At 40.6% G+C, this 57,671-nt stretch carries 46 protein-coding genes (2 of these 46 only partly in view); 33 read left to right on the top strand and 13 right to left on the bottom strand.

Features of this window, described 5'->3' with window-relative positions:
• Positions 1 to 3,475, bottom strand: the 5' portion of a protein-coding gene (locus P1X15_RS13925; RefSeq protein WP_277338737.1) for a PAS domain S-box protein. Its footprint begins 146 nt before the window's first position; the window shows 3,475 of its 3,621 coding nt (coding positions 1–3,475); it begins with the start codon at positions 3,473 to 3,475; its stop codon lies off the left edge, out of view.
• Positions 3,476 to 3,788: 313 nt separating this feature from the next.
• Here P1X15_RS13925 and rsmA point away from each other — a divergent pair, with 313 nt between their 5' ends.
• Together rsmA and mgtE are read left to right on the top strand one after the other, a co-directional pair.
• Positions 3,789 to 4,583: a 16S rRNA (adenine(1518)-N(6)/adenine(1519)-N(6))-dimethyltransferase RsmA gene (gene rsmA / locus P1X15_RS13920; protein ID WP_277338736.1), complete on the top strand. Its 795-nt coding sequence runs from the start codon at positions 3,789 to 3,791 to the stop codon at positions 4,581 to 4,583.
• A gap of 15 nt (positions 4,584 to 4,598) precedes the next feature.
• Entirely contained in the window at positions 4,599 to 5,948 is a 1,350-nt protein-coding gene (gene mgtE / locus P1X15_RS13915) for a magnesium transporter (protein WP_277338735.1), read from the top strand.
• Here the strand turns inward: mgtE and P1X15_RS13910 are convergent.
• The 3 genes from P1X15_RS13910 to P1X15_RS13900 form a co-directional block, all read right to left on the bottom strand.
• A complete protein-coding gene (locus tag P1X15_RS13910; protein ID WP_277338734.1) occupies positions 5,945 to 6,220 on the bottom strand; it encodes a hypothetical protein in 276 nt (91 codons plus the stop codon). The two genes, mgtE and P1X15_RS13910, sit on opposite strands and share 4 nt — an antisense overlap.
• 130 nt (positions 6,221 to 6,350) lie before the next feature.
• A complete protein-coding gene (locus tag P1X15_RS13905; protein WP_277338733.1) occupies positions 6,351 to 7,361 on the bottom strand; it encodes an SMP-30/gluconolactonase/LRE family protein in 1,011 nt (336 codons plus the stop codon).
• A 216-nt stretch (positions 7,362 to 7,577) separates the two neighbouring features.
• Complete coding sequence (locus P1X15_RS13900; protein WP_277338732.1) at positions 7,578 to 8,342, bottom strand: hypothetical protein; 765 nt, start codon at positions 8,340 to 8,342, stop codon at positions 7,578 to 7,580.
• 452 nt (positions 8,343 to 8,794) lie between these two features.
• Here P1X15_RS13900 and sufB point away from each other — a divergent pair, with 452 nt between their 5' ends.
• Positions 8,795 to 10,240 carry a Fe-S cluster assembly protein SufB gene (gene sufB / locus P1X15_RS13895; protein ID WP_277338731.1) on the top strand — a complete coding sequence of 482 codons (1,446 nt, stop codon included), beginning with the start codon at positions 8,795 to 8,797 and terminating at the stop codon, positions 10,238 to 10,240.
• Between the two features lie 159 nt (positions 10,241 to 10,399).
• Positions 10,400 to 10,915: a c-type cytochrome gene (locus P1X15_RS13890; RefSeq protein WP_277338730.1), complete on the top strand. Its 516-nt coding sequence runs from the start codon at positions 10,400 to 10,402 to the stop codon at positions 10,913 to 10,915.
• A 79-nt stretch (positions 10,916 to 10,994) separates the two neighbouring features.
• On the opposite strand, the gene P1X15_RS13885 is transcribed toward P1X15_RS13890, so the two are convergent.
• Positions 10,995 to 12,047, bottom strand: coding sequence for a sugar phosphate isomerase/epimerase (locus P1X15_RS13885; protein ID WP_028665638.1), 1,053 nt, complete (start codon positions 12,045 to 12,047; stop codon positions 10,995 to 10,997).
• A gap of 395 nt (positions 12,048 to 12,442) precedes the next feature.
• Here P1X15_RS13885 and P1X15_RS13880 point away from each other — a divergent pair, with 395 nt between their 5' ends.
• A complete protein-coding gene (locus P1X15_RS13880) occupies positions 12,443 to 13,597 on the top strand; it encodes a BamA/TamA family outer membrane protein (protein ID WP_277338729.1) in 1,155 nt (384 codons plus the stop codon).
• A 36-nt stretch (positions 13,598 to 13,633) separates the two neighbouring features.
• On the opposite strand, the gene P1X15_RS13875 is transcribed toward P1X15_RS13880, so the two are convergent.
• The gene (locus P1X15_RS13875) at positions 13,634 to 15,748 is read right to left on the bottom strand and encodes an alpha-amylase family protein (protein ID WP_277338728.1); all 2,115 of its coding nucleotides are present in this window, start codon (positions 15,746 to 15,748) and stop codon (positions 13,634 to 13,636) included.
• A gap of 243 nt (positions 15,749 to 15,991) precedes the next feature.
• On the opposite strand from P1X15_RS13875, the gene P1X15_RS13870 reads away from it, so the two are divergent.
• Positions 15,992 to 16,447 (top strand): response regulator, encoded by a 456-nt coding sequence (locus P1X15_RS13870; protein WP_277338727.1) that lies wholly within the window; start codon positions 15,992 to 15,994, stop codon positions 16,445 to 16,447.
• A gap of 157 nt (positions 16,448 to 16,604) precedes the next feature.
• Positions 16,605 to 19,085: a PAS domain-containing protein gene (locus P1X15_RS13865; RefSeq protein ID WP_277338726.1), complete on the top strand. Its 2,481-nt coding sequence runs from the start codon at positions 16,605 to 16,607 to the stop codon at positions 19,083 to 19,085.
• Positions 19,086 to 19,126: 41 nt separating this feature from the next.
• Here the strand turns inward: P1X15_RS13865 and P1X15_RS13860 are convergent, their stop codons facing one another.
• Together P1X15_RS13860 and P1X15_RS13855 are read right to left on the bottom strand one after the other, a co-directional pair.
• A complete protein-coding gene (locus P1X15_RS13860; protein ID WP_277338725.1) occupies positions 19,127 to 20,281 on the bottom strand; it encodes a hypothetical protein in 1,155 nt (384 codons plus the stop codon).
• A 7-nt stretch (positions 20,282 to 20,288) separates the two neighbouring features.
• Entirely contained in the window at positions 20,289 to 21,257 is a 969-nt protein-coding gene (locus P1X15_RS13855; RefSeq protein ID WP_277338724.1) for a DUF2157 domain-containing protein, read from the bottom strand.
• Between the two features lie 161 nt (positions 21,258 to 21,418).
• Between P1X15_RS13855 and carB the strand changes: the two genes are divergently transcribed.
• The 6 genes from carB (at position 21,419) to P1X15_RS13825 (ending at position 27,975) form a co-directional block, all read left to right on the top strand.
• Complete coding sequence (carB, locus tag P1X15_RS13850) at positions 21,419 to 24,247, top strand: carbamoyl-phosphate synthase large subunit (RefSeq protein WP_277338723.1); 2,829 nt, start codon at positions 21,419 to 21,421, stop codon at positions 24,245 to 24,247.
• A 254-nt stretch (positions 24,248 to 24,501) separates the two neighbouring features.
• On the top strand, positions 24,502 to 24,936 hold the full coding sequence (locus P1X15_RS13845) for a hypothetical protein (RefSeq protein ID WP_277338722.1): 435 nt from the start codon (positions 24,502 to 24,504) through the stop codon (positions 24,934 to 24,936).
• A gap of 384 nt (positions 24,937 to 25,320) precedes the next feature.
• Complete coding sequence (locus P1X15_RS13840) at positions 25,321 to 26,259, top strand: bacteriophage abortive infection AbiH family protein (RefSeq protein ID WP_277338721.1); 939 nt, start codon at positions 25,321 to 25,323, stop codon at positions 26,257 to 26,259.
• A gap of 4 nt (positions 26,260 to 26,263) precedes the next feature.
• On the top strand, positions 26,264 to 26,503 hold the full coding sequence (locus P1X15_RS13835) for a hypothetical protein (protein ID WP_277338720.1): 240 nt from the start codon (positions 26,264 to 26,266) through the stop codon (positions 26,501 to 26,503).
• Positions 26,504 to 26,893: 390 nt separating this feature from the next.
• Positions 26,894 to 27,325, top strand: coding sequence for a TIGR03067 domain-containing protein (locus tag P1X15_RS13830; protein ID WP_277338719.1), 432 nt, complete (start codon positions 26,894 to 26,896; stop codon positions 27,323 to 27,325).
• 260 nt (positions 27,326 to 27,585) lie between these two features.
• Positions 27,586 to 27,975: a tautomerase family protein gene (locus P1X15_RS13825; RefSeq protein WP_277338718.1), complete on the top strand. Its 390-nt coding sequence runs from the start codon at positions 27,586 to 27,588 to the stop codon at positions 27,973 to 27,975.
• A 104-nt stretch (positions 27,976 to 28,079) separates the two neighbouring features.
• Here the strand turns inward: P1X15_RS13825 and P1X15_RS13820 are convergent, their stop codons facing one another.
• A complete protein-coding gene (locus P1X15_RS13820; protein WP_277338717.1) occupies positions 28,080 to 28,280 on the bottom strand; it encodes a hypothetical protein in 201 nt (66 codons plus the stop codon).
• A 49-nt stretch (positions 28,281 to 28,329) separates the two neighbouring features.
• Here P1X15_RS13820 and P1X15_RS13815 point away from each other — a divergent pair, with 49 nt between their 5' ends.
• The 5 genes from P1X15_RS13815 (at position 28,330) to P1X15_RS13795 (ending at position 32,433) form a co-directional block, all read left to right on the top strand.
• A complete protein-coding gene (locus P1X15_RS13815; RefSeq protein ID WP_277338716.1) occupies positions 28,330 to 29,142 on the top strand; it encodes an oxidoreductase in 813 nt (270 codons plus the stop codon).
• A 4-nt stretch (positions 29,143 to 29,146) separates the two neighbouring features.
• On the top strand, positions 29,147 to 29,716 hold the full coding sequence (locus P1X15_RS13810) for a Crp/Fnr family transcriptional regulator (protein ID WP_277338715.1): 570 nt from the start codon (positions 29,147 to 29,149) through the stop codon (positions 29,714 to 29,716).
• Positions 29,717 to 30,047: 331 nt separating this feature from the next.
• Positions 30,048 to 31,085 (top strand): aldehyde reductase, encoded by a 1,038-nt coding sequence (locus tag P1X15_RS13805; RefSeq protein ID WP_277338714.1) that lies wholly within the window; start codon positions 30,048 to 30,050, stop codon positions 31,083 to 31,085.
• Entirely contained in the window at positions 31,082 to 31,873 is a 792-nt protein-coding gene (locus P1X15_RS13800) for an AraC family transcriptional regulator (protein ID WP_277338713.1), read from the top strand. The genes P1X15_RS13805 and P1X15_RS13800 overlap by 4 nt, the downstream gene beginning before the upstream one ends.
• A gap of 119 nt (positions 31,874 to 31,992) precedes the next feature.
• Positions 31,993 to 32,433, top strand: coding sequence for an STM3941 family protein (locus tag P1X15_RS13795; protein WP_277338712.1), 441 nt, complete (start codon positions 31,993 to 31,995; stop codon positions 32,431 to 32,433).
• A gap of 103 nt (positions 32,434 to 32,536) precedes the next feature.
• On the opposite strand, the gene P1X15_RS13790 is transcribed toward P1X15_RS13795, so the two are convergent.
• Positions 32,537 to 32,905 (bottom strand): helix-turn-helix domain-containing protein, encoded by a 369-nt coding sequence (locus P1X15_RS13790; protein WP_277338711.1) that lies wholly within the window; start codon positions 32,903 to 32,905, stop codon positions 32,537 to 32,539.
• A 125-nt stretch (positions 32,906 to 33,030) separates the two neighbouring features.
• Between P1X15_RS13790 and P1X15_RS13785 the strand changes: the two genes are divergently transcribed.
• The 10 genes from P1X15_RS13785 to rodA all read left to right on the top strand — a co-directional run bounded on the left by P1X15_RS13785 (position 33,031) and on the right by rodA (position 43,993).
• Entirely contained in the window at positions 33,031 to 33,825 is a 795-nt protein-coding gene (locus tag P1X15_RS13785) for an SDR family oxidoreductase (RefSeq protein ID WP_277338710.1), read from the top strand.
• Positions 33,826 to 33,848: 23 nt separating this feature from the next.
• On the top strand, positions 33,849 to 34,163 hold the full coding sequence (locus P1X15_RS13780) for a nuclear transport factor 2 family protein (protein ID WP_277338709.1): 315 nt from the start codon (positions 33,849 to 33,851) through the stop codon (positions 34,161 to 34,163).
• Between the two features lie 198 nt (positions 34,164 to 34,361).
• On the top strand, positions 34,362 to 35,441 hold the full coding sequence (locus P1X15_RS13775; protein ID WP_277338708.1) for a serine hydrolase: 1,080 nt from the start codon (positions 34,362 to 34,364) through the stop codon (positions 35,439 to 35,441).
• Positions 35,442 to 35,787: 346 nt separating this feature from the next.
• Positions 35,788 to 36,609 (top strand): oxidoreductase, encoded by an 822-nt coding sequence (locus tag P1X15_RS13770; RefSeq protein WP_277338707.1) that lies wholly within the window; start codon positions 35,788 to 35,790, stop codon positions 36,607 to 36,609.
• A complete protein-coding gene (locus P1X15_RS13765; RefSeq protein ID WP_277338706.1) occupies positions 36,606 to 37,511 on the top strand; it encodes an AraC family transcriptional regulator in 906 nt (301 codons plus the stop codon). Before P1X15_RS13770 ends, P1X15_RS13765 begins: the two co-directional genes overlap by 4 nt.
• Positions 37,512 to 37,579: 68 nt before the next feature.
• On the top strand, positions 37,580 to 38,323 hold the full coding sequence (locus P1X15_RS13760) for an ankyrin repeat domain-containing protein (protein WP_277338705.1): 744 nt from the start codon (positions 37,580 to 37,582) through the stop codon (positions 38,321 to 38,323).
• Positions 38,324 to 38,493: 170 nt separating this feature from the next.
• On the top strand, positions 38,494 to 39,306 hold the full coding sequence (locus P1X15_RS13755) for a CPBP family intramembrane glutamic endopeptidase (RefSeq protein WP_277338704.1): 813 nt from the start codon (positions 38,494 to 38,496) through the stop codon (positions 39,304 to 39,306).
• 130 nt (positions 39,307 to 39,436) lie between these two features.
• On the top strand, positions 39,437 to 40,195 hold the full coding sequence (locus P1X15_RS13750; protein WP_277338703.1) for an alpha/beta hydrolase: 759 nt from the start codon (positions 39,437 to 39,439) through the stop codon (positions 40,193 to 40,195).
• A gap of 534 nt (positions 40,196 to 40,729) precedes the next feature.
• Entirely contained in the window at positions 40,730 to 42,652 is a 1,923-nt protein-coding gene (gene mrdA / locus P1X15_RS13745) for a penicillin-binding protein 2 (protein WP_277338702.1), read from the top strand.
• 54 nt (positions 42,653 to 42,706) lie between these two features.
• A complete protein-coding gene (gene rodA / locus P1X15_RS13740; protein WP_277338701.1) occupies positions 42,707 to 43,993 on the top strand; it encodes a rod shape-determining protein RodA in 1,287 nt (428 codons plus the stop codon).
• A gap of 602 nt (positions 43,994 to 44,595) precedes the next feature.
• Here rodA and P1X15_RS13735 read toward each other — a convergent pair.
• Entirely contained in the window at positions 44,596 to 44,931 is a 336-nt protein-coding gene (locus P1X15_RS13735) for a hypothetical protein (RefSeq protein ID WP_277338700.1), read from the bottom strand.
• 777 nt (positions 44,932 to 45,708) lie between these two features.
• Between P1X15_RS13735 and P1X15_RS13730 the strand changes: the two genes are divergently transcribed.
• The 5 genes from P1X15_RS13730 to P1X15_RS13710 all read left to right on the top strand — a co-directional run bounded on the left by P1X15_RS13730 (position 45,709) and on the right by P1X15_RS13710 (position 49,535).
• On the top strand, positions 45,709 to 45,948 hold the full coding sequence (locus tag P1X15_RS13730; RefSeq protein WP_277338699.1) for a hypothetical protein: 240 nt from the start codon (positions 45,709 to 45,711) through the stop codon (positions 45,946 to 45,948).
• 104 nt (positions 45,949 to 46,052) lie between these two features.
• Complete coding sequence (locus P1X15_RS13725; protein WP_277338698.1) at positions 46,053 to 46,535, top strand: hypothetical protein; 483 nt, start codon at positions 46,053 to 46,055, stop codon at positions 46,533 to 46,535.
• Between the two features lie 290 nt (positions 46,536 to 46,825).
• Positions 46,826 to 47,590: a helix-turn-helix domain-containing protein gene (locus P1X15_RS13720; protein WP_277338697.1), complete on the top strand. Its 765-nt coding sequence runs from the start codon at positions 46,826 to 46,828 to the stop codon at positions 47,588 to 47,590.
• 303 nt (positions 47,591 to 47,893) lie between these two features.
• The gene (locus P1X15_RS13715) at positions 47,894 to 48,466 is read left to right on the top strand and encodes a TlpA disulfide reductase family protein (protein WP_277338696.1); all 573 of its coding nucleotides are present in this window, start codon (positions 47,894 to 47,896) and stop codon (positions 48,464 to 48,466) included.
• Positions 48,467 to 48,512: 46 nt separating this feature from the next.
• A complete protein-coding gene (locus P1X15_RS13710; protein WP_277338695.1) occupies positions 48,513 to 49,535 on the top strand; it encodes a hypothetical protein in 1,023 nt (340 codons plus the stop codon).
• Between the two features lie 36 nt (positions 49,536 to 49,571).
• On the opposite strand, the gene P1X15_RS13705 is transcribed toward P1X15_RS13710, so the two are convergent.
• Together P1X15_RS13705 and P1X15_RS13700 are read right to left on the bottom strand one after the other, a co-directional pair.
• Positions 49,572 to 55,913, bottom strand: coding sequence for an SdrD B-like domain-containing protein (locus P1X15_RS13705; protein ID WP_277338694.1), 6,342 nt, complete (start codon positions 55,911 to 55,913; stop codon positions 49,572 to 49,574).
• Between the two features lie 31 nt (positions 55,914 to 55,944).
• Positions 55,945 to 57,671: the 3' portion of a hypothetical protein gene (locus P1X15_RS13700; protein WP_277338693.1), read on the bottom strand. Its footprint extends 1,429 nt past the window's final position; the window shows 1,727 of its 3,156 coding nt (coding positions 1,430–3,156); the start codon falls outside the window, past its right edge; the stop codon is at positions 55,945 to 55,947.

The following is a 57,671-nucleotide window of genomic DNA, read 5'->3' as shown; positions in this document are numbered from 1 at the left end:
CCACACGTGCTACCCCTATAGTACCAGCACTTCCTTTGAGCGTATGCAAATTGCTTTTTACAGTGGCAATATCACCCTGTGCAAAAGCCGATATAGCCTCCTCAACCAATTGGGTCGATTCGGTCACGAAGTCTTCAAAAATTGAACTGATAAGTTCCATGCCGCCAAGCCCAAGTAACTGATTTACAATATCCAAATCCACAATAGGCAATTGTAAATCTTGCGCAATCACCTTTTGTTTGTTTCGCAGCACCGTCGTTTCTTTGATAGAAGTCCCAGTGTCTACAATTTCTTTTACTTTTTGAATCAACACTTGTGCTCGAATCGGTTTGGGCACATAGTCATCCATTCCTTGGCTCAAAAACCGCTCACGGTCTTCTTTCATCGAATAGGCCGTCATCGCAATTACCGTAGGCAATTTACTACCAAACTCATCGCGTAGATTTTGGGTAGTCTCGATGCCGTCCATGTCGGGCATCTGAATATCCATAAATATCATATCATAGGGTCGCATATCAGCTCCATACGAAGCCCTTACATGAGCAATCGCCTGTTTGCCACTATCAGCGGTCTCGACCACACAACCCGATTTTTTTAGGATTTCGCTCGCTACTTTCCGGTTCACAAAATTGTCATCTACTAGCAATACATGAGGGTGATAAGTTTGAAAAAAGTTTTCTAAAACAATTTCTGCATTTTCGGCTTTTTGCTGCGTAGGGCTTATCATCGTTTCTTTGGTTTCGAAAGTAAACCAAAACGTACTTCCTTTTCCTAGCTCCGACTCTACCCCGATTTCACCTTTCATCAAACGGCACAACTCTTTCGAAATAACCAATCCTAACCCAGTGCCGCCAAAAGTTTTGCGCGAGGAGGTATCTACTTGACTAAAGGCATTGAAGAGTAGCTTTAAATTATCAGGCGTAATGCCGATACCTGTATCTTTGACTTCTACTTTGATTTTATGAAATCTTCCTTTCGTCCACACGGGTGTAATGTACAGGTTTACACCGCCGTTTTCGGTAAATTTAATGGCGTTGGAGGTCAAATTTGATAGAATCTGCAATAATCTCGTCTGATCGGCGATGATGTATTGGGGTAAGCCTTCGGCCAAATGATAACGCAAGGAATTGTTTTTGTTACGGGCAATTTGCGAAAACAAAGCGGTTAGTTTCTCAAAAATTTCTTCCAAGCCCACGGGAGCTTCGTTGAGGGCCATTTTACCCGCCTCAATTTTTGACAAGTCCAAAATATCATTTAAGATATTGAGTAACGTTTCGGACGAGCGCCTCATGGTCAAGATATAATCCTTTTGCTCGGGATTGAGCGGAGTACCATTGATGAGGTCAATCATGCCGATGATTCCATTCATGGGCGTCCGAATTTCATGACTCATATTAGCCAAAAACCGCTCTTTTACTTTCAATGAGCGTTCGGCTTCTTCTTTGGCTTTGACAAGCTCTTCTTGGTTTCGCTTAAGCTCCGTAATATCACGCGCCAAGGCCGCCACAATAGGCGCCCCTTCTTCGTCTTCCAAAAGCAGCATGTTGAACATAAACTGCCGAATAGTCCCGTCTTTGATTCGTAATTCAGCCTCAAAATTGCGCAAACTCTTATCACGTCGAAGGCGTACGAGAGCCGCTCGGATACGTTGCAAATCCACAAAATAATCGGTCACATGCGTTCCAATAGCCTCCTCTACGGTATATCCTGTACGTTTCAGTACCGAAGGACTAATCATCGTAATACAACCTGTGCGGTCGGTTCGGACATAAATATCTTGCAGGTTGACAAAAATCCCTCGGAATTTCTCCTCACTTTGTTGCATTGATAATTCTGCCAATTTGCGCGGGGTAATGTCACGAGCCACCCCCGATACTTCTTCGATAGGCCCTTGAGAAGTTTGAATGGGATTCAAACTAAACTCCAGCCATAAATCTCCTTCTCCATTTCGCGTCTCAATTTTGATTTCAAACGCTTGGGGATGTCCCCTAAATGCTTGTCGATAGCGCTCTTCAAGCAAGCGGCGGTTTTCGGGACTCATAAGTTGCCATCCCAACCGCTCCGTAGTAGTATTAAGAGCAGGAGTAGTACGAAGGTGCTGTTGGAGAAAAGCAGAGTAATTTTTATTAAAAGAAGTCAACTGAAGTGCCTTGTTGACCGACCATATCAGATAAGCACTACTATCAAAGATAGCGTTGAGTCGTGCCGTTTGACGATTAAGTTCAGCTTCGTTTTGCTTACGCGCTATCGCCAATGCCACTTGTCCCGAAATAAACTCCAACATCTCTAAATTGCGAGGGCGGTATTGGTTAGGATTGGTATAAGACTTCACCCCGATGATTCCTGTCACTCGATCACCAATCCTCAAAGGAACGCAAAGCAGTACTTGGGGGATTTTTCCATAAATATAAATACCTTGGCTTTCGGCCAGCGCTTCAATATCTTTTTGAAACAAAAACAAGGGTTTATTGGCTCGAATGGCGTATTCGGTGATACCATTCCCTAGTTTACGTTTTGTAAATCTGACGTTTCCCTTAAAATACTCATCTACATAATAAGGGAAATACATGTAGCTTTTGGTAGGGTCGTAAAGGGCAATGAAGAAATTTCGGGCGTCTATTACCTTCCCTAATTCCTCATGGACTCGGGCATAAAACTCGTCCAAATCGCGCGTTTTAATCGTCCAATTGGCGATACTATAATACAAGTTTTGCGAACGCTCCGCACGAACTCGACTAGTAGCATCGTGCAAAATACAACGGAAAGCGGTTGGTTTACCGTTTTCGTATCGGCAAGTCACACTTCCATTAAGATATATTTTTTTTCGTTGTTTATTCCAAAAAATCGTTTCAAAGTCAGGAATAGCCTCCCCTTCTTGGACCCGCCTTAAAAGATGCAATGTAGCATCCATAGCATCGGGCCATATTACATCCTTGATATTGAGTGAAGCAAGTTCTTCTAATTCATAGCCCAACCGCTCCCGCCACACTCGGTTGACAAACAAAAACTTTCCTTCCAAAGATACTAATTGAATCAAATCGCTGGTATTATCAATCAAGTCTTGCAGCTGAGAATTTGATTTGTTGAGGGCAGTAGCAACGCGAAGCTTATTGGTGATATCTTCGCCAATGATGGTAAAATCGGCGATTAAGCCATTCGTTTTATTTAGAACCAAAGAATTGACTTGCACGGTTCGGAGGTTTCTATTTTTGGCAATAAGAGAGACCTCTCTAAACTCTGCCAAGCTTCCTCGCTCAAGCGACTCTTTCAAAAATTTGGATACATCTTCTCTCTGTTCATGAGCAAGCAAATCCTCAAAAAAATTAAACCTTTGAAGATCCTGCACACTCCAACCTAGCATTCTCAACGTGTAAGCATTGGCATAGCGAATCGTCCCGTTGGGTTGCATAGTCAAGCCAAATAAGTTGAGTTGCTCTACAAAATTATCTGATACATTGATTGAGGTGGTTTCCACTAATAATTCCGTTTTTTAGATAAATAAAACAAAGATAACACTCCTTCTACGCCACAAGGTATTTTTCTTTAACCTTATAAGCAAATAAGCCTGAGGCTTTACCATAAATAAACAGCTTCTTTATCCAGATTATCGCATGACTACTTCCCTTCTCAAAAAGCCATAAAAGTCTTGATTTGGTAAAAATAAAACTGCTGTAATTATCCAAAATCGGTGTACTTTCGTGCCGCAAAAGTACATTTAGGGGGTGCGTTGTTATCAATTTATTGTTGAAGACATGCTAACCTTCAAGTCAAAACTTTTGAAAAAACACATGAAAGTAAAAGCTAAAAAACACTTAGGGCAGCATTTCTTACGGGACTTGTATACATCAGAGCGCATCGCTGATCTCTTATCAGGACATGGCGGTTACGATACCGTACTCGAACTTGGCCCTGGTATGGGAGTTTTGACCCAATTTATCTTGCCCAAAACACAGTATCAAACTTACGTAGTAGAAATTGACCGTGAATCGGTAGCTTATCTCAAGGCCCATTTTCCGACCTTGGAAGGGCGTATTATTGAAGGAGATTTTTTACGGTTAAATTTGAATGAATGGCGAAATTTAAGTGCCATTCCAGTAGATCCAAACTCCAACCCAACCTTTGCACTCATCGGCAACTTTCCTTACAATATTTCCTCTCAGATTCTATTTAAGGCACTTGAATATCGAAATCTCATTCCCGAAATCGTCGGGATGTTTCAGAAAGAAGTGGCTATGCGGGTAGCTTCTCCTCCTGGCAAAAAAGACTACGGTATTTTGAGTGTGTTGTTACAAGCTTTTTATGATATCGAATATGCCTTTTCGGTCCCTCCTGAAGCTTTTGATCCCCCACCAAAGGTCAATTCGGGTGTTATAAGACTCAAACGCAACAGCGTACAAAGCCTTGACTGTGACGAAGCAATGTTTATCAAGGTGGTCAAAGCAGGTTTTAATCAACGCCGCAAAACCTTGCGCAATGCCCTCAAACCATTAGGGATTAAGTTTGACCACTCTCTTTTGGACAAACGAGCCGAACAACTAGGAGTAGCCGAGTTTGTACTACTCACTCAAAAGATGACCCCCTGACGATTTTGATTGACCATGACTTTCGAACTGACCAAAGAATTTATTGAAGCTTTAGAAACCCACATCGCTGAGCAAAACAATCAACAGTTGCTTGCAGAGGTGGAAGAGCTTTACCCAGCCGATATTAGTAGTATTTTGTACGAGTTAAAGACTGAGTCGGCGCATTATTTGTTCAGTTTGCTTGATACTGAAATCGGAGCCGAAATCCTAGCCAACATCGCGCCTACTGAGCGGAAGGAATTTCTAACCAATTTTAATTCGCAAGAAATTGCGCGTTATATTGAAGTCTTTGACTCTGACGACGCCGTGGACTTGCTCAAAGAACAGCCTATTCAAATCCGCGAAGAAGTCATTGGTCTCTTAAAAGACCGCGAACAAGCACGCTTTATCATTGATCTTCTTCCTTATGATGAAGACGTGGCAGGGGGACTCATGCAAAAAGAGTTGGTCAAAGCCAATGTGAATTGGACCGTCAATGAGTGTATCGAAGAAATCCGAAAACAAGCCGAAGATGTAGAGAAAGTATATGCGGTGTATGTGATAGACGATGATCAAACATTGCTGGGTCTGATTTCGTTGAAAAATTTGGTACTTGCACGGAAAAACACCAAAATCGGCAACATTTACGACGAAGATATTCATTATATCGAGACCTTTCGTCCTGTAGAAGAGGTCGCTGAAATCATGCAACGGTACGACTTAGAGGCGATTCCGGTCGTAAACATCCAGAAAAGACTGCTAGGCCGCATTACCATCGACGATATTTTGGACGTAATCACCGAAAAAGCCGAAGAAGACATTCAGGCTATCTCAGGGATCACGGGCGAAGTAGAAGAAGACGATAGCCTATGGGATCAGGTCAAGGCACGTCTGCCTTGGCTCATTGTAGGGGTAATTGGAAGTTTGATGGCCGCCACGGTGATTCGTCTGTTTGAGGGAGAACTTAGTCGTATTGCGGCATTGGCGATGTTTATTCCTATTATGGGCTCCACAGGGGGCAATGTAGGCATCCAAACCGCCTCGCTCATCGTACAAGCCCTAGCCGACAAAACTGGCCTCGAAATCAGTTGGAAAGACCGTCTCCTCAAAATCATCGTCATTGCGGCTCTCAACGGCCTCATCATCGGGTTACTGGCGGGGATATATGTCCTTATTTTCAGTCAGACCCAATTGTTTTGGGTGGTGAGTCTCTCTCTGCTGATGGTCGTACTACTGGCTTCTTTTATGGGTACAGTCACTCCCTTAGTGCTCAACCGGTTTGGTATCAATCCCGCAGTAGCTTCGGGTCCATTTATTACGACTGCCAACGACCTCATCGGTATTGGTACTTATTTCTTGATTGCACATTTTTTACTAAAACTTTAACCCATAACTATCTCTACTTCAAAAAAAATAGGCATCATCACTAGGTTTTTTTTATTAAAAAAAGTCCCTTTCCAAGTGCCTATATTTTCGATTTTATAAGTAGAAGGTACTCCAATGATGGTGGCCATTTCGCTTCTCACTTTCTGACGAGGAGGAATATCCTTGTTGATTGCCTCTACCCCACTTTTGTATCTAATATCATAGTCAGGGAACTTAGACTGGTACATCACCATCACTTGCGAAAGGCGGATTTTGCTCGTTCCTCCAAACACCCCTGTATCTACTTTATCAGCCTCTTTTTGGGCGGCACATCACAAAAAGTAAGTTTAACAATCTATTTAAATGTACGAAAAGTGTCCTTATTGGGTCATGGTCATGTCGATTTTATACTCATTCATTCTCTTACCATCCAGTTCCTTTGGCTTTGGTACGAATGCGACACAAATACATATCGGCGGTGATGTATAAAGTAGAGCCGTCGTCGCCCCAGTTACAATTGGCAGTTGCTTCTCCCGTTTCGATTCTTCCTAGCAATTTACCCCCTGGAGTAATGATCAAAACACCTCCTGGCCCCGTACACCACAGATTTCCTTTGGCATCGACTTTCAATCCATCAGGCAGACCCGGGAGTCCCTGTTTTACCATAGAAGTAGCGTCAAAAAGTACCTTGCCTTGGGCTAATGAGCCATCGGAGTTGACAGGGAATGCCATTACTATAGCGCGGTCGGGGTCAGATTGAGCAACATACAAGATTTTTTCATCGGGCGAAAATGCTAACCCATTCGGACGAGTCATTTCTTTGGTAAGCAGGCTCACGGCCCCATCTTTGCCAATCCGATATACCCCAAACCAATCTATTTCGCGCGTTGGGTCATTTTGTTTTTTGGGCATACCATAAGGAGGATCCGTAAAATAATAGGCACCACTCGAATGCTGCACTACATCATTAGGGCTATTGAAACGTTTTCCCTGAAAATTGTCGGCAAGGGTGCGTTTACCAGCGTCTGTTAAAGGCATGGCTGAGATACGTCGGTCGCCATGCTCGGCAGAGACAAGTCGCCCTTGACGATCGATAATGAGGCCATTGCTCCCTGGCTCATCGCCGTAGGTGCCAGCACCTGTAAATCCCGAAGGCTTAAGAAAAGTACTAAGTCCTTCTTTGGTACTCCACTTAAAGACGGTATTTTGAGGTACATCCGAAAACAGCAAATAGCCCCCTTGTTTGCTCCAAACGGGCCCTTCTGCCCACGTAAAGCCCGATGCCAAAACTTCTATCTTCGCATCAGGAGCAACAAGTTCATCGAGTTGTGGGTCGTTGCGTACAATCTTACCAATAGTAGGATAACTTGATTGAGCCACCACGGGAGAAGCGCATATGAACAAGGCCCAAGCCAATAGCTTATTGATTTTCATGAAAAGCAAGGTTTAGTTTTTATGATATAAAAGAAGCTTGGCAAGATGGTTTAATACCTTCTCAGTCAAAATTTGTCATAATTGTTTCAAAGATAAAAAACACAAACCCGCCAAAACTGCTGCTTTGACGGGTTGGGTATGGAGCAAAAGGGAAAATTTCTAAGGAAAACCGAAACGCCTTTGTCGCAAATTATTTACGGTACGGCATTAATTGATTTAATTTTTTATCAAAACGGCTTTCACTTGGGTATAATAAATCGTCGTAACACCCTCAAAGCCAGAATCAGTACCTACCAAAAGCCATAATTCTCCTTTGTCGTTGGTTTTGGCAGTGAAAGGCTTTGTCTGATTATTGCGTTTAATGATCTGATATTTGTATTGGTCGCCTTCAATCCCAATATTTCCTAATACTACGGCATCTTTACCAGATTCACTTTGAGCACCTTTATCCCAGTTGAGTTTCCAGTCACCTGCGGTATCTTTGGCTCTTTGAGGTGCCGTGCCAGAAGCCCCCGCTTTCAAATACACAGCACCGCCTGGAGAGCCGCCCACTCCTATTCCTGAGGCAGGGTATTGAGAAGCTAATTCTACCTCAAACTCTATTTTGTAGCTTTGATTGGGAGCAAGTCCTGTCAATTTACGAGTCAAATACATGAAGGCATCGTCACTACGGTTGCTGCTTGTCAACTTGAGACCTTTTTTGGTGGTATCCGTAGGAAGGGCGGTAAGTTTTGAACTAAATTCCATAATCCCTTCTTGCTGAACATTGTAGTCCACGATTCCCGTCTGCCACGTAGTGGTATCTTTGTTGAAATCGGTAGTATGAATAAAATTAGGGCCGACGTTGTCGTCTGTTTTATCACAACTTACCAACCCCACTGCAAGTAGTATACCTACCGCCCATATCGATTGCTTCATAGCTGATTTTAAACGACTTACTCCTCTCAGGCGTACCGCATACGCCCCCTCTCTTGATTGCATCAATTTCATTACTGTTTTTAGTTTTTTTAAGTTAATAATGGTGAAATCAAGGCCTCGAAATCATCCAAAGGACGCCAAGCAAGGGGCAGAAGGTTGGAATCTTTTTTTTAAAATTCTGATTTTTAAGAGAGAAACAAGGGCTTGGTTCTCTCAGCAATTATAGCCAATCATTTATTTATCAATAAGTTATCATAAAACAAAAATCGCCTCAAAAAATGAAAAAATAAATGGTTTATTACATTACTTACCTCACCTAAAGTAGCCAGACAAGACCTGCTTGGCACTACTCTAGCTCAAGAAATAAGTCCTGTCAAGGGGAGAGTTTTGGGGTTTTTGAGAAATGAACCGCCGTAGGGCTTTCAATAGGCCGAGTTTTTTAAGATATTTGCAGTTCGATTAGAACAGAATATGTGTATTTTTTGTTAAAAATATAGAATTAACGCATATACGCGATGAGCAAAGAAGTAGAATTACTAGAAGAAATTACCAACTCCGAATATAAGTACGGGTTTGTCACGGATATCGAAGCAGAAGAAGCCGCTCCGGGGGTAGACGAATCCACTATTCGCTGGATTTCGGCCAAGAAAAACGAACCTGAGTGGATGACAGAGTGGCGTTTGAAAGCCTTTCGGTTGTGGCAAGGAATGACCGAGCCCAAATGGCCCAACGTACATTACCCTCCTATTGATTATCAAGCGATAAAGTATTATTCGGCTCCCAAGCAAAAGAAAGAAATAGGTTCATTGGATGAAATAGATCCTGAATTGAAACGTACTTTTGAGCGTTTGGGGATTTCGCTCAACGAACAAAAGAGACTCTCAGGTGTGGCGGTAGATGCGGTTATTGACTCTATCTCCGTAACTACTACTTTCAAAGACGAACTCAAGAAACAAGGGATTATTTTTTGTTCAATTAGCGAAGCTATCCAAGAGCATCCTGAATTGGTAAAAAAATATTTGGGTTCTGTTGTACCAGCCAAAGACAACTTTTTCTCGGCTCTCAATTCGGCAGTATTCTCTGACGGGTCTTTTTGTTATATTCCCAAAGGAGTGCGCTGCCCCATGGAACTTTCGACCTACTTCCGTATCAATGCCTCTGGCACGGGGCAATTTGAGCGTACTTTGATTATTGCAGATGAAGGCTCTTACGTAAGTTACTTAGAGGGCTGTACCGCTCCCATGCGTGATGAGAATCAATTGCACGCGGCAGTCGTCGAAATCGTAGCCCACGAACGCGCCGAAGTTAAATATAGCACCGTTCAAAACTGGTATCCAGGTGATAAAGAAGGCAAGGGCGGAATTTACAATTTCGTAACCAAGCGCGGGATTTGTGACGGAGCTAATTCGAAAATTTCTTGGACCCAAGTCGAAACAGGCTCTGCCATCACTTGGAAATACCCTTCTGTGATTTTGAAAGGCGACAATTCTATCGGAGAGTTTTATTCGGTAGCCGTTACCAACAACATGCAGCAAGCCGATACCGGCACCAAAATGGTACACATCGGTAAAAATACCAAGAGCCGTATTGTATCAAAAGGGATTTCGGCGGGCAAAAGTCAAAACTCCTATCGTGGATTGGTTCAGGTCTTCAAACGTGCCGCCAATGCTCGTAACTTTTCTCAGTGCGATTCTTTGCTACTAGGAGATACTTGTGGTGCGCACACTTTCCCATATATCGAGGTAAACAATACAAGTGCTACCGTAGAGCACGAGGCTACTACTTCCAAAATCGGAGAAGACCAATTGTTTTATTGTAATCAACGAGGCATCCCAACCGAGCAAGCAGTAGCTTTGATTATCAATGGCTATGCCAAAGAAGTATTGAATCAGCTTCCGATGGAGTTTGCGGTAGAAGCTCAAAAATTATTAGAGATAAGCCTTGAAGGTTCTGTAGGTTAAGATTTGGAAGTAATTTTTAAGCTATTTCATAAGAAGGCGCGACATTTAGTCGCGCTTTTTTTATAAAAGAAAGACATATTTATATTTTTGGCCAAATTCTTGTGGATTTATAGTTTTTTCCTAAGTTTGCCTTCATAACTTTATAACCTCCCTTCTAGCATGAAAAAATGGATTACTGCCCTTTTTGCACTAACGGCTGTAGTGTCTTTAGTTGCATTGACTCCCTCTCCCAACAACTCACAAGCCGCCGCCGACGCCCGTGAAGATAGCCTCGCAGCTGACCGTGCCAAATACGCTAAAATGGTAAAAGAGGCGATTGCAGGAAAAGAAAAAAACAATGCCGAAGATGTCTTTAAAAATATTAAAATTTTCAAAGGCCGTCCTGCGGAGCAAGTGATTGGAATTATGGAAAATGGTTGGAGCAAAGCCTTAGGTGTAAGCTGTAACCATTGCCACAATGTCAACGACTGGGCTTCTGAAGAAAAACATGACCATGCAATTGCCCGTGATATGGTGGCAATGGTAGGTAAAATCAACGACGACGTAATTGCCGCCTTGCCTTCTTATGCAAGCAAAGAGCGCAAGCCACGTATTGGCTGTACTACTTGCCACCGTGGAGAAGCTCACCCAGGCCGTCCTAATGGCTCGCGCCCTGGAGGTCCTCCAAGAAATTAATTTTTTTAGGCTTCAATAAAAAACGTCGGGCAATGAAAATCGCCCGACGTTTTTGTTATACATTTAATTTATTTACCAATTACAATCCCAACACTTTACGGTTGAAAGCCTCGTCGGCACCCGTTCCTGCAAAATCATCAAAAGCTTTTTCGGTCACTTGGATGATGTGGTCAGCGATAAATGGCGCACCCTCCGCCGCTCCTTGAACAGGGGATTTGATACAGCATTCCCATTCCAAAACCGCCCAGCCGTCGTAGTTGTACTGAGAAAGTTTGGAGAAAATACCGCTAAAATCCACTTGACCATCTCCCAACGAACGGAAACGCCCGGCGCGGTCGGCCCAGCCTTGGAAACCACTATAAACACCTTGCTTGCCGCTTGGGTTAAACTCAGCATCTTTGACGTGATACGCAAAAATGCGCTCATGATAAAAATCAATGAACTGAAGATAATCCAATTGTTGAAGTACAAAGTGGCTAGGGTCATAGTTGATACCGGCGCGTGGGTGATTGCCCACTGCTTCCAAAAACATCTCAAACGTAATACCATCATGAAGATCTTCGCCAGGGTGAAGCTCATAGCCTACATTTACACCTGCTTCGTCAAACGCATTCAAAATAGGAGTCCAACGTTTGCCTAATTCTTTAAAGCCTGTTTCGACCAAGCCCGCTGGACGCTGAGGCCAAGGATATAAAAACGGCCACAACAAAGCGCCTGAAAAAGTAACGTGAGAAGTCAAGCCGAGATTTTGGGAAGCTTTGGCAGCCCACATCAATTGCTGCACGGCCCATTCGGTACGAGCGGCGGGATTGTTGCGCACTTCAGGAGCTGCAAAACCGTCAAACATAGGGTCGTAGGCAGGGTGAACAGCCACTAACTGTCCTTGTAAATGAGACGAAAGCTCAGTGATTTCTACCCCAATTTCAGCCAGTTTTCCTTTGTACTCATCACAATATGTTTTTGACTCAGCCGCAGTTTTAAGGTCAATACAGCGGCTATCCCACGTAGGAATTTGGATGCCTTTGTAACCCAAATCAGCCATATAAGCGGCGATGGTATCCAAAGAATTGAAAGGGGCTTCGTCGCCCATAAATTGCGCCAAAAAGATGGCAGGCCCTTTGATTGTTTTCATTGATTTGAATAAGTAAAAGACTACAATTTTGTGTTTATGCCCGCAATTAAGCAAATCGCCGGAAGCTTTTGATAAAAAGATAAAGTAAAAAATACTATTTTATTACTGCTTTCATTCGGGGTAATTGTCACCTCTACTATTTGATTAAACGCTTCGAAAAATCAAAGTCCACAAACACACCTATTGTAAGCATTCGCTAAAATGTCATAATGATGTTTTTTATCTCATTTTAGTCTTTATGACTAACAATTCACCAAAAATTCAGTTAAAATCTCATACAATGCTAGTACTTATTGGTACGTTGTGTATCTATCCACCTTACAACAAGCTTTATTGAGAAAAATGACGACGATACTTCTTCAAAGAACAGTTTGGGGCAAAAACTGCGTATATATATGAACAATACCACTACCATGCCTGCTCCATTCACGACGCTTACATTTTTTTTACTTTGCACTTTTGCTTTGGTAAAGCCCGCCTTTGGTCAAGAGAGCTGGGTCAAGCGTTTTATCAAAAAAACGATTTCAGACACTACCTCTTTTGGAAAACCGAGTTTTAGGGTATATCCCACTTTGGCCTATGCTCCCGAAACTAGTTTTGAGATAGGCTTATCATCACTCTTGCTTTTTCAGGCCAAAAACGACACCCTCAACCGCCTCAGCGAAGTACAGGCATTTGGGTTTGTTACGTTCAAAGCTCAATATGGTTTATGGATAGACAACGCCATCTACGGAGACAAAGACAAATGGTTTTTTTTGGGCCGAACTCGCTTTCAAAAATTCCCTCTTTTATACCACGGCATTGGCCCTGCTCCTGCGGGTAAGGAGCCGGCATTGGTAGATGCCAATTATCTTTTGTTTAGGCAACGTATCTTGCGCAAACTCGTTCCTAATCTTTTTATTGGTCCCGAGCTAGATTATCAACAATTATATAATACCTCTTTTGTTCAACCAAAGGAGCATTTTTACGAAAAACCGCTAGGCTCTGACGGCACTATCAATGTAGGTTTTGGGGCAGCCTTGGTCTACGACAATCGTCACAATGTTCTCAATGTTCGAAAAGGTTTATTTGGAGAGTTAGCGTTTCTTAAATACCATCCTAATATTGGCAGCGATTATACCTTTTATGGCGTCAATTTAGACGTACGCTCTTACCATCCTACCAATCAAAACAATGTTCTGGCGTGGCAGCTATACGGAAATTTTTACGGGGGAGATATACCGTTCAATCAGCTAGCACTCATGGGTGGCGAAATGATCATGCGAGGGTATTATCTGGGGCGCTACCGCGACAAAAATATGCTGGCGGCTCAAATCGAACATCGATGGCTACCTTTTGGTTTTAGCAAACGATTTGGCGCGGCGGTGTTTGCAGGAGCCGCTGCCGTAGCACCTACGATTAATACTTTCAGTACAAAATACATCCGTACTACTGGCGGTGTAGGTGTACGCTACCTGCTTTTTCCCAAAAAAGACATTTATCTCCGCCTCGATGTGGGTTTTTCAGAAGATGGCCCCAACTTCTACTTGTTTACGGGCGAAGCATTTTGAATTGACAGGATGCGCGGTAAAGCAAAAAATCAAAGTCTACTTTTCAATCACAATACCTTCAAAATCTTCGAGTTTATCTAGTTTTAATTCCACATATCCGTTTTTCCAAACATAAGGAACAGGCTTGGAGGCCGCCATAGAAAAGACCCGCTTCGGATTGAAAGAGGCAGGCACTTTAAAAGTAAGCTGATACACTGGCAAAGGTGCAAAATAAGTATTGCCACTAAAGCCTGTGAGATTGACCAAATGAACAATCAAACCTTCGGGGGTATTTTTAAGGTGATTTTCGGGGTTATTTTTAATATACTCTTTCACAATCACTTCTACCCGCTCAGGCGCATTGGTGAGGAGCTGCTGCACTGCCTCTGGGTAGATATAATCGATGACATCTAACAAAATATTTTTGTGTTGCTCATAGCCATGAATATAATAAAGCCGTCCTAAATTGATAGGTAATACCACTGCCTTGCTATTTGGATGCTCTTTGATGGCCATCCCAAAATAACCCGTAGGCTCGTGTCCACCGATGATTTCGGGCGGACCAGGGCGGCCTTTACTGAGTACAGGCAAAAAAGTTTTATCCGCCCCCGACATATCATAAAGCCCCAAATTGAATTTCCAGAAAAGCATTTTTTGTTTCTCAAATCGCTTAAATACTTCTTTTTTGTCAGGTGTAAGATAGAAGCCGCTGCCTTCGTGGTCTTTGTTGATAATCTTTACCCCAAACAAATCGCGCAGGGCGTCAGAATTATCAAACAAAGTATGATTGGTAGCAATCAAATGCACGCCCTGACGAGCAGCTTCTTTGAGTACCTGCACCGAAGCCTGACTGAGATAAGTAATGTCGGGCAGAATCACCAAGCCATACTTTTTTATTTTGGCGGCGAGATGCTCTATTTGGGCATCTTCCACGATGTCAAAAGGGATATGCGCTTCTCTGAGCATGAGCTGTATGCCGCGATATTCTTGCATAGGTGCACCGCTAGGCCAAGCACCTGGCGCAATGATTGCAACTTTGGCCGTAGACGTATATTTGCCAAAATAAGGTTCGTATTTTTTGTGATGGGCATAAATTTTACGAATCACCCCATAATTACGCTCATCTTCGTAGCCACGCATATCGCCCATCATACTGATGTCAAGTCCTGAGCCATTGGCAATATTTTCATAAAGTCGAATGGAAACTTCTTCAGGCTCGACGGCATTGTAGCGCGACTGAAACGAAATTTGCTGAATACTACTATTACTGATGATATGGTCGGGGAAGGAGTTGGCAGCATTGCCTACATTGTCGGAAGCAGAGTAAGGCCAGTAAGGTAAGCTGTTGGTTTGGGACTCGTGCCGAATGATATCAACATACTTATCCATGTACGTACAAATCGCAATTTGATTGCTTTTTGATTTTACCAGCTCATGCAATCGTTTTGACCAATCTTCTACCGTAAACTTTTTAAAAGCTAAATATTTCTGAAAAACCGCATCTGCTTTGTTTTCTTCGGTAGGGAGCACTTGCCCTCCGCTGTATTCGGCAAAACGCTTTTTGTCATATTCATTTTGATCAATACCGTGGTATTTCCCCTCGTAGGGATTGTTGACTTGGTAGCCTGGCATGTTTAAGAAGATACCGTCAATTCCATAATTGTCAATTACTTCCTCGATGATTTTGAAAGCACAGTCTTGCACATAAGGCGCATTGATAGACACCACATACATATCAGTATTGATAATACGTTCGCCTTTGGGTGAGATGTAGCACCAATCGGGATGCGCCTTAAAAATACTTTCATGAACTCTACTAAAATCAAAACGTACAATGACTTTGATGCCGTTGCGATGACAGCGCTCAATGACATCTTTGAGCATGTTTCCTTTCATGTAAGGATTGGTATAATGAAAAGGAAGCTTGGTCGGGTAGAAAGCCATAATCCCGCCCGCGTTGATAAGTAGGGTATTGGCCGAGCAAGCCTCCAAGTCTTTGAGAAGCGAATCGGGATGTAAAGTAGCGGCTTCGTAGGCGGGCAAATTGGTCTGAATCACCCTGAGATTGTTCTTTTTCCACCAAGGTAAGTCGGTTGGCCAAGAGCCTTTTTTTTGGGTAAAAGCATTTTGAGAAATCAACAAAAGAAGCCAAAAAGAGAATAAATATTTCATCAAGCAAAAAAGGCTTTTCATAGGTTTAGTGGGTTTGCGAGCATACATAGGATTGTAGCTTCTTGTTTTGTAAAGTAAAATTTTGGTGTTTTTTACCCCTCCTTCAATCTCCTCTTAACTACACCTACTGCGTATTTGTCAAGTTTCTAAAAGGCTTTTTTGGGGCGAAGTTGATGTATTCTATTTGAGAAGTCGCGATAAGTACATTAACTTTAGGGAACATTATACGTCTATGTTCAACTTATGAATCTCCTTTCAAGCTCCCAAAAGAATATTTTCTTAGCAGATGACGATTTTGATGATCGTCTTCTTTTTGAGGATGCGCTGCGGGAAGTAGCTCAGTATACACATCTTACTACCGCCAACGACGGTAAGCAACTGATGGATATTCTTAGGGAAACCGTCCCTCCTCCACCCGATGTTATTTTCTTAGATCTCAACATGCCACGTAAAAACGGCTTTGAATGTTTGAGAGAAATCAAGCAAACCGAGAAACTGAAAAACATCCCTATCATTATTTTTTCTACCACTTCCCAACCCGACGCTGTAGATAAAGTATACGCCCAAGGTGCCCATTTTTTTGTATCAAAACCAGGGTCGTTTCAGCAACTTAAGCTGCTCATCCAAAGAATTTTGGCGATTGACTGGAGTCAGCACTATACCCAGCCTAGCCGAGAGAAATTTTTATTGGTATATTGAGTGAGTACTGTATTGTTCCAAGCATTTTAATTTTTACTGATTTTGTATTTGCCTTGAAAAATCTAATCTGTTCTCCATTCTTTAAAGGCAAGTATTCGTAAGTATAACAGTATACTTCCAAAGAAATGGTTTTGCTATTCCGCCCATTTGTATATCCATGACTTTTATTCAACTTGATTTTGAACAGGCCAAAACTCGGCACATCTTATTTAAGACGAGATTGCGCTCACTACTCTACGGTGCTTCACTAGACGAGAGCAGCGTGGTATCAGCAGTGGAATGCCCCTTTGGTAAATGGCTGCACGACCATGCGCTTCAAGTGTACAATCATATCCCCGCCACGCAAGCCCTTCAACAAACCCATAACAAAATTCATTTTGAAGCTAAATCTCTCCTTGAACTCTACAAAAACGGCAAAATTGATGAAGCTCGCGAAGGACTGCTTAGGATTGATGAACTATCACACCAAGTAGTAGAGATACTTTTATCGATAGAAAAACAAGTATTACAAGAAAACAAAGAAAAAACTACCCCCGACAATCCCCAACAACTTTGGGTCAATTGCCAAGAATTACTTGAGCTTCATCAAACTATACAGCAGCTCGATGACCAAATCAAACAACAAACCTTCTTAGCGCATAAAATTCGAAAAGAAGCCGACCAAAACGCCCGCAAGTTCCTAAATACTGTCCGACAAGCTCCCGTAGGTATTACTATTTTGAGGGGAAATGATTTTATTGTAGAAATGGCCAACGAAACTTATCTACAAATCATCGACCGTAAAGAAGAGACGTTTGTAGGGCGGTCGCTTTTTGATTCTTTACCCGAAGTAAAAGACATTGTAGAACCCTTATTAAGAGGCGTCATTGAAACTGGGCAACCTGCTTACGGCCATGAGTTTGAAGTAGAAATCAATCGTTTTGACAACAAAGAACGAACCTTTTTCAATTTTGTATACCAACCTCTCTACGAACCCAACGGTAATATCGACGGCGTAATCGTAGTCGCCAATGAGGTTACTAAACAAGTAGAAGCTAAGTTTGCACTTCAGCAAAGTGAAACTCAATTCCGAAATATTATCAATCAGTCTCCCATTGCCATGACCATTTTTAGGGGACGTGACTTAGTGATTGACTTGGCCAACCAAACTATGCTCAAAAATGTTTGGCGGCGCGAATTGGTAGAGGTACAAGGCCGAAAACTACTCGACGTTTTTCCGGAGCTCGTAGGACAAAAATACCCCGAGCTTTTGTTACGAGTATTTGAGGACGCCCAAACCCATCAAGAAAAAGAATCTCTTGCTTATGTAGATTCGCATGATGGACGCCAAGCCTTCTACCTCGATTTTGAATACGCCCCTCTTTTTGACACTAGCCATCATGTATACGGAATCATGGTAACGGTGTATGATGTTACCGAAAAAGTACAAAGTCGTCAAAAAATCAAAGAAGCCGAAGAGCATCTACGAATGGCCGTTGGTATCACCGGTTTAGGCACTTTTGAAGTTGAATTAGCCAGCCAACAAATGGGCTTCTCGAAGCGGTTTTTGGAGATTTTTGGATTTGAGCCAAATGATTCCCCTACCCGAGCAACACTCGTTCAGCGAATCCACCCCCACGACCTTGCTGTTCGTCAGGCAGCGCACGAAGCTTCTATGCGTAAAGGAATACTTGAATACGAAGCGCGCGTCATTCATCCAGACCAGTCTATTCACTGGGTGATTGTGAAAGGGAAGGTACTTTTTGACCATGAATCTAAGCCATTTCGTCTGCTAGGAACAGTACTTGATGTGACAGAAGAAAAAGTAGCGCGGCACCAAATCGAACAGAGTGAAAAACAACTAAGAGAACTAGCCGAGTCGCTAGAACTCAACGTGGCTCGACGAACACAAGAACTTAAAATCACTAACGAACAGCTCGCTAAATCGAATGATGAACTGGCGCAATTTGCTTACGTAGCAAGCCACGATTTGCAAGAGCCTCTTCGCAAAATTCAGGCATTTTCGAGTCGCATCCTCGAATACGAATGGAATAATCTTTCACTGACAGGGCAAGACTATTTCAGGCGTATTCAATCGGCTTCTAAGCGAATGCAGCAGCTCATTTTGGATTTGTTGGCTTATTCGCGGGCTAGTACCACTGATCAGTCTTTTGAGGAAACCGACCTTTCGGTACTGTTGAAAACAATTTTTTTGAATCTACAAGAAGAAATCAACCAGAAAAACGCATCTATCGAATTTGAGTCACTCCCAACCCTTAAAATCATCCGTTTTCAATTTGAGCAATTATTTACGAATTTAATTAGCAATGCACTCAAATTTTCGCAAAAAGGCACCGCACCTCGAATCCACATCGAAGCCAAAGTCGTAGCAAGTCAGTCTATTCACTCTTCTACTCCTTTAGTCCATCCTCATTATCACTGCCTCACTGTTTCCGACAACGGTATCGGCTTTGAAGAGGAGTTTACTGAACGCATCTTTCAAGTTTTTCAACGCCTTCACGGGCGTGACACTTACGAAGGAACAGGCATTGGCTTAGCGATTTGCAAAAAAATCGTTGAAAACCATGACGGTTTTATCACCGCCCACAGTCAGCCCAACCAAGGTGCTACTTTTTATATTTATTTACCTGTTGAATAACCTTGGTGGCGTTTCAGACGCCGCCAAGGTTTATAGAAAAATCAATACTTGTCGCCAGCGCCCCCGCCCCCAAAATCGCCCCCTCCCAATCGCACGCCGTGGTCAGCATTCTGGGTTTGCTGCGTCAGTTGCGCCAATACTACAGCTTCCAAACCTACACGCTCTTCTTGCTCCGCATCAGCCACTGATACAAAACCCGCTTTGGGCTGTTTGAGTCCCTTGATGAGTCGATAAGTGATCCCCACCAATAATAAGCCTCCGCCTATCATCATCCATTCTACGGATAAAAAAGGATGATACTGATGTAACGTAACCACTGAGCATACCACCGCTACACTTCCTAGAAAAAGTAAGCTACGGTCGCGTTGTTTGATACCCCCGTATAAATACAGAGCAGGTACGCCAAAAGTCAACAGCCAAAAAATAGCGGCAAAAGGAATCTCAGGATCTGGTGAAGACAAACCATTCAACTGGGCATTGGCCTCACGTACGAAACCATAATTTCCTGCCAAATAAAACACCACCAACGATGCTATACGTAGCCATTCGAGGGCTGTTTGCCAGTAAAAAGAAGAAGGTTTTTGCAAGAAAGTACGAACAACAAATGCAATACTTCCCGTGACCAACATCAATGCAAAAGGCAACAAGGCTTTTCCCAAAGCAGATTGTACTAACCACGAAGCAATGATAAACAATCCGCTACCAAGCATTCCTACTGCCACCAAAGGTTCGCCAAATATATATACCATAGCTATCAAAACAGGCATGATCAACGCTACTCCACTCCAAGCAGAGGTGAGCTTCAAACCACTGTATATTTCAAAAACCGCCGGAAGAATAGCCCCAATAATACCATAGATAAGGGCATTGTCAATTCCAGAAAAATGAAATCTGTTTTGTTTAATCAACAATCTTAACAAAAAAAACACCCCTACTGCATATACCAACGATGTGGCAGCAAAGCCTACCCCTTCGCCCAAAACCACAAAAACCATTCCTGCCCCAAAGCAAAACGCGATGCCTCCAAAAAGAAAAAGGCCAATTTTGATAAAGATATTGGGGTTATGGGGTACTTCGGCATGTAGCTGCTTGAGGTCGTTCCACTGGGATTCACTGATAAGCCCTTCCTGTTTCCAACGTTGGGCCATCGATAAAGCATATTGATTGCGCAGCCAAGTTTCGTTGTATGCTTTCATGATACTGTTATTTTTTTTTGAGCAATTTTTTGAAATTCACCAAAAACCACACCACTCCCGCTGCACTTATTACGAAATAAAAAAAGCCTAGAAAAACCCAAAAACTTTCGTCCATCACTTTAAAAATCAAGTAAGTAAAAGCGATATATCCGTATACTGCTGCCATCAACAAAAATAAAAAAGATTGATATTGACGAGCATACCACACAAAAAACCAACTCCATCCTCCTATAAGCACCACATATAAGGGCCATTTATCAAGGCTAAATAAGCCTACCAATGCGCTCACAAACAGCAGATTGCCATTGAGCAATAAATAGGTATAAGTGAAATGCTGCTTTATATTGAACCTATGAAGTAGAAGCCCCACCCCTATCAGCACCTGTCCAAAAGCCAAGGCGGTATAAATAGCCGAGGCTCCCGAAAAATCGTTGGCCTGCCATACTTCTAAAGGAGTAATCGTAAGACCTACCCACGATGCCAAAGCAGTAAGCCCCATCGACAATACCCCACGGTGGTCGAAGCGGTAGGCACAAAACATAAACAGTATCGCTGGCAGCACTGTTGCCAAGCCATATCGAGTACCAAACAGATTGTATTGCCATTGGACGTAGCCCTCCAACGACAAAAACAAAGTACACCCCAAGAGTAGCGCAAAATCCACAAATTTTGTTTCGGTTTCGACCTCTTGTTTTGAAAACGGCGCACTGTGCCGATAAGTATAATAAAAACACCCCAACATCAGCACCGACAACAAGCCGATGATGGCTTGATGCCCAATGGTATCGATGTTTTTGTAGATCAACAGCCCCGCCCCAGACGTAAATAGTAAAATTCCGACATACAACCACGTACGCAATAGCCACCAAACTGACACAGGGCGGTGTTTTTCGAGGATTTGGAAGCGCTGATGCTCCTCCGTAGAAATCAGGTGGAGTTGCTCCCACTGGGCTAAAATTTCGGCTAAAGGGTTCATAATGACAAAGATGAAGGTTTGTTTTGATATACCGAAATCCAATTATTTTTCGTACAGATATTATTTTTTTAGCGTATTCATGGGTTAAAAAGATTTCATCCGCTAATTTTGCACAATTTTTGAGCTGGCATCATCTAGCCGATAACCCCAAAACAAAAAAAATGCCCAAGAATCCCAACATCAAATCAGTCCTTATTATTGGTTCTGGCCCTATTATCATCGGCCAAGCGTGCGAATTTGACTACTCAGGCTCTCAGGCCGCCCGTTCGCTTCGAGAAGAAGGCATTGAGGTCATCTTGATAAACTCCAACCCGGCGACTATCATGACCGACCCTATCAATGCCGATCATGTATATCTCAAACCACTCGAGAAAAAATACATAGTCGAAATCTTAGAGAAACACAAAGTAGACGCCGTTTTGCCAACTATGGGAGGTCAAACGGCGTTAAATTTAGCGATTGATTGCGACAAAGCGGGCATTTGGAAAAAATACAACGTTCAAATCATCGGGGTGGATATCAAAGCCATCGAAACCACCGAAGACCGTGAAAAATTCCGCCTAAAAATGATCGAATTAGGCGCGGGCGTTTGTAAAGGTCGCACCGCAAAATCGTTTTTGGAAGGAAAAGAAATTGCCCAAGAAATCGGTTTCCCGCTCGTCATTCGCCCCTCTTTCACCCTTGGTGGTACAGGTGGTGGCTTCGTCAACGCTCCCGAAGATTTTGACAAAGCCCTACAGCACGGCCTCCTTGCCTCGCCTGTTCATGAAGTACTCATTGAGCAAAGTGTGTTGGGTTGGAAAGAATACGAGCTTGAGCTCCTCCGCGATGGCCTCGGCAACCTCATCATCGTATGTTCGATCGAAAACTTCGACCCTATGGGTATCCACACGGGCGATAGTGTCACGGTAGCTCCTGCCATGACCCTCCCCGATACCCTCTACCAAAAAATGCGTGACTTGGCGATTTTGACCATGAATGGTATTGGTAAATTTGCGGGGGGATGTAACATTCAGTTTTCGGTCAATCCCGAAACCGACGACATCATCGTTATTGAAATCAACCCACGGGTATCACGCTCTTCGGCTTTGGCCTCAAAAGCAACAGGCTATCCCATTGCCAAGATTTCGGCCAAAATGTCGATAGGATATAACCTCGATGAGCTTATCAATCCTATTACTGGTAGCACATCGGCGTTTTTTGAACCTACTATCGATTATGTCATTGTGAAAGTACCTCGCTGGAACTTCGACAAATTCCCCGGTGCCGACCGCTCTTTGGGATTACAGATGAAATCAGTAGGAGAAGCAATGGGTATCGGACGCAACTTCCAAGAAGCGCTCCAAAAGGCTTGTCAGTCGCTCGAAATCCGCCGCAACGGCCTCGGTGCCGATGGCAAAGAGCTTACCGACGTAGAAGCTATCAAATATAGCCTCGCCCATCCTAGCTGGAACCGCCTCTTCCACATCTACGATGCCTTTAAAGCAGGGCTTTCTTTCAAAACGATTCGTAACCTTACCAAAATCGACCCTTGGTTTTTACACCAAATCGAGGAACTAGTCGAACTCGAAAAAGAAATTCAAAGCTACGAGCTTGAAGATATTCCGGCAAGCCTCGTGCTCACTGCCAAACAAAAAGGCTACGCCGACCGCCAAATAGCGCACCTCTTGGGCGTGAAGGAAAGTCGAGTCTATAAATTCCGCCAAGAGCACAACATCAAGCGGGTATTTAAGTGCGTGGACACTTGTGCGGCGGAGTTTGAAGCCAAAACACCTTATTATTATTCTACTTTCAGTGTGTCGCAAGATGAGCCCGAAAACGAATCGGTACCTTCTGACCGCAAAAAGGTAGTCGTACTAGGCTCTGGCCCCAACCGTATCGGACAAGGTATCGAGTTTGATTACTCTTGCGTACACGGCGTATTGGCGGCCAAAGAGGCGGGTTATGAGACGATCATGATCAACTGTAACCCTGAGACGGTATCGACCGACCCGGATATTTCGGACAAACTCTACTTTGAGCCGGTATTTTGGGAACACGTGCACGCTATCGTACAACACGAAAAAGCCGAAGGGGTTATCGTGCAGCTTGGTGGACAAACGGCCCTCAAAATCGCCGAAAAACTTCATCAATACGGTATCAAAATCATCGGAAGTAGCTTTGATACCCTCGACTTGGCCGAAGACCGCGGACGTTTCTCCTCGCTCCTACGCGATTTGGAAATTCCTTATCCTAAATTTGACACGGTACGCACTGCCGACGCTGCTGTCGAAATCGGAAAAGCCCTCGGCTTCCCGCTGTTGGTACGTCCTAGCTACGTACTCGGTGGACAAAGCATGAAGATTGTCATCAACGAGCAAGAACTCGAACAGCACGTGGTGAAAATCCTCAACGACATTCCTGACAACAACATTCTCCTAGACCACTACCTCGAAAACGCTATCGAGGCTGAGTCAGACGCGATTTGTGACGGCGAAAACGCCCACATCATCGGTATTATGGAGCACATCGAGCCAGCAGGTATCCACTCAGGTGACTCACACGCTACTTTGCCACCTTTTGATTTGACACCCGACGAAATTCGCCAAATCGAAGAAATTACGCTCAAAGTAGCCAAAGCGATGAAAGTAAAGGGCTTGATTAACATGCAGTTTGCGGTCAAAAACGGCGTGGTATATGTGATTGAAGCCAATCCCCGTGCTTCGCGTACGGTACCGTTTATTTGCAAAGCCTACCAAGAACCGTATGTCAACTACGCAACGAAGTTTATGCTGGGCGACAAAAAAGTAGAAGACATCGAATTTAAGCCCGTGAAAAAAGGATGGGCGATTAAGATTCCGGTGTTTTCGTTCAACAAATTCCCGAATGTAAACAAAGAACTCGGTCCAGAGATGAAATCTACGGGCGAAGGGATTTATTTTATCGATAGCCTCGAAGATGAATTCTTCCAAAAAGTTTACGGCGAGCGCAATTTGTATTTGAGTCGTTAGGTTTCGTTGACTTTTAAGATACCAAAAGCCTCTGAGCAATCAGGGGCTTTTTTTGTATTATGGAAGACACCTCACACACTTATACCTAGTAGATTAGATGACTTGGAAATTTAACTATGTTTAATTACGTTTGAGTCTATCTTCATCGGGATAGTTTCCCGCAGAACTACACTCATAGCGGATATAAACGAAATTAATTACATTTACAGGGATGTTGGTGGTAATTTTTGTGAAACACTCTAAAATTCTAAACAATGAAAACATATAAGGCTTCAGAAGAGTTAGTGCAGATTTTTAAACAAAATGGCTTTATTGACATTACAAATGAAATGTACCCAGAGCATTTTGACCGAATTTCTAATAACGGATATGACCCTAATCGAGTGAAACGAGTTTTAGCCATAAATAAAAACAACTACGTAAAGTTCGACTATATCACAATTTTACCTTGTTACAAAAGTAAGTGTAGTGGAGAAGAAATGAAAACCGAATTGACTTCAGACGAATTAAAATCAATAATTGCGTTTTTTAATTTACCGACGCAGACAAAAAGTTCATTAAAAAGACATCGCCAAAACATATTAGACTTACATAAAAAATATTACGACATTAAAGAGAACCCCAATTGGTATAAGGATAAGCAAAGCAAGTTAATCATAGAAAGTTTTGAGAAAGCTAAACTGAATTAAAATAAAAAACACTAATGTCACACAAGTGAAAAGGACAATTAACAGTTTCAACAGAATGGTGGAAACACCTACGAAAGTATTTGAAACGAAAATATTGGAAAGCTGAAAGAAGAGCAGAACAAAGGCAAATCAAAAAAGCTTTAATTGAATAAAACTACAGCCAACAGGGGTTTGTGGCAAGCGGGGCGGACGGAATAATACTCAACTTTGGGAATTTTTCTGTACTTTCGTTTCGGCTAAAGGAAACCTTTTGAATATTGGCAAGTAACTCAACATCAGTAATTTATATCGGCGGACGTTCGGGCAGAGGAGTTTCAAATTCCCCACCTGACCACAAGCCCTATTCGTTGGCGGTAATTTTATGACGACACTGCAAGAAACAAAATGACAACTAAAAAACTCTATATCATTGGCAACGGTTTTGACATTCAACACGGTCTAAAATCACGTTATTGGGACTTTAAAGAATATCTTGACAACACAGACAAACAATTAGTTGAAAAACTTGAAGAATATTTTGGAAGTGATGCTCTTTGGTCTGATTTTGAAGAAACTTTAGCTTACTTGGACACCGAACAAATAGTTGACGAGTGTATGGATTATTTACAAACATACAGTGCAGAAGATTGGAGTGACGCATACCATCACGACTACCAGTATGAAGTCCAACAAAGAATTAATTTAATTACCGATACATTAAAGAAGCGTTTTACTGAATGGATTTTACAACTAAGACTACCAAACAACGCTAATGAAAATATGGTTGTAGTTGACAAAAATGCCAAATTCATCAATTTCAATTACACAGACACTTTAGAGCGACTTTATAAAGTTGCTCAAGAAAAAATATTTTATATACATAACAAAGCGGTTGATACAAACTCAACTTTAATTCTAGGTCATAGTCGCAACCCACAAAACGCTAAGAAACTTGACGAACTTTACAACGATGAAAATACTGATGTTAGAGTTGCGGAAGGAAATAGGATTTTAGACGACTATTTTATTGAAACATACAAATCAACAGAGACAATCATCACAGAAAATTCAGACTTCTTTGACAGTTTGAAATACTTAGAAACTATTTATGTTTTTGGTCACTCACTTTCAGTAGTTGACAGACCCTATTTTCTAGAAATTATCAAGCGTATTGATAAAGACAAAGTAACATGGAAAGTTAGCTTTCATAACAAAAAGGACTTGATTGACTTTCAAGCATTTTTTCAAGGGCTGGATATAAGTTCAGCTTTAGTTGAGTTTGATAGAATGTATAATTTTGACAAGACACAATTGAAATTATTCGGCAATAACAATAAAAACTAAAACGATGAATAAAAAAACAATTTCAGTATCGCACAAAATGAAAGGTGGTGTTTTAGATGATGACTACACATTGTATGATGACGGAACAATTTTACACGAATACGACAAGCATAGTTATCCAGGTGGACAGAACTTAAAAGAAAGTTTGACCGTTGCCGACCTTTCAGACGAAGTAAAACAAAGACTTTTGGAGGCCGCTTCGGACGAGAACAAAGAGTTGGTTCGTAAGACACTAAACTGTTGACAATGGATGAGAAAAATTACCGCCAACACGGGTTTTGCGTCAGGCTGGCGGACGTGCAAACTTGGAGCTTTGTGCTTGTAATGAACTTTAGTAATAAATTGAAAGTAAGTGCTTCAAATTCCGCCACTTCGCCAAGCGGCAAAACGTTGTGTGCTATGCTAAACAATGACCAAAACCAGTTCAATAATTTACTAATTTCGATTTTGCCTTATTTAATTAAGTTATTTCGTATTACGTTAATGCTGTTTCAAAGTTCCTACTTTCAATTAGCAGTATTTGTTAAAATTGTTTTACTTGCAATATATTTTTTCAACTTATTTGATTAAAATCTAAAAAGTGATGCACTACCACAACTTTACAATCTTTAGTACAATTAAATGCTTTGGCAATATGATAATTATAAAGCCTTCCATCATTATATTGATTCTTTTATTTATCTTGTCTTGTGGTGTCGTTAGAAATGCTTCAAAATCTAATGACCAAGCAAAAATACAAGGAGTCTGGTTGGCACAAACTGAAAGCGTAAACGGCATCAAAAAGGATGTGTCTTTTATATATGTCTTCAAAGAAGATAAAATTACTTTTACCGACGAAACAGGAAAGGAGGTGAATTATTTTTTCAAGTTGGACACAAACAGTAACCCCAAGTTAATTATTATTCAGCCAGAAGAAATGCTTTCTGATTCCAAGCCTGTAAGTGTTGCTTATGAGTTGGATAGAGATTTGTTGAAGATTGTAGTTGCACCTCCGGGCTTAATCCCCCTAGAAATATCTGACAAAAACAATCAAGAGTTGATTATTTGCAAGCGAAAGAGTTTATGAAAATGCCTAATTATATTGCTTTAGAAAAGGTCTTATCTATTACGAAGTAAGAGCAACTCATAAGATACAAATGAAGAGACCCTCTGCACTTCCAGACAGCACACAACACGAGTTTTGCGTCAGGTGGGTTAAATGTTCCCTTTTGACACTTTTTCATATATTTGAGTTTTGGAGTTAGCCGTCATTATAAAAAACGACATCGACAGACAATTTGAAAGAATTTATATTTAAATAATTACACAAAATCATTAAACGAGTTTATGGGACAGATTAAAATATTTGGAATAAAGGAGCATTTACATCCTATTAGAGTGAAGGTTTCCGAGGTCATTCACGAATGTTTAATGGATGCTTTTCAATACCCAAAAGAAAAAAAAGCTCATCGATTTATTTATATTGACAGTGATAGTTTTTTCTACTTCGACGAACGAACAAAAAAACATACAATTATTGAAATAAGTGTTTTTGAAGGACGGAGCATTGAAGCCAAAAAGAAATTTTTCAAACTTTTGTTTGACAAGTTTGAAAACGAGTTAGGTATCTCAACAATGGACTTGGAAATAACAATTTTCGAGACACCAATGCATAATTGGGGTATTCGTGGAAAAAGTGGAGACGAACTTTCACTAAATTATAAAGTAAATGTTTGATAAATCAATCGGGCAAAATTTCAATATGGAACAACAGCGAACCGCTAACATCCGTTTTGCGTTATGGGGTGCTGAATTTCTTCTATGAAACATTTGTGCAAGATTCAACATGTGGTTTTCAAATGAGCTTTTGTGCTAAAAATCCGCCCATCATCAATGCGCGGCCCGTTGGTGGCAATGGCAGGACGACCCCAACCAACAGCAAACACCCGACCAACTGACGCAGAAAAATTTTCAAAAGACAACAGAGCTAAGCTTACCCACCGCCCAAGACTCACTTTTTGCCAAATGACAAATAATTCCATTTTTTATTGAAACAACTTTGCACCATTAATAATCTAAAAAAATAAAATAATGGCAAAGACAGTTTTAGTAACAGGTGCTTCGGCAGGAATTGGAAAAGCAACAGCAATTTATCTGGCTCAAAACGGCTACAACGTTTACGGTGCAGCACGCAGAACAGAGAAAATGCAAGACTTAGAAACACACGGCATAAAACCAATTTCGTTGGACGTTACCAAAGAAGAAAGCCTTGTGGCTTGTGTTGAACAAATTTTGAAAGAAGCAGGAAGCATTGACGTTTTAATCAACAATGCAGGTTCGGGTTATTACGGTGCATTGGAAGATATGCCAATGTCTGATGCAAAATATCAGCTGGAAGTAAATGTTTTTGGGGTAGCACGCTTAATACAATTGGTATTGCCCACTATGCGAAAAAACAACTATGGAAAAATCGTAAACATTTCGTCGGTTGGCGGTAAAGTAACCTTGCCAATGGGTTCATGGTATCACGCGAGTAAATTTGCCATTGAGGGTTTGAGTGACGCACTTCGTAAAGAAGTAAAATCATTCGGAATTGACGTAATTGTGATTGAACCGGGCGGCACAAAATCAGAAATGACAGGGCTTGGAACCGAATATATGTCAAGGGTTTCGGGCAATACGGCATACAGCTCTTTGGCAAAAGGTGTCATCAATATGTATGCAGCAATAGAAAAAGATGCTGCCGATCCAATTGTCATTGCTAAATTGATCAAACAAGGCATTGAATCAAGTCATCCGAAAACAAGGTATGTGGGTGCTTCGGGAGCAAAAATGATGTTATTTTTCAGAAAAATTCTCTCCGATAAACTATTTGACAAACTGATAATGAGTCAAATGAAATAAAACCATGGAAGCACTTATCAATTATTTATTGCGATTCGGAAATTTGAACAAACAGCAAATTGACTTCATTACAAGCAAGTCAACGGAATTAGCACTTCGCAAAGAAGACTATTTTTCAGAAGCAGGCAAAATTGCAAAACAAGTTGGGTTCGTTTTAGACGGCATTCTTCGGGTTTGCTACTACAACAATAAAGGCGAAGAAATTACCAGCTACTTTATAGAAGAAAACAATTTTGTTGTGGACCTGGACAGTTTTGATAACAAAATTCCCTCTTCAGGATATGTGCAAGCCGTTACGGACTGTAAACTAATTGTGTTTACCAAACAAAATTGGGAAGAAATCGCCAATACCATTGTTGGTTGGGAAAATATTGTAAACAAAATCGTGAAAAAATCATTAATACAAAAGATAGAGAGAAGAAGTCCCTTGGTTTCGGAAGATGCCTCTACTCGCTACTTGGAGTTTATGGAGAAATACCCCCAACTTGTCAATCGTATTCCGCTTTCCTATTTGGCTTCCTACTTGGGGGTTACACAATCTTCGTTGAGCAGAATCAGGAAAAATATCCGTTGATTTGCCTGATCCTCTTTTTTATTTTTTAGCAGACACACGACCAGTCATGACTGACAGCGGACGACTGAAAGTCACAGTCGCTAACAAGTATTGCCAACAGCGGAGCTGAAGTAATTCTACTCAACTTTTTGCTATATTTGAGTATTGGCGTTGGTTGCTAAAATCCCCACCTTCGGCAATACTCGAAACCGTTAGTAGCTATGGTAAGGGAGACCGCACACCCCCACCCACCTCCCTAATATTTGGGCTTTTTGACAAAACAACATTGGACTTTACAACAAAGCAGACTGGAAATTTTATGCGCAACTTTGCAGCATAAAAATTTTAGACAATGGAAAATAAAGAAACAGTTTTGGTAACAGGTGGAACAGGCTTTGTAGGTGTTCACTGCATTTTGCAACTCTTACAAAAAGGTTACAAGGTAAAGACAACCGTTCGCAACTTAAAACGAAAAGATGAAGTATTTGAAATGCTGAAAAATGGCGGCATTACTTCGTTCGACAATCTAACATTTGTGTCGGCCGACTTGACAAAAGATGACAATTGGAACCAAGCCGTAAAAGGTTGCACTTATGTTTTGCACGTTGCTTCGCCTATCTTTTTGGCTTTACCAAAAGACGAAAACGAAATGATTCGTCCTGCGGTAGACGGTGCGTTGAGAGTTTTGAAAGCGGCACGAAACGCAGGTGTGAAACGAGTTGTGATGACTTCAAACTTTGGAGCAGTTGGCTACAGCCACAAAGACCCAAGCACACAAATAACAGAAACAGATTGGACAGACCCGAACGAAAAAGGTTTGTCGTCTTACAACAAATCAAAAGTGTTGGCAGAAAAAGCGGCCTGGGATTTTATCAAAAACGAAGGCGGAAATTTGGAATTGGCAACAATCAATCCGACAGCCATTTTTGGACCTTCATTGGGCAAAGATTTGTCGAGCGGTTTTGAGTTGTTACGCAACTTATTAAATGGTTCAATGAAAGCCGTTCCAAATTTGTATATGAATATTATTGACGTTCGGGACGTGGCCGACTTACACATTCGTGCAATGACAAATCCAAACGCAAAAGGGCAACGCTTTTTGGCATTGGCAGGTGGAAAAATGTCGTTGCCCGAAATAGCTGTTTACTTGAAAGAAAAAATGCCCGAAGCAACCAAAAATGTTTCCACTAAAAAAGTACCTGATTGGGTTGTGAAAATTGGCGGGTTGTTCAGCCCGAGATTAAAAAATGTAGCTTCAATGTTGAAAACAAATCGTAACACCAGCAACGAAAAAGCAAAAAGAGTTTTGGGTTGGAAGCCTATCGCAACAAACGAAGAAGCCGTTGTGGAAAGTGTAAAAAGTATGCTTAAATTTGAAAACTTAAAATGAGAGCGACTGAAATAAAATCTTGCTATATCGGGCCCGAAATTTCACCCGAACAATTTATATCCGAACATTTCTTTTTGTTTTTGGCAAAAGGGACTATGCACGGTTATGACGGCAACAAGCACTTCGTTTTGAAATCGGGCGAATATTGTGTTGTTCGCAAAAATCATTTGGCACGTTACAACAAACTGAAAGAGAATGACGAGTTTGAAAAAGTGTCCATCATTTTTGACGAGCATTTTCTCAAATCATTTCAAGACAAACACAAATCAAGCCCAACAAAATTTAGTTCAAAAGAAGCATTTATACCAATAAAACAAAATGAACTCATTCCAAATTTTGTTCGTTCACTCATGCCTTATTACAATCGTTCGGGCAAAATTGACGGAACTTTTGCTGACTTAAAACGAGAAGAATTATTGCTTATACTTTTGAAATTACAACCCGAATTGTCGGGCGTTTTCTTTGACTTCGAAAAACCCGAAAAACTAAATTTGAAAGCATTCATGAACAAGAATTTCAAATTCAATGTGAGCATACAACGCTTTGCGTATTTGACAGGACGAAGTTTGTCGGCTTTCAAACGAGATTTCAAAGAAACTTTTAACGACACACCTAATCATTGGCTAAAAGAACGACGACTGCAAGAAGCACATTTTCTCATTGACAAGAAAAGTAAAAAGCCAAGTGAAATTTATTTGGATTTAGGTTTTGAAGACTTGTCGCATTTTTCGTTTGCTTTCAAAAAACAATTTGGTTACGCACCAACCAAGCTGACAAAAACAAAGTAGAATTTTACAAACGCTTTTTTTTTGTCTAACTTTAAGCCGAAACGAACGATAAAAACCCCAGCCTATCACACGGGTTTGATGTCAGACGAACTGCCTCCGACCGTCGGCGCGGTGTAAACATGGAGCTTTGTGCTGCTATTCAAGTGCAATGCTGGCTGGTTCCGAAAGCTCTTGGGATGCTCCGAAACTCGCTCGAACGCAAAGCCATAACCGTTAGCGGTAATATTGTAAGACGCAACCGATTCACGCAGTTAAAATTGAAAATGGAAGAAATTAAACTTTACAAAATACCATTAAAAGGGCTGAAAATTTTCGCATTGACAATCCCTTTTGTAGCAATCGGAATTTGGATGATAAACAAAGAGCAAGTTGGGACAACAAATTATATAATGGGTTGGCTGAGCACTTGCTTTTTTGGACTTGGTATTGTTGTCGGATTTTTTCAAATTTTTGACAGAAAACCACAAATTATAATTACTGAAAATGGTATTTGGGACAGAACAACAAAACAAGGCGAAGTAAAACGGGCATCGGCCGTTCGAATTTGTACTTCTAGCTGATATTTGTGCTTCATATGAGCATTAATGCTAAAAATGCCTCACCATCGCCAATATGTAAACCGTTAGCAGCAACTACTTCTAAACTCACGCCCCCCAAATCAAACTACTGACTTTCAGACTTCAAACGCTTCAAAATAACCGATCGCAATTGCTCTTCATTTATGTCGCCCCAGTTTCCCAAGGCAGCAATTACGGGAATCAGCGTTTGACCGAAATCGGTTAGTGAATATTCCACTTTTGGTGGTACTACAGGATAAATTTTCTTTGTAATCAGTTCGTGGTCTTCCAACTCTTTCAACTGAATATTGAGCACACGTCTCGTAGCATCAGGAATTTTTCGTTGCAATTCGCTTGGACGTTTATGCCCTTCGTTGATAAACCACAGCAAACGGATTTTCCATTTGCCATACAGCACTTCGCCTATCAGATCCAAACCACAATTCAAGTTTGGCAAAATCTTTCTTTCATACATAAAACAAAAGTACACCTATGTTCCAAATCGTACAATAGGGGAAAAATTTATCCCTATATGAATCATAATTCCGTACTTGTAAGAACTGTACATATGTCTCAACTTTGCCCTAAATAATTTAACCAATGGAACAAGAATTTAATTTCAACAATGAATTATCGGGCAAAATTGCCTTAGTGACAGGAGGTACAAAAGGAGCAGGAAGAGCAATTGCAGAGCGACTTTCAATAGCAGGTGCGACCGTTATTATTACGGCAAGAAATCCTCCTGAAAAAGAAAACAGTAATTTGCATTTCATTTCTTCCGATTTAAGCAAAGCAGAAGATGCACAAAAAGTAGTCAGCGAAGTGCTTTCGACTTATGGCAGGCTAGACATTCTTGTGAACAACCTTGGTTCTTCGCTAACACCGGCGGGTGGTTTTGCGGTATTAACTGACGAAGATTGGGAATCAACCTTACAAGCTAATTTGCTTGCCCCCATTCGTTTAGACAGAGGATTTCTGCCACAGATGATTGAACGAAAAAGCGGTGTTATCATTCACATAGCTTCTATCCAAGGCATTCTACCTTTGTACGATTCTACTTTGCCTTATGCAGCTGCAAAAGCAGGATTGAGAAACTACAGTAAAAGTTTATCAAATGAAGTTGCGGCTAAAGGTGTTCGTGTACTGACTGTTTCGCCGGGATGGATAAATACCTCAGCATCCAAAGCCTGGTTGGGCGAGATTGCAAGAAACGCAAATAGTACGATAGAAGAAGCCCGGCAAAGTGTTATGGATGCACTGGGTGGAATACCGCATGGCAGACCTGCTGAGCCGGAAGATGTAGCCGAGTTGGTCGGTTTTCTTGTGTCGCCAAGAGCAAATTATTTAACCGGCACAGAATACGTAATCGACGGCGGCACAGTACCAACTATTTAATAATAACTAAAAAAAATAAAAAAATGAACTTACCAAAAGTAGTTACCAATTTAATTAAAACACAAAACAACTTTGATAGCGTTGCTTATGCAAATTGTTTTACTGAAACAGCCGTAGTTTTTGATGAAGGAAAAACTCACAACGGCAGGAAAGAAATAGAAAAGTGGATAGATGAGGCTAATAAAAAATATCAGGCAACAATGACACCTCTTGAGTATTCGGAAACCAAACATACCTTGAAAACTGAAGTTTCAGGAACGTTTCCCGGAAGTCCGATTGTGATGACTTATCTATATGAATTTCACGACGGTTTAATTCAATCGTTAAAAATCGTTTAACACCCATGTGGCAGTCGCTAACAAGGTATTGGCAAAGCAGGGCTGAAGTGCAAACTTCAGCTTTTGTATTTCTAGTAAACTCTTGTACATTTATGGAAATGAAGTGCTTAGATTTACCTCGCCTTCGGCAATACCCGAACCATTAGCGACTATTTTAGACTGAAAATCAAAACGATGATATTAAGCTCACTTCGAAGCATGAAACAAAAAACCTTAACATTCTTTCTTTTGTTTCTGGCATACTCATCCTTTGCTCAAATGAAAGCTATCCCCCATATTCCTGCTGTTAGTCCAGCGGATGCGGGTTTCAATCAAGACTCCATCACTGCCCTTACCGATACAATTTCTAAATTTAGACAAAGAGATTATCGAGGACTGATTGTGATTAAAGACAATAAAATTGTATTGGAAAATTACTATAATACGTTTTGGCGTAATCACATTCATGATATTCGGTCTGCTGGAAAGAGTATTACCGCTTTACTTTTGGGGGTAGCTATAAAAGACGGATTGGTGAAAAATTTAGAGCAAGACGTTTATTCATTTTTTCCTAAGGAAAAGTATCCTTCTCTTCACGAAGATTATAAAAAGGTGAAACTCATTCATCTACTGAATATGGTTTCTGGTTTGGATGCCGATTCTGACAATTCTAAAACAATGGGTAGCGAAGGAAAATGGATAGCAAAAGATGAATGGTTAAGCTACTTGTTAAGCGTTCCACTATCAAGCGAGCCTGGGAAAAAATGGGTCTATGCAGATATCAATGCCGTTTTGATTGGAGCCATCATTGAAGAAAAATCGGGTATGAGTCTAAGAGACTATGCTAAACAAAAAGTTTTTGACCCTTTAGAAATCAAAGAGTTTTATTGGTACACCAATGCTGCCAATCAAACTGGTGCTGCTGGAAATCTTTACATTTCCACGCTGGACTTTGCAAAATTGGGATTATTGGTTGCAAATCAAGGAAAATGGGGAAACAAACAGTTAGCCGATTATGACTATATAAATCGATTATTGAACGAAAACTCCTCTGCAATAGGCAACTACAACCCATTGGCTGACGGCTATGGCATGCTTTGGTACAAAACAAAAAGGAAGTTTGGCAACAGAGAAATAAACTATCTATGGGCATCAGGAAATGGTGGTAATCATTTGGTGGTTGTTCCTGAAGAGAATATGGTCATTGCTATGACCTCTGGTGCCTATGGAAATTGGTATCCTCATACAAGAGCATATTTCATTCTTGGTAAAATATTTCAAGCGTTGGAAGAAAAATGATAAAAAACAGCATGTAATAACTAAGCATTCGTGGTGGCCGTAGGCCAAGCCATGAAATCCCCAAATCCTTCAACTTGGGCTGGCAGCTAGCTTAGCGATGAATACTTGCCAAACCTTTTTTTGTGCAACTTACTCTGAAAGCAAGTTTTGGCCTGCTTTTTTGCTTTTAGAGCTCATAGGTCCCCAAAGCCTTCGAGAGGCTTAATCCAGACCATCGCCCAACCACTGCCTACAAGGCTATAAAGCCCCTACAATCCGTAAAAAGTATACAACAACCTAGAATTTGTATTGACAAACAACCGCTCATTAGATTGACATTTGCAGTGTAATTTCAAAATATAAAAAAATGAGCAAAAAAGTAATTTTAATCACAGGTGCAAGTTCTGGAATGGGCAAAGAGACAGCCAAAGCACTAATCCAAGAAGGGCATACAGTATATACGGTTGCAAGACGCATTGACCACATGCAAGACCTCAAAAATATGGGAGGGTACCCCATTCAAATGGATGTAACCAATGAAAACGACATTCAAAATGTGGTGGATACAATCATCAAACATGAAAGCAAAATTGATGTACTGTGGAACAATGCCGGTTATGGACTTTATGGAGCAGTTGAGGATATCCCTGTTGATGAAGCCAGAAAACAATTTGAAGTAAATTTATTTGGATTAGCTACTATTACACAAAAAGTGGTGCCTTACATGCGTCAAGCAAAAAGCGGAACTATCATTAATACGTCTTCAATGGGTGGTAAAATGTACACCCCAATGGGTGCTTGGTATCACGCCAGTAAGCACGCCGTTGAAGGTTTTAGCGATTGTTTAAGATTAGAGCTACAAGAATTCAATATTAAAGTTGTGGTTCTAGAGCCAGGTGTCATAGCAACTGAATTTGGAGAGGTTATGCTAAAGAATATCAGTCAATTTTCATCAAAAGGAGCCTATTCCTCTCTGACAAATCAACTTGTAACAGCAACTAAAAAAATGTACGATAAAGGACAAGGCTCAAAACCAACAGTGATCTCTAAAACTGTTTCTAAAATTGTAAATGAAACAAAGCCAAAAACAAGATATAGAGTTGGTTTGTGGGCTAAACCGATGGTTTGGATGAGAATATACCTCGGAGATAAATTATTTGATAAAATCATAATGAGTCAACTGTCATGAAGCCGATTATCCAATTAAAAAACATTTCAGAAATCAATAACTTTGTCAAATGCAAAACGAATCACCCTTTGATCTCAGTGGTAGATTTCAGTAAAACAGATGAATATATAGAGGACGGAACACGAATGAGTGCCGACTTTTACTCAATAATGTTTAAAAATTATTGTGCTAACAAATTACGATATGGACGACAATCACTTGATTTCCAAGACGGTAGCTTGATTTGCATTGCACCCAAACAAGTTCTTATTATGGATAATGAAATTGAAAAAAGAGACGATATGATGGGTTGGGGTTTATTTTTTCACCCCGACCTACTTCGTGGAACGTCATTGGGCAGCAAGATGAACGATTATACTTTTTTCAATTACGAAACTTCCGAAGCATTGCATTTGTCTGACAAAGAAAAGCAAATTCTATACGAATGCATACAAAAAATTGAAACCGAACTACACGAAAACATCGACAATCACAGTCAGGCTATATTGGTTTCAAATATAGAACTGTTATTAAATTACTGTAGTCGTTATTATAGCCGCCAATTTATTACACGTAAAAACACAAATTCAAATACAGTTTCACAAGTTCAAACTTTACTCAAAAACTATTTCAAGACAGAGCTTCTTAAAGAAAAAGGTTTACCTACAGTAAAGTATTTGGCAGATAATGTCCATTTATCGGCAAATTATTTAAGCGATTTGCTAAAAAAAGAAACAGGAATGAATGCTCAAGATCAAATACATTATTATCTCATCGAAGAAGCAAAAAACATCTTACTCAATACTCACAATTCGATAAGTGAAATTGCCTATTCATTAGGTTTTGAGTATCCACAATATTTCAGTAAACTTTTCAAACAAAAAACAGGACATACACCCTTAGAATACAGAAATTTAAACTAAAAATCTTAACTTTCGACAATACCAAAACCGGGGGCTGTCGTGCAAGAACCTACAAACCTTGAAATCAAATGGACTATTTACAAAAAATTATCACAAACTTTGAACTGCATTCTGTTGAGGGAATAAGGGATTGTTTCAAAAATGGAATTAATCCAAATGCAATCATAAATGGAAAACCATTAGTTTACGAACTTATAAATATGTACACCCGTGGCCCATTATTTAAAAGTTGTATTCAGGCTTTTGTTGACAATGGTTTAGATTTTGAAGATAAAATTTTACTTTCTGTATTGTTAGACAACGATTTTTTGCTTGACAAACAATTGGCAGTAGACAAAAGTGCACTTACGAAAAGATATTCATTCAACTGTACATTCACACCACTTTTTGAAGTTTCACTACTTCACATTTGTGCTGAATATAATCATTTGTCTTGCGCAAAAGTTCTTGTAAAACACGGGGCAGATATTAATTCAAAAGCAGGATTTGATGAGAACGGTTTTGGTGGACACACACCAATCTTTCATACAGTAAACCAAGATTCAAACAAAAGTTTAGATATTTTAAAATTTTTGATTTCAAAGCAAGCTGACTTGACAATAACTGTAAAAGGACTTATCTGGGGAAAGGGCTATGAATGGGAAACATTTGTACCTTCTGTAAATCCAATAAGTTACGCAATGATGGGTTTATTAAGACAATTTCAGAGATCTGAAAAAGATATTTATGAAGTCGTTTCATTGTTGATTAAAGCCAACTATGGTATTCACTACTTTCCAACAAACATTCCAAATAAATATTTGAATAGTTAAAAATGAGGCAGGACTACAAATGCCAGCCAATAAGGCAAAATCGAAGATAAGTACTCCTATTAAATGTTAGTCATAAATTGAAACCTTGTACCGTTCGTGAGGTCCGACCTCAAGCTATTTCAACCATAACTACTTGATAATAAACACAAATACGACAACCATCAAAATAAATGAAACAACTTATAACATATTTCGGACTTGCTTATTTAATTAGTTGGACTATTTGGCTTCCGTTGTATGGACATACTTTTGGTTTGCCCCATTTGCCAACTTTGCCTTATCACCACGGCATTGGAGGTTTTGGGCCTCTAATCGCTTCATTTCTAACAACTTGGATATATCAAAAAAAACAAGGAGTAAAACTTTTAGTTAAAAAATGCTTACAGGCACGACCACTCATTTATTTGACTATTGCATTATTAAGTCCATTCTTACTCGTTTTTATTGCGACAATTATAAATTATTTCGTTGACAACTCGCCCATCAATTTAGCTGGGCTTTTAACTTCAGAAGAGTTTCCTCAATTCAACTTATTGACATTTTTCATTTACAACTTAATCTTCTTTGGCTTTGGGGAAGAAGTGGGTTGGCGTGGTTTTGCGTTACCAAGGTTTCAGGAAAAATTTAATGCATTAAATTCAAGTATTATCTTGACAGTATTTTGGGCTATTTGGCATTGGCCTCTTTTCTTTTACAGACCCACTTACGTCTCCATGGAATTTGCAGGAATATTGGGATGGACATTTAGTCTACTCACAGGAAGTGTATTACTGACTTGGCTTTACAACTCCTCCAAAGCAAGTATTTTAATTTGTGCTATTTTTCATTCAACCATAGATATCGCATTTACAGCAGACCTTGCCAACAACAACATTGTAAATTATATGGGATTTTTGATAACAGTCTGGGGTATATTGACAATTATTATCTTTAAACCAAAAAATTTGGCAACAAGTGAACGCGAGAAAAGTATCCACCCATAATAGCGTTTGCGTCACTTAGTGGTGAAGTACACAATTGAAGTAGATAATAAAATACTTAGGAGTCTCCAAGTGCACAAATCCCAAAACCGTTAGCATCCATTACAAAAACATATTTAAACAGAAAAATTAGATGACAAGAATAATTTTCGTATTAGGCATTTTGATAAGTTTCTCAACATTTGGAAAATTGGATTATAACAAATCTATGGGCGATTTTAGACTTGACACTTTGAAATTGTATGACCAAAGTAGGCAGAGAGAAATTCCTATTGCCATTTATAAACCAAAGGCCAACATTTCCAAAAAACAAAAGGTGGTGATTTTTAGCCATGGTTACGGCCAAAACAAAGGCGGAGACTATTTAGCATACTCCTACTTGACAGAATTTTTAGCATCCAAAGGTTTTTTTGTTGTTAGCATTCAACATGAACTCGCAACCGACAGTTTGTTGCCCTTGACAGGGAATCCACAAGTCGTCAGACGACCTTTTTGGGAGCGCGGTGCTGACAATATCTTATTTGTTTTAAACGAACTAAAAAAGACAAATCCTGACTTAAACTACAATCATATTACACTGATTGGACATTCAAACGGTGGAGATATGACAGCTCTTTTCCCGCAGAAATATCCAAACACGATAGAAAAAATAATTACACTTGACAACAGAAGAATGGAATTACCCAAATCAAAAAAGGTTAAAGTATATTCGTTACGCTCAAGCGACCAACCAGCAGATGAGGGTGTTTTGCCTACAGAAAAAGAAATAAAAAAATTTGGAATTAAAATAATAAAATTAGAAAGCACAACACACAACGAAATGGATGATAATGCTAATGACAAACAAAGAAAAGAAATACAAAATCATCTATTGACATTCCTAAATGACTGAAATAAAGCAACTACGCCCACTAATGCGAGGTTTTGCTTCAGGTGAGCTAATCCGGCTCACCTTTTGGTTTTTAAAACCGTGACTGGATTGATAATACCTACTAAGTACAATAAGATCAAAGAGGACATTGAGGTTTCAATTCAGCTCGTAGTACGTTAATCCATAGGCTTAATTTGAGGGGTTGTTGTGGATGAAGTCAGCCAACATGCTTATGGTAACGACTGCAAAATCCAGACTACAAAGCCCCCCAACCAATGGATAAAACAATGAAAATGAGCAAATTATCCACATACCAAATCATTCTCAAACGTTGGGAGACTCATCAAAGACAACTAAAACACTAAAACATTCTCAGGCAGTTTCAAACGTCTGAAAGCAAAGGAGTAGGACATCCTCCTTTTTTTATGGAATTAGTTGCAAGGATGCTTGCTAATTCATAAAAAGCCCCGAACTTTGTAGTAAGGAACAATCGTTATCATTACGATTTACTGCTCACTTGCCTACGGAGAACGAATTAAAAATTATAATACTTAGATGTCAGAAAATAGGAAGTTTTTTGTGTACGGATTGTTTGTGGTGGTAGCCATTATTTATCTGAGTCGCCTACTTTATCTTCAAGTACTTGACAATACTTACGAAACAGCGAGTAATTCAATCAAAGCTATACCAGATATCCCGATGCGTGGTCAAATATACGACCGCAAAGGGCGATTGATTGTTTATAATACCCTCGTATATGATATATACGTAACCCCCAACAAGCTCAAAGTCAGCGATACACTTGCTTTGTGTAATCTTTTCAGTATCACAAAAAGTAGTTTTGACAGCTTGATGAAAGCCGCAAAGACTTATTCTCGGGTCAAGCCTTCGCTCTTTATGCGTCAATTGTCCAAAGAAGATTTTGCGCGGATTCAAGATGCAATGGTCGACTATCCAGGGTTTGAATACCAGAAAAGCTCCATTCGGACTTATTCTGCCCCTGTACTAGCGCACGCGTTGGGGTATGTAAGCGAAGTTTCAAAAAAACAACTTGACGCTCAAGAATACCCCTACTATCGTCAAGGCGATTTGATAGGACAAAGCGGTCTTGAAAAATACTACGAAGAGCAACTACGCGGCAGGCGCGGTGTTAGATATGTGATGCAAGACGTGCACAGTGTAGCCAAAGGTTCGTGGAAAGATGGCGAAATGGATACCATTGCGCTGGCTGGTCAAAATCTCTATACCAGTATTGACTTAGACCTACAGCAATACGCTGATAGCCTTATGCAACATAAAGCGGGTGCTGTGGTGGCTATTGAGCCTTCGTCGGGAGAAGTATTGACGATTACCTCTGCCCCTACTTATGACCCTGCGCTATTTGCTACTCGCGATTTTTCTAAAAACTACGCTAAGTTGGCACTAAATCCTTATCGACCACTGTACAACCGTGCCGTGATGGGAAGCTACCGTCCAGGTTCTACCTTCAAAACAGTCCAAGCATTGGTAGCCATGCAAATGGGAGCAATCACCCCCGGTAGTGTGTTTACTCATGCCGGTGCCCCTATGAAATGCCACGGACACGGAGGATTGTCGGGTGTACACAGTGCGATTCAGTGGTCTTGTAACCCTTATTTTTACCATGTTTTCAAGCGTATGATTTATGCCAACAATGAGCGTAATGTATTCAAGGCTTCTTCCGCTGGTCTCCAAAGATGGTATGAAGATTCCAAAAAGTTTGGATTTGGACAAAAATTAGGCATCGACTTACCAAGTGAAGCCAAAGGTGTACTGCCCGATGCCGAATATTATGATAAAAGGATTGGCCAGAATCAATGGCGTTTTGGTCAAATTTACTCGTTGAGTATTGGTGAAGGAGAATTACTCATTACGCCCCTCAAATTGGCCAACCTTGCCGCTATCATTGCCAACCGCGGTTGGTATATTGCCCCTCACTTAGTAAAAGGCGTTGGCAAGAATGAAAACCCACTCCCTGAGTTTAAAGAAAAACATGAAACTGGCGTAAATCGTCTTTATTTTGAGGAAGTAGTCAATGGTATGGAGATGGCCGTAGTAAGGGGTACGGTATCTCGCGGGGCTATCATTCCTGACATTCAAATGTGTGGTAAAACCGGTACTTCTCAAAACAAAAAAGGAAAAGACCATTCTATATTTATCGCTTTTGCCCCAAAATACAATCCCAAAATTGCCATCGCTGTTTTTGTCGAAAATGGAGGATTTGGAGGATTTGCTGCTGCGCCCGTAGCATCGCTTCTCATCGAAAAATACCTCAAAGGGCACGTAGAGCGTAAAGCCTACGAACAAGAATGGAAAAACAAGAATTTCTTACAAAACGTAATCATTCCTAAATCGCAGCAACAACCCTCGGCACCCAAAGAAAAACCTGCCCCGCCTAAACCTGAAGCTACCATCGTAAAACAAGACAATGCCACAACTAGCAAGCCAATCAACGGATAGGCAGTACACTTGCTATCAACGATTTTTATTTATTCTTAAAGTAGCTTTCATCAAATGGCTCGTAACGAACAAAACATCATTCAAAACCTAGATTGGCTGACGGTATTGATATACGCCGCTTGTGTCACTATGGGTCTTTTTAATGTATACGCCTCAGTATATGATCCCGAAGAGCAAACCAAGCTTTTTGATATTTCAAACAATGCAGGCCGCCAATTTATGTTTATTGGCACCTCCACACTTATTATCATTGCTATTTTAGTAATTGACCACAAATTTTGGGAGGTTTTTGCGCCTTTTATTTATGGTGCTTGTATTTTGTTGCTTTTAGTAGTGTTGGTAGTAGCTACCGATATCAAAGGCTCTAAATCATGGATTAAATTTGGTTCATTTTCTTTGCAACCAGCCGAATTTGCCAAAACAGGTACCGCCCTTCTCCTCTCACGCTATATCACCCAGCCCAACATCAACCTTAGTCGTTGGAAAGATATGGCTTGGGCGGCTGGACTCATCATCCTACCCATGATTCTTATCATTGCTTCCAAAGAAGTAGGTTGTGCATTGGTATTTGTATCTTTTCTGATTGTGCTTTATCGCGAAGGTATTCCAGGCATTTATCCTGCCATTGTGGTTATTTCTATTGTATTATTTATCCTCTCGCTGTTTTTTTCCCCACTCTATATTTCTTTAGGATTAGGCGTAATTGGCGTGTTGGTATTTTACTTTGTCATTCCTCGCTATGACCGAAACCGCAAAACTGCCATTAACTTGGTTGTGATTTTTGGGGCGATGATGCTCTTTACAACTAGTGTAGAGTTTTTGATCAATAATGTCCTCCAAACTCACCATCGCAATCGTATCAAAGTGCTTGTAGACCCTAAAATTGACCCTACGGGAATCGGGTGGAACGTAACTCAATCAAAAATCGCGATTGGTTCGGGGCGCTTATGGGGAAAGGGCTTTTTGGATGGTACACAGACCAAATTCAACTTTGTACCCGAACAGCACTCTGATTTTATTTTTTGTACAATTGGCGAAGAGCATGGTTTCATTGGTAGTGCAGCAGTAGTACTGCTGATTTTAGGAATGATGTGTCGGATTGTGTTTCTAGCCGAACGACAGCGAACGCGGTTTGCTCGCGCCTACGGGTATTGTGTCGCGGGTATTCTGTTTTTTCACTTCTTAGTTAATGTTGGCATGACCATCGGCCTGATGGTAGTGATCGGGATTCCTTTGCCCTTTTTTAGCTATGGAGGCTCCTCGATGTGGTCTTTTACGATTTTGCTCTTTATTTTTCTAAAATTAGACGCTCAGCGGCCTTTTACCCTTTCACGAACCTGATGCAGTTTCAAAATATAGGTAACGGTGCGTTAAGTGTATAATAGATGTCTATCAACGGGTGTATTTCAAAGTAAGGTTGAGGTCTATCTTTGTGATACAACAAATCTGTATACTCCCCCCCTTTTTTACCACCATGACCAAAGAAGCTCTCTTAGAGCGTGTCTAAAGAATACGATCCGTTCGCTCAACAATCATGATAGTTTCTTTGACCACGAAGAAGGCTTCGTAAAACTTTAGGATAGTTTGGACAGAAAAGCCAAGAAGAGAAACATAGGTAAAGTGTCCAAAAATCATCAAAAAACATATACAAGACCCGACAATGTAGACAAATAAGTATCTAAAAATCAAACAAATACAGCCAATATACTCTTCATCAAGAGATTCGTCTAATTCCCTTTCTTGAGCATTTGGTTACCCTAGCAGGTGCGCATCAAGTTTTTGGAAAGACTCGAGCTATTTTTGAGGGTAAAAGTAAGCGATAGTACCATTTATCGGGTCTGCAATCGCCTAGGCGAACACTTGCCAGAAGTCTTGCTCAAAGACATTCGCGATAGCCTGTTGAAATACCTAAAAAACAATACCTACCGAATGAATTACAAGCACTACCGACAACAGGCTGAATTATTGGGGCTATTGAGTCGGCTCACAAAACCCTCATACAAGCCAGAATGAAATTGATTGGGCAATGGTGCGGGGCCGTCCATGCGGTCCAATACCGGTTGTGATAATGTATTCAAACTAAGAGTCGCTCTCATGAGCAATAAAGAAGGTAATCCTGCGTAACGCCGCGTAACTTTGAAATACACCCGATATTTGCTGATCTTGTTGGAGTACATGACTGCGTTTGATTGATTCCAAGGAGGGAAAAAAGGTAGATTGGTGATGTGTTCCACTATCCATGCGAGTAAGTAAGCCGCAAGTTTGAGAAGATGGTTCATTATCAAATGGTATATAATTCCCCTCTCCTGCAAGGATAAGAGGAGCGCATTTCAATTTTAGACACTTTAAAAAATGGCAAAATTTTATTCTGTTATAATGGAATTTTTAGTCTATAAATACAAGTTGATACAGAAGATTGTAAAATAAAATTTGGTCATATTCCCTTTAAGCGCAAAATTGAACTGAGCCCGTTCGGCTTATATATAACGCCAAAAGGCACTATAACAACAGAATACATTTTGTAACACTACCAATATGTCAGATAAAATCTGATTTAGTACAATATACCAAAATTTAAGCTTAATATACCAAAATGATATTTATTTTAACAAAAAATGACATTTATTTTAAAATAAAAATGACATTTATTTTAAAATAAAAATATTTTAATTTGCAACTCATAACCACATTGTTTTAGGATAAATATTGTATTTATTTGTTATATTTTTGCACTAATCAGTTTAGGTAAATTTGACAAAATTTAGGATAATAGGGGCAAATTTCAATTTTACACACCTTAAAAATGGCAGAATTTTATTCTGTGATGATGGAGTTTGAGCCTAACTTAGTATAAAAAACCTTGTTCGCTATCCATTAATACAAGGTATAATAGAGACTGGGGAAGTAAAATTTGACTATATTTCCTTCTAAGCGTAAAATTGAAATGCGCTCGATAAATAATATTGTCTCATTGCTTATCTACAAATAAATGTAGAATGTGGACTTGTGAGAAGGTACTAAAAAAATATCATAAATTTATAACAAGCTATACAAGCATGAAATTATTTATCTCCTCTCTTAGTAAGAAAACTTTGACTCTTCTCATAATTATGACACTGTGGTCAGTTTTTTTTACAAATCATGCCTATTCGCAAGCAAAAAATCAACCGCATGGATCACGAGCGGAAAGCGAAATCAATCCTTTGGTTTCTGAAAATTTAAAACTAAAGGATGACAACTTAATGTTGAAAAAAAAAAAAAAACAATTACTCTCCAAAGATATAATAAGAATTTAAAAAAAATTAATATTAAATTACAAGATAGAATTAAGAACCTTAGAAGTGATAGTGTTTTTTTAGTAAAAAAATTAAATGAAGAAATAGCTAACAATGAGTTGAAGATGGCCTCCCTAAACAAGCAAATAGGTAGCCTTAAAGATGATGTATCTATTTTAAATGACTCAATATATAAATACAGAGAAATAAAAAATGAATTGTATGGAGTGAAAAATATAGTAAATGAACTTAAGTTAGCAGAAAGAACTTATTCTTGCCCTTTAGATATAACTTTTAATAGAGTTAAGAATTATTTGCTCTATAATCAATCTAAGTACGAATTGTCGGAAGCTACTTCACATAGAATATTTTTGAGAGAAAGTATTGAGGTGACTATTCCCAGAAGAATTATTGGCAATAAAAAAATAATTTATAACATAAACTATTTGATTACATTCAGAATTCATCCAGTCTCAAACGTTAAGACTTTGATGGATGTACGAATGGATACTGTAGATAGCAGTAACAAGTCAGAGCATTATTACTTAGACAACGTAAAACTAGAGCGTAACTTATTAAAAAAAATAGACTTATTGTTGCTAGAATAACACTAAAAAGCTAATGAGTCTAGCTTTTACTTATGCTTTGTGTTAGGATTTAGCTAGAAGAACAATATACGTATATTTACTATAATGTAGTTTGTATACGCTACTTGAATAGGATATAAAAAAGAGATACATAAAAAGCAAAAACTGCTTATTAAGCCTTTTTATCTTTATAGAACTATATTTTCTGTAAGTGTAAAATTAAACAATGATGCTAATTATTGTTTAATGGAAATTTGATTTTTATTATATCTACTGAATTTTTATTTGAAATATTTTGTTATTATATAGTTATGAAAAAGCTATTATTAGTTCAAGAAAATAAGGAAATTTTAAGAGAAGTGATAAGCTCATGTAGCTCTAATTCTTATCAATGGGAAATTGCTTTGAATGTGAATGATGCCCTAAACATGCTTCCAAATGTCAATCCTGATATAATTATTTGTGATACTAGGATTGCAGTGAAAGATATATTTTTATTTTTCTGTAAAATTCAACAGAAAAAAGACAGATTCATGATACCTGTCATTTTTTTACCTATTGAATCCCTTTTCCATAATAGAAAAGGGGATAACACCTATACCGACAAAGATGCTAATTCTTCAAAAAAATTAGAGGTAGAAGATTTTTTACAAAGAATAGAAAATAATACTTTTGCTAGCAATACTTTATTTAAAAACCCCCTCTATCAAAATAATATATCTCTTCATAATGAGAACGAATTTTTGAAGAACTTAGAAAAGAAAATGAATTTTTTTTATACTGACTCAAATACTACTATTGCTGAGGTGGCCGAAGCGATGGATATGAGTGTATCTACACTCCAACGGCAAATCAAAAAGTATTACAACCTTTCTTTTAGAGAGTTAATAAAAATGCATAGACTTAAAAAAGCTGATTTGTTATTATTAAATACTGACAAAAGTATTGAGTCTATAGCTTTTAATTGCGGCTTTGGCAGTTTGTCTTATTTCTCTAAAATATTCAAAGAAAACTACAATATATCTGCTAAAAAATATAGAGAATCTTTCTTGAAAAGGAATAAAGTTAGTGTTTAAGACTATGCAATTATTAATGAATATGCTCTTCATTCACAATTCAAAAATGGTATAAATTTTCCAATTTCAATACTCTACTAATAGCTATTTAGGCTATCAGTGGTGCTTGATGAGTTACGGTTTGTCCTAAATTTAACTCTCAGAAATAGAAGTCAAAAAAAGGGCAGAGGCAGCAAAATAATGTTTAAAAAACCTAAATAATTTTTACCTTTTTTAAACATTAAAAGAAGAAACATCCTTTGATAAATTATTTCTATAAGTAGGGTATCGTGATACAAAAACTTCCCAAAATAGGGAAGTTTTTTGTTTATAAAACAAACTCTGAATGGTGGGGGATTTGTATACATGGCAAAAAAGTATTTTCCAACAAAACACATCAACATAATTGACAGATCTACGCTCTACTATAATTTTATTAAAAAAACGCACACCCTCAAACCTCTTTTAGTAGACAAAACAATACCAGACCTTGGGGTACTGAATACAAAAGGTAAGTTTAATTTTATACATGAATTAAATAAAGACTTCAATATCATCTTTTTCTATCTTCCTTCTTGTGGGCATTGCAAAGAAGCTGCCCCCAAACTAAAAGCATTTTATGATTCTCACAAAAACGAAAGTATCAGCATCATGCCTATTTCAACCGAAGAAAGCGAAGCTGATTGGCTCAAATTCATCAATGATTACCAATGGCAAGACTTCACAAATGGATACGGGGCTGTAGTATCTCGAAATGTAAATTATAGCAAAGATTATGATGTCAAAACCACCCCAACAATTTATGTCATAGATAAAACCCATAAAATTATAGCTAGACGCATTGGCATAAACGATATTGAGCCTTTTTATAAGTTATATCAAAAACAGAATAAGTAGGGATTTAGCATTACCTTGCGCTTAAAATTTGTCGCATAGGAATGTTATGGCCTTCATTTCCAACAAAAAAATTCCGTTTAGAATCAATACCTGTTTGCGTGGCTATCTAGAAAACTACAATCGAGAAGTCTCGCTACCGATTGATTATAGCAACTTGCTTCGCTATGACAATGCCATTCCGCTTTATGACAAAAACGGGAATGACACCCTTTGGGAAACGGTTTTTTATCCTCCTAGCGAAATAGAAGAGGTATATCATGCCCTCAAAACCATTTATGCTGATCTCAAAGCTGATGGTGATTTGTCGGTTATGAAGCACTTATATGTAGATAGGGTAGATTTGTGCTCATACGGCAATTCCAAGCCTTTTCGGGTCAGGATTGTCAATAAAGTCAACGACAATTTCGATTATTTCTACATCAAAAATGCCGATGCTTCGCGCATCTATGGGCTTGAGTTAGAGCATATTTTATCTCCCAATCGCATCAGCTATCTCACTAGCGACAATACACTCGTCGAAGAGCATATTGCGGGAGTGCCGGGTGATATGTTTATCAAAAATTACTTACACGAACCCAACCTCAACATCATTCGCTTTTGTAAAGAATTTGTCAAATTCAACGAACGCTGCTTTGTGAGACTACTAGGCGATATGCACTCTAGCAATTTTGTAGTAGATATCACGCCTGACTTTGAAGAGATTTACTACCGTATTCGCTCGATTGACTTCGACCAGCAATCGTACGAAGGCAAAAAGGCGGTGTATTTGCCTCAATATTTCAAACAAAACAACGCCATTATAGAACTCGGTATCAAATACTTGACTTTTGAAAGTGTGATACAATACCAAAAAGAAGAGCGCTCCCTCATAGCAGGGCGTATCAGAGTAGAAGGCAAACGTGTACAAGACCTCATGAAAATAATGGTAGAAGATCCTATTTCTCCGCCACGCAATGTTGAGCAACTTAAACAAGAACTTGCTCAGCATTACAAAAACAATGGTTTTTTAAAATGCCGCAGCATGGGCGAAGTAGTAATGAAAAGCCTTGAATTGGTATCTCTTCATTAAAACTACCTCACCCATGCTAGGGGCAATCTAAGACGGTTATTTTTTCAATTTTCTAACCACAAACGGAATACAATTATTGGGGATAATGATAAGAGATACAGGCGTACGGCGCACACTCACGCATCCTTGTCCCCCTTCTACTACTGCTTCTACCCAATAGATTCCAGCCTTGGAAGGTTGGTAAGTTAGCGTGTTGGAAGCCAAAGCTACCCCTCCCGTTTGACTTGCATACCAGTTGGCAGTAGCTCCTGTAGCTACAGTTACGACCAACGGCGGCAGTGCCTGCCCTTCGCAAACAGACACACTCGGTGCTATCGCTACAGGTTCTGAGATAGGACATCCACAGAAAGGAGCTACAATTGTAGTATCAAAACGACAAACAGACGATAGACTGTCGGTCAGTGTTATATTTACGCCACTAGCTACTGATACCGTATATGGATTACCGCCCGTCAGTACAATTCCATTGGCTTTGAGCGTCCCTGTTTGTCCTGTAATAGTGAACGTAACACTGTAGGTTTGCTGATTAGGAGCACATTGAGGACTTGAGGTGATTGTCCATACAGGGGCTGTACAAGGTGTAACAAGGGCTGCATCTACTGTCAATACGTTCCGTTTGGCAGGGTTGAGCGGATTGACCGTTACCTCATCAGAAAGCCCCGTAGTTGGGTCAAAATCTGAATCTTTGTCATCAGCTCCAACATTTTGTTTTGATGAAATCAAACATCCGGCTGGCAAACTCGACGTCAGGATTTTGACCTGATAACTAGCCGAATCGGCAATGGTGAACAAATATTTACCGTTGCTATCAGTTGTATCTTTGATTCCAGTAGCCAAGCCATTCTTATAAAGTTCAAGAATCACACCCTGCACAGGAGTATCTTCAGCATCACCTTGAATCCCATTGTCGTTGACATCTTTCCACACATAATCTCCCAAACTTCCCTTAACACAATTCGGAATCGTAATTTGAACAGTATCCGCACACCCCGTCGCCGCAGTCCAGACAAAGCGGTATATACCAGGATTCAAGCCTGTCACACTAGAGGTGGCACTTGAAGGAGTTGTGATAGTCGCTCCCGAAGGATTACTAGCTACTTGACTCCATATACCTCCAGTGGTGGCCGTTGCAGCTAAGTTGACTGTAGTAATCGGCGTTGTACCTACACAACTAGGTGCTTGATTGCTACCGGCATTGGGTTTTGGATTGACAGTGACAACATGACTATCTGTACCCGTACATTCCGTACCCGAATCTGTGTAGCTATAGCTAAAGGTTAGGCTTGCGATGTTGTGGCCAGGATTGAGAGTCAGGACATTACCGCTATGAGTAACTGCACCTACGGGTAAGCCTTGAGGTATGTCAAAAGTACCGCCTGTTGGTGTAGCAGTAAAACTCACTGGCAGCTCGTCTTTACATACCACTGTAGCGCCTGTAGCAGTGGGCCCCGTAATGGTGACGATAGGCCGCGGTTGTACCAATATTTCGGCACTATCGACTTGTGTACAGCCATTGGAGCTTTGGGTATAATATATATAAAACTTCTTAGGAGGAGTGGCAGAAAGTTGAGTCAAGGCATTGGCTATATTGACTGAGGCTCCAGAACCATTATCGGTTACTCCTGGGCCAGTCCACGCTCCTGTAGTACCCGACGGATTTGGATAATTTATGTTTGTGCCAACACAAATACTAGCTGGCGTAAACGTAATTGGAGTTAGTTTTGCATTGACTACCAACTTCACAAACGCCGTATCGGAGCAGGCAGTATTGCCGGTGGTATTGACAATCACCGCAAAGTATTTTGTTCCAGCAGTTGAGATTGCTGTGCCTGTAGGCGTAAAACTAGCAGTGGTTTGACCAACGATGGCCGTGCCAAACGAAGTAGTCGTATCAGCCAATGGTCCGTACCACTTGTATTCTACACCAGAGCTTGGTGTTGCGACATATGCGATAGCTGGACTTCCTACACAAATTGTCTGGGTTTTAGGACTGGCAATTGCAATCGGCTTGGTACACGCTGGCGCACAAACCGGTGCCGTAATAGAGATGGTATCAGTACAGCCATTGAGTGTGTACACAAACTCAAAACTTTTGCCTTGGGCTGTTGCATTGGTAATGGTTACCAATCCCGAACCATTGACGCTCATTCCTGCGGGGTTGCCAGCTTTGGCTGCCCAACTACCTCCAGCAGGTGTACCTACCAACTGAAGTGTAGCAGGTAAGCTACCGTCGGTACATACCAATGTCTGGTCAGGGCCGGCATTGGGTTTGATAGAAACAGTATCTTTATCAGATTCAGTCGCAACTCCCAAACTACTAAAAGCCGTATAAGTACCACTTCCTGCTGGGTCTTCGATCGCTTCATACAAGTCAAATTGATCGGCTGCCTCCACAATGAAGGAGTCGCCTGTGTAATTGACCGGGACTTGAATCTTCACCTTAAATACCCAATCAGGGAAGTCACAGTTGGCATCATTCTGACCCAATGCACTGCATGGCTTGCGAGCGGTATTCACAGGTTCACTTTCATCAAGTATATTGGAGGTATTGCGCCCTCCATCAGCCCCACCTTGGTCGGCTACGGTTTCGATGGTAAGTCCCACTGGCGGATTGAAAGGATCAAAAGCCACACCACCATTGAGCAATGGGGAAGTGATACGCATGTTGCGCGCCTCAAAACGACGTTTTGGCAAAGTAATGACAGTTTCCCCCACGGTAATACTACCAGGATTCAGCGCCACGTCTTCGTCTATTAATAAGCGTGCTATCAAATTTACATCAATCAATTCTCCGGGTTTGACACAATCATTTGTAATCTCAACATCCATATTTACCCCAGCCGTAAATAGTAAGTCAGCACCACCCGCTTTAACAGTATCAGTACCACACAAAGCTTTGGCTAAGCCACAAACTAGGAATACATCACCAGGCCGATACGGAAGATTGGTCAAAGTAGCGGTAAATAGCCACGCTTCTTGGGGTTGCATAATGCCGTCGTTGTTAACATCTCCACTTTTGGTCACTGATAGCACAGTAGGTGCCCCTACACTTCCTTTAAAGAGTTTATAAGAGCCTTCAAAAGTGACATTAGATAATGGTGTTGGGCCATTATTGACTACCCCAAATGTGACGGTTACAATGTCATTCTGTGTTCTAATACTTTGAGGTGCCAACACCACACCAACCGCCATTTTTGCAGCGTCGCATATATTTCCAACCCGTACAGCAGCCGGGTCGGCATCATCTTCATCGGTGAGTCCATTTGAATCATTGGGAGCTCCAGTACCATTTCCAAAAATAGAATCATCGCTTGGGGTTCGAGCCTTCCCTCCCGTATCATTAGTGGAATCATTATCGGGCGTACTGTCAATGTCAGTTCCTCCCGAGGCAGCACTTACTTCAGCACGGTTAATCAGTTCACTAGTAGCATTATTTTCTACTTTCAAGCTGATAGTGAGGGTTGTATCATGTCCTGCTTTTAGTAATGGTAATGGCGTGACTAAGGTGGCCCTACTACCCGTGACGGTCCATTGTGAACTTGCTGATAAGCTCATTCCTGTTGGGATATAATCGGTGATTTGCACGGCTGTGGCATCTACTGTTCCTTGATTGAAGACGCGGATATTGTAGTTGACCGTAGCCCCCAACGACACGATAGAATCCTGTCCAGCGGCCAATGTCTTACGAAGTGCCAAATCAAAAATAGGGTCGGGTACTACTTTTAAGCAAGCTTCGGCTACATCTTCATTGCCCGACATGACCATAATGGAACCATTACTTACCTGACCTACCAAGGCATTCATCGGAATTTGATTGCAATAATCTCCGGCCGTTGCACTTTTTACCGGAACCGAAATAGTACAGGAGCCAGGAGCAAGCACCGAGCCAGAAGTCAATCCTACCTCATCGGTACTTCCAAAAGTACTAATGGTAGTACAAGTACCTGACGCAGCCCCTGCCAACACTACACCTGCTGGTAAATAGTCTTTTAAGTCTTGTAATAAAGTAATTGGATTGTCATTACGGTTTTCGATAGTAATGGTCAACACACTATTTTGATTGGTTTCTACCATAGCAGGCAAAAACGATTTTTTGATAAGTGGAGCCGCGACAAAATCACTTTTTAATAACACACATGCCTGCACCGTATCAATATTACTACAAGAGCTTGTCTGCAAGGCATTTGGTAAAATAACATTGCAGTAGGTACCTTCTGCCGGAGCTATTACATCTACCTGAATTTGGGTGGTTCCCACAGGCAAGGTCGTTCCGTTGGGAATAAAAATCAGATTACTACCCGCTGCCGCAATCACTGGTACTCCATTGTTTACGTTTACATTAGGCGTAGCAGAAATGGTCATTGCAGCCGGACTGCTAGGTAGATAATCCGTAAAAGTCGATGTCAACGTAATGGGCGTTGTCTCGTTGTTAGTTATTTTAAGAGTCAATCGAATGGGCGTGCCTGGCTTGGCTGCCATTGGGCTAAACTCTTTGGCGATGGTTGGAACGTTAGGCCCTGTGACAGTAATACTCGCACAATCGTCGTCATCTTCGTTGGCGGTATAATCGTTGTCGGGTGAAGAGTCAATATCATTGAGCGGAGCAGCGCCATTGACCCATGCACAAGTCTGATAGCTACCTGCCTTTGGCGCAACCGTTGTGATGGTAAGTGTAATGGAGCTATTGGGAGCCAGACTAGGTATTAGCCATCCCGTATTGGCGCCAAAAGTGCCAGAAGTAGCAGTAGATGAAATAATCTTCAAGTCTTCTGGCAAATTATTAGCCACCTGAATATCGGTCGCAGTCATGGTACCTTCGTTAGTAAGTGTAAACGTCCACACAAAGGGTGTATTGACAGGACACGTTGTGCCAGAATTAGGTGCTACTACTTCTGTCAGTTTAAGGTCAATATAGGTTGTATCTTTACATACTTCGTACGTTGCAAAATCATCTTCTGAGGTATTACCATTGTTGGGGGTTGAGTTGGGGTCAGCTTGGTCAGAAGACTTAATCTGAACAGCGATTCTTTTACAACCACAGTCTTTTTCATTCACCACAACAGCATAGTCGTGAAAGCAAGCAGTGTTACCATTAAAAACCCTAACTACGTAGTTTTGGCTGCTAATTGGATTTGCCAAATTAGTAAAAGTAAAAGCTCCTCCCGTCAGGGTATTTGCACTTGCATACCCTCCCCCCGTATAAGCTGTTCCTAATGAAAGGGCCACTTTATCCCCATTGCTAACATTAGAAACCACAATGCTGGCATCGTAGTTTGGACTAGTGCCATTGCAAGTAGCAAGTGTAGATGTAACTAAAGCTGTGGGGGCAGTACAGCTTGGTTGAGCGCAAGTAGTAGGAGTAAGTGTTACGTTTAAATCAGTCGTACATCCCGCAGAAGTAAATACGCGTACCGTATATACAGTTGATGAAACGGGATTGGCTAGGTTATTAACAATGACACCACCCGGCGGAATTGTTGTGGCAGTGGCATAAGTTTTACTGCCAGTATAAGTACTTCCTGTGGTATAATCATACTTATCTGTTGCTCCAAAATTGCTAAGCGTAATTTTGCCGTCGCTGTTGACATTGCTTCCAGTACAGGTAGCTGCTGCGATTGTAGCTACAGGAGTAGGACTACTGCCACAGGTACCTTTGAGGGTTATGTCATCATATCCTGTAGTAGAGGGGCTTCCCGGAAAATCTTGTTTGGTTAGTTGTTTTACCAATCCAAAAACAATCTCAAACGTGACCTCAGTAGAGCCGTCCCAGCAAAAATCATCTCCAGTAAAAGCAAAAGTTAAGGGAGTTCCATTGACATTGCTGGCCAAGATATTTTGCATTTGGTTGTAAACCACTACTCCATTTCTTTTGACTGCAACGGCTTGTTTTTCAAAGTTAACCGTAGAACCGTTGAATTGCTTTTGAAGAACAGTAAGGCTAAAATCACTGAGGCATCCTGCCTTTCCAATGGTACTTTTGTAGGTTATTTTAAGGTTTATGGGAGCATCTGGATTAAAGGTAGTACTTGCTGGGTCATAGGCAGCTCCTCCTACACTTTTGATATAGGTTGAATTATAAAAATTTGACAAACAAAGCCCATTTGCAAACGCCGTACTATTTAAAAAACCAACCGAACCCAACAATCCCGCTCCACAACCATTATTGACATTGGGACAGTAGGTGTATACGTTTTTAGAAAAAGTAGGTGTTAAAAGGTCTTTTGGCTTGGCAGTGGCTCCATTACATTGAACTGTTTTGGAATTGAAATCCCATTTGGTAAGAACTGAAGGCGAACCGCATTGAGCATACCCACGAGTGGAACCAATTCCACACACAAGCCCTAGAGCTATTACGATAATAGAGATAAAGTTTTTCATCGTTTTTATATTGTGAAAGGAAGAGGTAAGATTAATTAACTTTTACGGTGAAGGTGAGCGTAGTACTTCCTACCGCTAGACTAGGTACACTCCATTCATGAGTAAGGGAGTTGTAAGTGCCTGCACCAGCAGAAGCCGAAAGTAATGTAACCGCAGACGTAGGAATAGGGACATCTACTACTACATTGGTAGCGGTAGCGGGGCCTGCATTTGTTAGGGTTACGGTATAGGTAAGTTGTTGTCCCTTTGCTCCAGTTTTAGACGTAGGAGCCGTCACCGCTACACTCAAATTAGCCTGTGGAAGTGCCGCCGACACCACCACTGCAGTAGTAGCTGCTCCTCCACCAGAATAACAATCCAAGGCACTGTCGTGGAAAGCCGCATAAACTGTACCAGGCACAGGATAGGCTGAAGGATTGGCAATCTTATTGTCACTAGTTGCAGGCGTAGCTGTATGCCAAGTGAGTGAAGTGCCTGAAGGTAAATTGGAGGTAGTAATGCTATTAAGATTGACCGTTCCTGACCCCGAAATCGAAGTAGTACTCAATGTAGGGGCATGTTCACCCGCTGCACATTCAAAATAAGTACAAGGATCGTTGGGAGCATATACAACTAGTTTCGCTAAGGAATGGTACAAGTTGGCAAAAAACTTGTCGGTATTGCTAGTAATGGCATTACCAGTGGTTAGACCTCCTGTTTCACCAATTAACCCTACATCAGCCAGATATACATCGCCTGTTAGCTTATCCAAAACGCCCGTGTTTCTTTTTGTGGTGCTATTATCTTGTACAAGTACACAGCTAGTAGTGGGGATTTGGTCGTATGCTCCTTGAAAACCACCTCCTTGATTAAAACTAGCAACTGTACCAAAAGGTCCTTCTATAATTTTTTGGCCAAGTGTGGTCAATGAATTGGGATTGGTGTTGTTACCACTACCCACATACCCAGAGCCTCCCAGACGGGTGGCATACCCTTGAAACGCTAAAATCATATTGCTTTTTGAGGCTGTAGTCCAAGCAATTAGTTCATTTTCTTCTGTATCAGTATAGGTACCATGGGTAGAGGCTGAACCTGCATCAGTATTACTAATTCCGAGATCCACAATTTGGCAACCTTGAGCCTCTAGCCCTGACTTGGTAAAAGCCGTTGAAAATGCAACCATTTTAAATGTAAATGTAGAAGTCCCTGTCAAACTAAAATTAGCTGCATTTAGTAATTTGTCGGCCGCGTTATTTCGGTCACCACCTCCAATCCCATACTGGAGCCCTGACTTATAACACACTGTGATTGTACGCTTTAGGGGAGGTATTTCACGATATTTTGCTTCTCCAACTCCAGGGTTTGTACTTGACAATATGTTTTTGGGACTATCCACGATTCCGTTGACGTCCTCATAGGTATCGGCTGTTTCGGAGCCACTATCCAAGCCATTCAGACCAGGGACTCCGTTGAAAGTTAGCCCCGATTCATTCTTATCCAACTCTAAATCTCCGTCTGAATCGGTATCCAAAAAATCTTCGCAACCATCTCCGTCGGTATCGGGGGGAGTGAGTCCACCCAAATACGCCGAATTTACCCCATTATTGGTAAGATAGGTGGGCGCATTATCAGCATTAGATGCTATGTATGTCAAGGTAGGTTGTGCTTCTACGTTATCAGGAATACCATCGTTGTCGGAATCCAAATCTAAACTATTGGCAATACCATCTCCATCAAAATCACACAAGGAAGCCGCTTCTATATGAACAAATAACTCAT

It is taken from the genome of Runella sp. MFBS21, assembly GCF_029433105.1.
GTDB lineage: Bacteria > Bacteroidota > Bacteroidia > Cytophagales > Spirosomataceae > Runella.
The sequence above is the reverse complement of the archived record's forward strand: the minus strand, read 5'-3'. Positions and strand labels throughout refer to the sequence as shown.

What these genes read in the sequence shown, in the direction of transcription:
- P1X15_RS13790 (WP_277338711.1), bottom strand. Translation starts at nt 32,905, where the DNA reads ATGTATGAAAGAAAGATTTTGCCAAACTTGAATTGTGGTTTGGATCTG.
- P1X15_RS13835 (WP_277338720.1), top strand. Translation starts at nt 26,264, where the DNA reads ATGAATAAAAAAACAATTTCAGTATCGCACAAAATGAAAGGTGGTGTT.
- P1X15_RS13795 (WP_277338712.1), top strand. Translation starts at nt 31,993, where the DNA reads ATGGAGCTTTGTGCTGCTATTCAAGTGCAATGCTGGCTGGTTCCGAAA.
- P1X15_RS13845 (WP_277338722.1), top strand. Translation starts at nt 24,502, where the DNA reads ATGAAAACATATAAGGCTTCAGAAGAGTTAGTGCAGATTTTTAAACAA.
- P1X15_RS13815 (WP_277338716.1), top strand. Translation starts at nt 28,330, where the DNA reads ATGGCAAAGACAGTTTTAGTAACAGGTGCTTCGGCAGGAATTGGAAAA.
- P1X15_RS13885 (WP_028665638.1), bottom strand. Translation starts at nt 12,047, where the DNA reads ATGAAAACAATCAAAGGGCCTGCCATCTTTTTGGCGCAATTTATGGGC.
- rodA (WP_277338701.1), top strand. Translation starts at nt 42,707, where the DNA reads ATGGCTCGTAACGAACAAAACATCATTCAAAACCTAGATTGGCTGACG.
- mgtE (WP_277338735.1), top strand. Translation starts at nt 4,599, where the DNA reads ATGACTTTCGAACTGACCAAAGAATTTATTGAAGCTTTAGAAACCCAC.
- P1X15_RS13705 (WP_277338694.1), bottom strand. Translation starts at nt 55,913, where the DNA reads ATGAAAAACTTTATCTCTATTATCGTAATAGCTCTAGGGCTTGTGTGT.
- P1X15_RS13875 (WP_277338728.1), bottom strand. Translation starts at nt 15,748, where the DNA reads ATGAAATATTTATTCTCTTTTTGGCTTCTTTTGTTGATTTCTCAAAAT.
- carB (WP_277338723.1), top strand. Translation starts at nt 21,419, where the DNA reads ATGCCCAAGAATCCCAACATCAAATCAGTCCTTATTATTGGTTCTGGC.
- P1X15_RS13730 (WP_277338699.1), top strand. Translation starts at nt 45,709, where the DNA reads ATGAAATTATTTATCTCCTCTCTTAGTAAGAAAACTTTGACTCTTCTC.
- P1X15_RS13780 (WP_277338709.1), top strand. Translation starts at nt 33,849, where the DNA reads ATGAACTTACCAAAAGTAGTTACCAATTTAATTAAAACACAAAACAAC.
- mrdA (WP_277338702.1), top strand. Translation starts at nt 40,730, where the DNA reads ATGTCAGAAAATAGGAAGTTTTTTGTGTACGGATTGTTTGTGGTGGTA.
- P1X15_RS13810 (WP_277338715.1), top strand. Translation starts at nt 29,147, where the DNA reads ATGGAAGCACTTATCAATTATTTATTGCGATTCGGAAATTTGAACAAA.
- P1X15_RS13865 (WP_277338726.1), top strand. Translation starts at nt 16,605, where the DNA reads ATGACTTTTATTCAACTTGATTTTGAACAGGCCAAAACTCGGCACATC.
- P1X15_RS13900 (WP_277338732.1), bottom strand. Translation starts at nt 8,342, where the DNA reads ATGCAATCAAGAGAGGGGGCGTATGCGGTACGCCTGAGAGGAGTAAGT.
- rsmA (WP_277338736.1), top strand. Translation starts at nt 3,789, where the DNA reads ATGAAAGTAAAAGCTAAAAAACACTTAGGGCAGCATTTCTTACGGGAC.
- P1X15_RS13860 (WP_277338725.1), bottom strand. Translation starts at nt 20,281, where the DNA reads ATGAAAGCATACAACGAAACTTGGCTGCGCAATCAATATGCTTTATCG.
- P1X15_RS13750 (WP_277338703.1), top strand. Translation starts at nt 39,437, where the DNA reads ATGACAAGAATAATTTTCGTATTAGGCATTTTGATAAGTTTCTCAACA.
- P1X15_RS13735 (WP_277338700.1), bottom strand. Translation starts at nt 44,931, where the DNA reads ATGAACCATCTTCTCAAACTTGCGGCTTACTTACTCGCATGGATAGTG.
- P1X15_RS13855 (WP_277338724.1), bottom strand. Translation starts at nt 21,257, where the DNA reads ATGAACCCTTTAGCCGAAATTTTAGCCCAGTGGGAGCAACTCCACCTG.
- P1X15_RS13785 (WP_277338710.1), top strand. Translation starts at nt 33,031, where the DNA reads ATGGAACAAGAATTTAATTTCAACAATGAATTATCGGGCAAAATTGCC.
- P1X15_RS13725 (WP_277338698.1), top strand. Translation starts at nt 46,053, where the DNA reads ATGGCCTCCCTAAACAAGCAAATAGGTAGCCTTAAAGATGATGTATCT.
- sufB (WP_277338731.1), top strand. Translation starts at nt 8,795, where the DNA reads ATGAGCAAAGAAGTAGAATTACTAGAAGAAATTACCAACTCCGAATAT.
- P1X15_RS13840 (WP_277338721.1), top strand. Translation starts at nt 25,321, where the DNA reads ATGACAACTAAAAAACTCTATATCATTGGCAACGGTTTTGACATTCAA.
- P1X15_RS13710 (WP_277338695.1), top strand. Translation starts at nt 48,513, where the DNA reads ATGGCCTTCATTTCCAACAAAAAAATTCCGTTTAGAATCAATACCTGT.
- P1X15_RS13830 (WP_277338719.1), top strand. Translation starts at nt 26,894, where the DNA reads ATGATAATTATAAAGCCTTCCATCATTATATTGATTCTTTTATTTATC.
- P1X15_RS13805 (WP_277338714.1), top strand. Translation starts at nt 30,048, where the DNA reads ATGGAAAATAAAGAAACAGTTTTGGTAACAGGTGGAACAGGCTTTGTA.
- P1X15_RS13720 (WP_277338697.1), top strand. Translation starts at nt 46,826, where the DNA reads ATGAAAAAGCTATTATTAGTTCAAGAAAATAAGGAAATTTTAAGAGAA.
- P1X15_RS13825 (WP_277338718.1), top strand. Translation starts at nt 27,586, where the DNA reads ATGGGACAGATTAAAATATTTGGAATAAAGGAGCATTTACATCCTATT.
- P1X15_RS13820 (WP_277338717.1), bottom strand. Translation starts at nt 28,280, where the DNA reads ATGGAATTATTTGTCATTTGGCAAAAAGTGAGTCTTGGGCGGTGGGTA.
- P1X15_RS13880 (WP_277338729.1), top strand. Translation starts at nt 12,443, where the DNA reads ATGAACAATACCACTACCATGCCTGCTCCATTCACGACGCTTACATTT.
- P1X15_RS13800 (WP_277338713.1), top strand. Translation starts at nt 31,082, where the DNA reads ATGAGAGCGACTGAAATAAAATCTTGCTATATCGGGCCCGAAATTTCA.
- P1X15_RS13760 (WP_277338705.1), top strand. Translation starts at nt 37,580, where the DNA reads ATGGACTATTTACAAAAAATTATCACAAACTTTGAACTGCATTCTGTT.
- P1X15_RS13775 (WP_277338708.1), top strand. Translation starts at nt 34,362, where the DNA reads ATGAAACAAAAAACCTTAACATTCTTTCTTTTGTTTCTGGCATACTCA.
- P1X15_RS13755 (WP_277338704.1), top strand. Translation starts at nt 38,494, where the DNA reads ATGAAACAACTTATAACATATTTCGGACTTGCTTATTTAATTAGTTGG.
- P1X15_RS13870 (WP_277338727.1), top strand. Translation starts at nt 15,992, where the DNA reads ATGAATCTCCTTTCAAGCTCCCAAAAGAATATTTTCTTAGCAGATGAC.
- P1X15_RS13905 (WP_277338733.1), bottom strand. Translation starts at nt 7,361, where the DNA reads ATGAAAATCAATAAGCTATTGGCTTGGGCCTTGTTCATATGCGCTTCT.
- P1X15_RS13890 (WP_277338730.1), top strand. Translation starts at nt 10,400, where the DNA reads ATGAAAAAATGGATTACTGCCCTTTTTGCACTAACGGCTGTAGTGTCT.
- P1X15_RS13765 (WP_277338706.1), top strand. Translation starts at nt 36,606, where the DNA reads ATGAAGCCGATTATCCAATTAAAAAACATTTCAGAAATCAATAACTTT.
- P1X15_RS13770 (WP_277338707.1), top strand. Translation starts at nt 35,788, where the DNA reads ATGAGCAAAAAAGTAATTTTAATCACAGGTGCAAGTTCTGGAATGGGC.